The organism is Bradyrhizobium sp. MV1.5 (genome assembly GCF_055807615.1).
The window spans coordinates 104,754-160,573 of the sequence record NZ_JBVVPL010000013.1 but is presented as its reverse complement, the minus strand read 5'-3'; the positions used below and the strand labels follow the sequence as shown (position 1 = coordinate 160,573).

The following is a 55,820-nucleotide window of genomic DNA, read 5'->3' as shown; positions in this document are numbered from 1 at the left end:
GAAAACCCGTGTTTTCGCAAGCTTAGAGGCCGAAGATGTCGTGGGCCGAACGTCATCCAGATGAGAGCGGCGGGGCGCGCTTTACGACAGCGGATGTGGCGCGATCCAGCCCGAAGCGTGGGGATCGAAGCTGGCTGCCTGGTTGGTTTGCGAGAAGCTGGCTTGCGCTGATCTGCCTGGTCATTGGCACGAGCGGCCGCCCATCCGAAGCACAAGAGACGGACTTCGCTCCTTACGGTCACGCAGCCGACTATTGTCGCGGCGACATCGCCCGCCCGATCGCATTGTCGCAAGACAAGCGCACGCTGTGCCTCGATGGCGTGATCACATCGGATTTGGACGTTTCGGCTGCGGCAGATCTGGCGGATCGGGGCATCACCATCGTTCGCAGCCGCGGAGGGGACCCCGCGCGCGCAGTTCAATTGGCGAATGTGCTCAGGGATCGCAACGCGATCGTTGTCGTTCGGGATTTCTGCTTGTTTGCCTGCGCGAGTTTTATCCTGATTGCTTCGTCCGAGACCTACGTCCTGGACGATGCCCTCGTAGCTTGGGGAGCTATCCAGCAATTTCCCGACCATGATTGCGTGGGCTTCATCGAGGGCGAGGACCAGGCAGGGCCTTTTCTGACGTCGATGCAGTGCGTACGGACCAACTCCGACAAGGAGCCGGCGTGGCGCCGTTGGACCGAGTTCTATCGCGATAGAATCGCCGGTCCCGCCTTTACCGATCCGCCGGAGAGCATGTTCATCCGACGGACACTCATGAATCTCTATCGGTCGACCGGTCGGTATCCCGCCGTGCTGTGGACCTGGAACCCTCGTCTTCATGCCAGCGCGATCAAGACCAGGCTCGTCTACCAGCACTATCCGAACAGTCAGGACGAAGTCGACAAGATCGCGAAGCGATTGGGTCTGATCTATCGCGTGATCTACGACCCCTGAAGAATGAGATTTCGAGAAGTTTCCAATTGGCGAAATCGTTCAATGAATCGTCTGAACGGCGCGCCCATTGATAGGTCGTCCACAATAATTTTCATTCCGTGAGAACCTCGATGTCACGATCATTCAAAGACCCGAACGTACGGATACCCAATTTTGGTCTTCAAGGTGCGATTCCGAAGCCGCCATGGTGGGCAGATTTCGACCATTGGAGAGTGATCCCGCCGGTAACTCCTCCTTGGTCGCAGCCCCCATTGGCTCCTCGAGAAGGTCCCGATCCATTCGGCGTTCCGCCGCCGACCCCATCTCCGCTGCAGCCAAGGTCGGACGAGCAACGTGCTCCAGTCGGCCGGGATTTGATCGACCGGCTGTTTGGAAAATCTCGCGTTTCCCGCGGACGAAATGGAGCAATTCCACCGGCGTCCAATCCGGACGGGCAGACGACGAACCCGTTCATGGATGTGCGCCCATGGCAGACTGCCGAATTCGATCCCGGCCCTGCTCAGACGCTGCCGTTCGATTCGCGGCAACTGGCCGCGCTGCTGCAGATCCCGCCGGAAGACCTGGCCCAGTTGGCGAGCGGGACGTCCCCAAAAAAGAAGGTCGTGCAGCCACCGATTTTCTTTCCGTTCGACTGACAAATTCACATTGGTGCTTCGTCGCTTCGACCAGCACTCGCGCTTGCGAAGAGCGAACTCATACTCAAGGAAACATCGTCCATGGGCGGACAATCCACCTCCACACAGACCGTGCAATCGCAATCGGCACCCTGGGCTGCCGCGCAGCCGGCGCTGCAAACAATGTTGGGTCAGATCGGCACGGGGCTCAACAACACCGGCCTGACGTCGGCGGAGAGCTCTGCGCTCGACACCCTGAAGAACAACGCCGCATCAGGCAATCCTTATGCAGGCCAGATCGCCAGCTATGCACAATCGCTGCTGGGCGGCGGCGGCGCCACCGCGCAGACAACCAATGTGCAGGACAACCTCGCTTCCTATCGCAACTGGCTGACGCCATACGCGAACGGCAGCATGATCGGGGGCAACCCGGCACTCGCGGCGCAGCTCGCGCAGATTCGATCGGACGTCGGCAACGATGTGAACTCGCAGTTCGCCGCCGCCGGCCGTGATTTCAGTGGCGCCAACCAAATGGCCTATGGAAGGGGCGTCGCGGCGGCCGAGGCGCCGGTGATCGCCGCGCAATACAACCAGGACGTGGCGAACCAGCTTGCCTCCGCAGGCGCGCTCTACAATGCCGGCAATACCACCGCGAATGCCCTCACCCAAATGCAGCAGAGCGACCTCACCAATCGCGGCCAGGGCGTCACTGCCGCGCAATCGGCGCTCGATGCGCAGAATTACGGAGCCAACGCTACGCTGGCGGAGGAAGCGCAGCGCCGCGGCATTCCCGTGCAGGCGCTGAGTCTGCTCGCGCAGATCGGCGTTCCCATCGCGCAACTTGGACAGCAGGGCAACAGCACGACGACGGGGACACAGCAGAAGTCCGGTGCTGACCAGTTTGCAACGATTGCAGGCGGCATCAGCGGCCTGATCAACGCCTTCAAGAAGTAGGGAGGATGGACATGACGGTCCCCACAGACGCGGAGCCAACAGGCGCCGCTTTCGACCTGGTCAACGCAGGGTATGCAGAAATGCCGGACCCGGACAGGGAGAGCGATCTCCAGTCGATCGACAGTGACAGCGCGTCACTGCGAGATGCTGCTGACCAAAGATCCGATTCACAGCCGGAAGTCATCGTCAGGCAGTATACCGACGCACAGGGCAAGCCCGCTGCGGCAAACGAGGCGGTGACCCTCGCGCGCGCAGCTCGGGATTATGCGAGCGCTACGGCCGGCGACAGGCGGATCACCGAGGGCGAGTCTTCGGAGGCGCTCGCGGCAAGGATCGATGTACTTCGCGCCGAAGTGGCTGCCAATGATCCGGATGCGCCCGAGTTCTACGGCTTTGAGCAGCCTGAAGGGCGCGACGGGCCTGGGGAGATCGAAGCCTCGTCACACGCCACGAATGATCGCGAGAAGCGTTCCGCGGAGCTCGACCCCGATCTCGAGCAGCTCTTGCAGCATCCGCAGGTGCGGCTGGCGCTCGAGGAAAAGGTGGGCGAGGTCGAGCGCGCACGGCGGAGTTATGCCGAAGGACTTGATGCCGCCATGCAGATCGCGCAGGCGAGCTTTGTCAGCCAGTTTCCAGAATTGGCCGGCCTGGCACCGGAGCGGCTTCCGGAAGCCCTCGCGCAAATCGCACATCAGGATCCCGCGAAGCTCTCACGCATCCAGGCGATCGTCGCGGCGAGCGAGCAATTGCGCGCCCGGCAAAATGAGGAAATGCGGCGGACGGCGGACGTCTCGCGGCACAGCTTTCTGAACTATGCAAAGGCGGAGGACGCCCGGCTTGAGACGTTGCTCAAGCAGGAATCGAAAGACGTCAGGCAGGCGGTCGCGCAGGAAATCATGGCGTCGGCCAAAGCCAGCGGCATCCAACCGGAAGAAATGCGGCGCCTCTTCGACAGCGAGCCGTTGATGCGCAATGCGACGTTCCAGCGTATGATGTACGACGCAGGCAAGTACCGATTGATGATGAAAGCGAGGGACGCCGTCACGACTAAGCCGATGCCGCCGGTGCAGAGGCCGGGCATGGCGGCGCGCCGGGGCGAGGGCGAGCAGCATGATCTGCGAACGTTGAGCGCCCGGCTTTCCAGCTCCGGCGATCTCAAGGACGCGGTCGCGCTCTATCAGGCAAAGACAGCCGGTCGGCGGTGAGCGGTGTCCACCGGAAAACCGTCCTTCGAACGATTGGAGTAGTTCTCGTGTCGAGCATCCTGACCTTCGACGGCGGAACGATTGATGATTGAATGTGCGGGCAGCGTCCGCGTCGAGCGGGCGCAGTCCGAGCTGTCCTCTCGGCGCATGGCTTTCCAGCCCGGGCGAGTTCTATGAGATACCAGGCGCGGACGTCGAGCGGGCATTGAGTTGAGCGACCGAGTAGTGCAATCTGCAGACGACAACCCAGGCGGTGAAACGACCTGCGGCTCGGAGAAGGTGCTCAGATTGCCGGGAGCGGCGCATCGCCAGGGCGTCGTTTTCGTCCAGGCAACCTCTATCTTGCGACAACATCCGGCGACAACGGGTCGATATTGGTTGAGGAGGGCAAGTTGAATTTCTCGGCGTCCCGGTGGCTATCGATCATCGTCCTCGATGTTTTCATCAAGTTCCTGCTTGTGTCGGTCGTGGGCCTTTTCGTCACATACGGCCTTATATCCATCGTTTCGCTCGTAATGGCGGCCATTTCTTTCTCGCTGTTACATTTCGTCTGTCTGTTTGTGGGGGCAACCCTCGTCGTGACGCCAGAGCTGTTTGGCCTGCGATTGCCGCCGATGCGGCGGTTCATGGCCAGCATAGCGCTCGCCAATATATTGTTCGTCGGTGTGCTTGTCGTGTTGATGTGGCCCGGTCCGAATGACATTCCGCGAACCGCGGACGGGCCCATTATCGCGGCTCTTGTCATGGCCGCAACAAATCTCGTTACGTGGCTCGTCGTCGCCGCGGTCGGCCGCCTGATCAGGTGGTTCAAGCGAGGCACGCGCGCCGACCAATCCGCATCAGGCTGAGCCGGAGGGCTTACCGGGCTCGCCTTTAATTCCTGAGGCTTCGACGTTCAACCTTCAGACACCATCAGCTCGCGCGTTCTGATGTTCATGGGCCGCATGTAACCCGTGCGATCAGCCCGGCTGCGAGCGCGCCAGGGCCACTGCCGATCTTCAGCTCGTCGCAGCACTTCAAGCTCTGGGTCAGCTACATCACCAGCCTCCAGCCCTCGACCACCAAAAACTCGCGCGTCCAGGGGAGACGTGCGCTCAACTCTTATTGCAAGCAAGCGGAGCATTCTGCGTGGATCCCACGATGCAATCGCCAATCCAATTTGGCATCCCTTTTTTGGGCGGACGACAGGTCACAGTGCCGAGCGGTCCACATCATTACCAAAGAGAACAGTGGGTCGGAAGCACCAGGCAGGGCAACACACCCCTATCGGCGTTTGAATCGCTCAAAGGGCACGCAATACCGTTTCAGGGCGACCAGAACAGCGCTGAGGGAGCGGTGATGGATGTCCGAGGTTTTGGCCCTATTCGCCAGCACGTGGACGACGACCGGTTGATGATCGTGAATACCACGATGCCTGGGCATCTTCTCCACCCGGGCAACGTCTTCCGCTCGATCGTCCAGAGAGGCGACGATCTCTATGTTGCGACTGAGGGGTATGGGACGGGAGTTCTTCCGGGTCCCAATGAGAAGGCAAAACTGATCTGGTCATGGCCTGATCACATGATCCGCCGCGAGCTCAACCCATACGCCGCGCTCGGGTACCCAATGGACGAGATGAATGCGTATGCCGAAACGGGAAGCCGGGCGGGCGCAGAGGAGCAATCCACGCCAACGCTACGGCGAGCCGAACGACCGGAGCATTGGATCCCGCCGCCGATCTTCTTTTCGCCGATCGATCGACGAAAGTGACACCACGACAGGAAAGCGCACTATGAGCGAGGACGACCGAAATTTCATTGAACGCGCCGAATCCATCAGCGGAAATCTCTATGGCGAGCCGATGTCGCGGGATCGGATTGCGGAGAACTTCGCGCTCTATGGGTTGAAGAAGCGCGCGGCAGCGCTCGAGAAATTTGATGCCGAGCTTGGGGGCGATATCGATTCGAGCCCTCACAGCCTGCGAAAGCGCGTTCAGCTGGTCGACCTGCGCCGGCGCATGGGCGATCTCCATGAAGCGCTGCGCAAAGCGAAGCGATGATCCATCCGCTACTGACGGCGCTTGCGCAGGCACGGCTGCGCGATGCGCCAATGTTCGTCAAATGGTGTGAGCTGAACGGCGCGACCGCCTGTCCGGCGACACCTGCATCGGTGGCCCGTTTTGTCACCGACTGCGCGTCGCTCGGCATGAGCCGGCTCTGGCCGGCCGTGCAGGACATATCGCGGATGCATGTCGCGCTCGGCCTCGCGGATCCCACACTGGGCGGCTTGGCCGCGAGCGCGATGAGTGGGATTGCGGCTATTCCTCCGCCGCGGTCGTGGCCGGGGCGGTTCAAACGACAGTTCGACGCGCTACCCTACGACATCCAGATTCATCTCGCTTCGCACGAAGCTCAACGCGAACGCGCGCTCCGGCGTGCGCAGAACGATGCAGCCTCCATCCGCCAGAGACTGGCGGCATTCGAGGCACAAACGAAAGGCAAAGAGACCAATGGCACTGAAGCAACAACAGCAGCCGGTGACAAGAATTGAGGATCGGATTGAGGAGTTGCGCGCCGAAATCGATGGGATCATCGACGCGCGTGTCGCCGGAATCGCAAGCGAGAGTCCCGGCGTCCCCCCGGGCGTGATCCGCAACCTCCTGACGGCCCGGGCTCCGTCCTGTCGCTGCGCTCAGTATATCGAGCTGTGCGCCAGAGAGACGAAAACATCCGGCTGACGGGCCGCAACGACGACTTTCTCGAAGCTCATGATAGCGCCTCACGGCGCCGCTCTTCCAATTGAGGATGCAGTATGACTCTCTACAAATGGTCCCAAACGGCATCCGCCGACGCGACTGCGGATTCCACCATCAACTGGGCGGAAGGCCAGTCGCCGTCCAGCGTCAACGACTCGGCGCGCGCGATGATGGCGGCGACGGCGAAGTATCGCGACGACATCGCTGGGCTTCTGCTAACGGGCGGCACCTCGACGGCATACACCCTCACGACAAACCAGGTCTTCGCGTCGAAAGCATTGATGAACGGCGCCGAGCTGGCCGTCACGATGAGCGCTACGAACGGGGCGGGCGCGACACTGAACGTTGATGGCCTCGGTGCTTCTACGATCATCATCGATACTGCAAGCGGCTCTACTCCGGTCCCGTCCGCCACGCTCATCGCTGGCGGCGTTTATACGATGGTCTATTACTTTTCCGGCGACAATTGGCGGCTGAAGGACTTCTATCAACTTCCGTTCACCGTTCCGATTGGCGGCATGATCGACTATTTCGGCACCACGGCGCCGAACAGCAACTTTGTCTTCCCTTACGGGCAGGCGATCTCTCGCACTACCTATTCCGCGCTGTTCACGCTGTTGAGCACGACCTTTGGAACGGGCGACGGCTCGACCACCTTCAATATCCCCGATCTGCGTGGGCGCGTGATTGCCGGCAAGGACGACATGGGCGGAAGCGCGGCGTCTAGGCTCACATCAACCTATTTCGGCACGAGCGCAGCAGCGCTTGGCGCTGTTGGTGGGATTGAGAGCCACACGCTGACAATCGCAGAGATCCCGACTGGCATCACGTCATCGAATAGTGGATCGATCTCATTGACTGGAACAACGAACAGTTACACGGCTTGGACAACCTCGAATATCGCTGGTTCTGCTTCGCCTGGAGGTAGTCAATTATCGGTTCCCGGCTCTCCTGGTGGACAGTTTGGTCAGATGTCAATTAGCGGTACCATCACCGCAGGGAATGCCGCCGTCACATCGACCAATACGGGAGGTGGCGCCCATCGGAACGTACAACCGACAATCATCGCCAACAAGCTGCTGCGGATAGTCTAGCTGAGTGCCGGCGTGGCCCACGTCTCCCGCTCCGCGATCGGCTGAAGAAGGAAGTTGTTGCGCTTGAGAAGGGCTGGCGCCTCTTCCATAGCTTGGTCGTGCAGCGCAAGGAAGATCGCGGTCCGCTGGGCCGACAAAAGACGGGGAGCGCCGAGGAAAGCGCGTGTTTCGGCACCCTCGATGTCCATCTTCATCAGATCGGGAATAGGAAAATCGTCCAACACGACGGTTCTGACAGACACTCCGCTTTCGGCGAGTGTTCCCATATAGCCATATTTATCGCGACCGACGTCGACTTCGAAGAAGGCAGCGCCGGTTCGGTCCGAGACAGCAGCCTCAATCAGTTCAACGTTCTTGATGCCGTTGATCTGTAAGTGCTTGCGGAGCTTGTTAGCATTTTCCGGGTTCGCCTCGAACGCAAAAACCCGACCGCCTTGTCCAACTAGCCGAGACATCATCAGCGTGTAGTAACCGGCATGCGCGCCGACATCGAACACCGTCATGCCGGGCTTAACACGTGCGGCAATCGATCCGGCAATGACGCTTTCGTATGTGCCGAGCCAGCAACTGTGATTTCCGGCCCCAACAACCCACCTCAGGCCCCGGTTTGGCCCCGTAAGGATCGGCAATGCAGCGTCTGGTGGGGCGAGCCTTAACGGAAGCCGCAGAAGCCAACCAAGCGGCTGGGTGGGGGCAAGCATGTGAGTTTCAAAACCTCTTAGACGCGATGAGAATGCTCGCCGCACGGGCGAGAACCTACACCCTCAACCCAGGTTCATCAATGGTAGACCTCAACGCCCTGTCCGCGGCGAACGTCAAGCGTTGGCAAAGCGCCAAGCTGACCCTGAAGACCGAAGCGGCCAATATTGCGCTGCGCCTCTATCACGCCAAGGAGCGGTACCAGGCGGTTGAGGCCAAGACCGGTGTCCCCTGGCCGCTTATTGCCGTCATCCACGAACGCGAATCCTCCCAGGACTGGGCGGCTTCGCTGGCCCAGGGTGATCCCTGGAACCGGGTCTCGGTTCACGTTCCGGCCGGGCGAGGCCCGTTCGCGTCTTGGGAGGCGGCTGCCGTCGATGCGCTGGTCAAGTGTCCGCCTTTTCTCGCGCGCCACAAGGACTGGTCAATCGCGGCAGCGTTGACTGCGCTCGAGACCTACAACGGCATTGGTTATGCGGCCCGGGGTGTGCCGTCGCCCTATCTCTGGTCCGGCACCAACCAATACCGCGCCGGGAAGTACGTCCGGGACGGCGTCTACGATCCAAGCAAGGTCGATTCTCAACTGGGATGCGCGGCGCTCATGATCGCTCTGATGGAGCTCGATCCCGAGATCAGCTTTGCAGCGGCGAAGAGCGCAAAAAGCCCAGCGGCCGGCGACCCAGCAGGGCCGTCACTGACGAACCCGTCGAAGGGCTCGATCGGCGCGTTCGCAATCAATTTGATCCGAGCGATTTTTGGAAGGAAATGAACATGCGGATGATCTTCGACATCCTGCTCTTCGCTGCGGGCTTTGGCACCTGCTGGTTCTGCAAGGACCCGGTCCTCCGGTTCGTGACAGGCGCCGACAGCCTGATCAAGTCGCTCGAGGCAAGACTTGCGGCACTAAGGAGCAAACCGTGATGCTCGCGAGAATCAAAACGACCTGCCTGCACTCCATGACCATCGCCTGGAGCTATTGCCTCGCGCTCGCCGGTGCGCTGGCTTCGATCATCGATGATCTCGCCGACACGCTGGGTGATCCCGACCTCAAGGACCAGATCGGCGCGGCCATCGGCGACGTCAAGACGACGGGACGCATCCTGCTGATGATCTCCGTCGTGACGATCATCGCACGCCTGAGAACTCTTCGGAGGAACGGCTAATGTGGATGACGATCATCTCGTTTCTCGGCGGGCCCGTCGTCAAGGCGCTGATCGACGCCTACAGCGCGAAGCTGAAGGCTGAAAATGTCGACACCAAGATCGCGTCGGATCTTGCGGCGAGCGAGATCGCGTCGCAAACGGCCGAAACCAAAGCCGTCATGCAGTACCGCATCGCGGAGATCGGGCACTGGTGGGAGCCGGACAAATTGATGGGCTATTGCGTCGCGCTTTACTTCGCGAAACTCCTGGTCTGGGACAAGGTCCTCGGCTTTGGTTCTACGGACGCCCTCGCGGGATTTGCGGCGATCACAGCCAATCTGGTTGTCTCCTTCTACTTCGCCAAGCGTGGCTTCGAGAACGTTGCGAGGATCATCAAAAGGTGAAGATGCCAGATGACGAAATCAGGGCGATCGTTGCCGAGACGCTGGCCGAGCAACACAGGCTTCAGCAGGCGAACATCGATGCCATCGTGTTGAGGACGGTGGCATCGGTGCTGGCGTCTTTCGGAATCGAAGATGACGACCGAAAGGAGCTGAGGGCCGATTTTCAGCACCTGCGCCGATGGCGGACGAGCGTGGAGCAGGCGCAGAGCTACACCTTCAAGGCCGTAATTACCGTGATTGCGACCGGGCTGATGGGCGCGGTTTGGCTCGGCGTCAAGGTCGTGCTGGGCAAATGAGCCTCAACGGGTACGACATTTCTGCACTCCATCCAATGGACGGTCTCATGTACAGAATTCGCATCGTCGATGCATCCGATGACGACATCGTCGATACATTGGCCGACCTACATCAGTCGACGTTCTTCGATGCGGCTCCCTTGCCACAATTCGAGTTAGGGGCGTGGTGGCTTGCCTATCACGGCGATGAGCCAGTAGCCTTCGCCGGTGTCGTGCCGTCAACGCACATTCGAAATGGCGGTTATTTCTCCAGGGTCGGTGTGTTGCAGCGGCACCGGGGACGTGACCTCCAGTGCAGGCTGATGCGGGTGATCGAGGCAAGGGCACGGCGTATTGGATGGGACAGCATCGTCTCGGATACCACGGACAATGCGGTGTCTGCCAATAATTTCATCCGGGCGGGCTATCGGCTCTTCGAACCCCACGTGCCCTGGGCTTGGCCGCATACGCTTTACTGGCGAAAGCGGCTTCGCTGAACGAGTGGGCCAAGTTTCCCGTGGTGCGGAACGCGATTCACGCAACGTAAAAATGGTTCGCGCGAGATGAAGCGCAACACGGAACGTTCAAGGGCCCGGCAGCTTGACAGCTGCCGGGCCCTTTTTGCTTATTGAAGCGATGCGGGCGAAGCACTTGCGAAGTCGGCGGTGCCGGGCTTTAAGTTTGCTCCTGCGGGAAATTCGGCAACGATAAGCCGATGTAAGGGAGCGCCGTCGATGCCCACCAAGCCTCAATTGCCGGAACGTTCGTCGCGGGCGACGGGCGCGCCTACCGCGCTCGATGGTCTGCTGGTCGTCGATTTCACGCGTGTGGTTGCCGGCCCGGCCTGTACGCAGACGCTTGCTGATTTCGGTGCGCACGTCATCAAGATCGAGAATCCAGACGGAGGCGATGACACGCGTGCGTATGAACACGCCGAGATCGGTGGAGAGAGTGCTGCCTATCTGAGCCTCAATCGCAACAAGCGTGGCATCGCGCTCGACCTTACCGTGCCGGAGGCTCGTGAGATCGCGCTGGATTTGATTCGCAAGGCCGACGTGGTCGTCGAGAACTTCTCCAGCGGGGTCATGAAGAAATTTGGCCTCGACTATGAAACGGTTGCGCCGCTCAATCCGCGGCTAGTCTATTGCTCGATCTCCGCCTACGGGCGCACCGGACCGTTTGCCTCGCGTCCCGGTTTTGATCCGATCACGCAGGCGGAAAGCGGCTTCATGTCGCTCAACGGATTTGCCGATGGCCCGGCGGTTCGCACCGGCCCGCCCATCGTGGACATGGCGACGGGGATGTCTGCCTGCAACGCCATCCTGATGGCGCTGCTGGCGCGGGATCGGCTCGGTCGCGGCCAGCACGTCGAGGTCGCCTTGTTCGACATCGCGATGGGGATGACGGGCTTCTACGGCATGGCTTATCTGATCAACGGCGAGAACCCTGGGCGGTTTGGTAACTCGCCGAGCGGGTCTCCTACTGTCGGCGTCTATGAGACCTCCGATGGGCCGCTCTACATCGCGTGTGCCAATGACCGGCTCTATCGCAGATTGGTCGTCGAGGTGCTGAACAGGCCCGATCTCATCACCGATCCGCAGTTTGCAACGCGCAAAGACCGCTCCGAGCACAAGGAGCTCTTGCGAGCAGCTATCGCGGAGGTCTTTGCGAGCGATACCCTCGAGAACTGGATGACCAAGATGAAGCTGGCTAATATCCCGGTCGGCTATCTCCGGACGGTCGAGGAGGGGTTCAATGCACCGGAGGCGCGAGAGCGCCATCGCTTGAACCGGATTCCGCATCGTACGGCGGGGTGGGTCCCGAACATCGAGCCGCCGATTGCCATGAGCTTGACCGGCCCGATTGATCCTGTGGCTGCTCCGTTGCTGGGCGAGCATACGGAGCAGGTCTTGCGGGACACGCTCGGTTACGACGAGCGTCGGATATCCCAGTTCACCCAAAAGGGCGTCTTTGGCTCGGGCAAACCCTCGACGTCGGGCTGAACCTGAGGGTTGAGTCCTGCAGGCCAGCCTCGTGCGGCTGGCGGATCACGGTTTGGCGATGCCGCCACCTTCGCGGCATCGTATCTTCCCGGGCAGCCCGGGTTCAGGCGACCATATCCGGACAGCGCTGCCTCAGCTTGATTTGGCAAGGGTCTCGCCGCATAAATGTGTGAAAGCGAGGGATACGAATGGCGCCTGGTCAAGAGCCGAGCGTGGGCCGGCCCGGAGGGGCGCAATTCGATGAGCCTGCCCATGCGGCAATGGTCGCGAAGGCCCGCGCGCTCGTCCCACGGCTGCGAGAGCGGGCGGCGCGGACGGAGGAGTTGCGGCATTTGCCGCCCGAAACGGAGAAGGATCTGCACGACGCGGGCCTGTTCCGGATGCTCCAGCCCAAGCGCATCGGCGGCGCAGAACTCGATTATGTCGCCTTAATCGATTGCGCGGACCTGCTCGGACAGGCGGACGCGTCGGTGGCGTGGAATCTGGCCAATTTGGCGAGCCATCACTGGATGCTCGGCATGTTCGAGCCGACGGCGCAGAATCTGGTCTGGAGTCGTGATCCGGACGCGCTGATCGCGTCCTCGTTCATTTTTCCCGCCGGACGTGCCACGAGAGTCGAGGGCGGATACCGGCTCCATGGCAGCTGGCCGTTCTCCTCGGGCGTTGCCTCCTGCGCATGGAACATGCTTGCAAGCGTGGTCTACTCCGACGATGAGGCAGACGGCATCGAGTATCGGATATTTCTGCTGCCGAAAGCCGACTACAAAGTCCTCGACACCTGGAATGTCGCAGGGCTGCGCGGGACAGGGTCTTGCGACGTGGAGGTCAGGGACGCTTTCGTGCCCGACGACATGACGGTCGCGGTCGGCGATCTTGACGGTGGGCCGACTCCGGGAAGCAAGCTCAATCCCAACCCGCTGTATGCGCTCCCGGTGTTCTCGCTGTTTCCCTACGTCCTCTCAGGCGTCGCGCTGGGAAACGCGCAGGCGTGTCTCGACGATTATGCGGAGGTCGTCCGTCATCGCATTTCCACCTATAATCACGCCAAACTGAGCGACTTTCAAAGCACCCAAATCAAAATCGCCGAGGCCTCGGCGAAGATCGATGCTGCCCGCCTGATCATGCGCTCGGCCTGTCTGAATGCCATGGAGGATGCAAGGCGGGGTCATATCCCCGATATGGCGACCAAGACCAGATATCGGCGCGACGGTGCTTTTTCAGTAAATTTCTGCACGGATGCGGTGTCGATGCTGTTTGCCGCGAGCGGAGCACGGGGCCTGTTCACGACGGGCGCGTTGCAGCGGCAATTCCGCGATGCGCACGCGATCAATTCGCATCTCGCGTTCAATTTCGATGCGGCCGGGACCAATTATGGACGCGTGGCGCTGGGCCTGCCGTCCGAGAATCTCACGCTGTGAGGCCGGCCGATGAATGATCTGCCGAAGCAGCCGGCCGTTCCCGATCCGGCCAACGAGTTCGCGAGCGACAGCTCGCAGATCGATCCCCGTGATTTCCGCAGTGCGCTAGGCACCTACGCCACTGGCGTGACGATCATCACGGCCGCGGCTCCTGACGGCAAGCCCTATGGCCTGACGTGCAATTCGTTCGCCTCGGTCTCGCTGAATCCGCCGCTGGTTCTTTGGAGCCTCGTCGTCTATTCCTCTAGTCTAACCATCTTCCAGAACGCCAGTCATTTCACCGTCAACGTTCTTGGCGTTTCGCAACAGGCGCTTGCGAGCAAATTCGCCAAATCGTCTGATGACAAGTTCACCGGTGTCGACTGGGCGCCGGGCCTCGGCGGCGCGCCGGTGCTCGCCGAGAGCGTTGCCAATTTTCAATGCCGCTCGGTCAATCGCTATTACGGCGGCGACCACGTGATCTTTCTCGGTGCAGTCGAGGCCTATACTTACAATACGAAGGAGCCGCTGCTCTTCGCTCGAGGTGCGTTTGGCCGATTTCTTGCCGACGACGAGCGCAAGTAGTCACTCCAAGCGTGCTTCAGCTCGCGCTCGACGGTTCAGCGGCCCCTGCCGAAAGCTTGTAGATTTCGAGCGCATCCGCGTCCGCGCCTCGCGCGGCCTTGGCGAGCCTGAAAAGTTGTCCGGCGAGCGAGGCCATGGGCACAGGCGTGGGGGGGGGGGGGGGGGGGGGGGGGGGCGGGGGGGGGGGGGGGGGGGGGGGGTGGTGTGTTAGTTGGGGGGGGGGGGCGGGGTGGGGGCCCGCGCCGCGGGGGGGTTGGGCGAGCCTTAATTTGGGGCGGGCGCGCGCGGCCTGGGGCACCGGCGGCGCCGTGGTTTGCGCGCGGGCCGCGACCGTATCGAGGTCCTTGAGCATTGTAGCAATGTGACCTAGCGGGGGTGAGTGAATGCCCTGGACCATCCGCGGCACGAACAGCTGCAACGGAATGGAGTCCGCGAAGCCGCCGGCGAGCGCTTCGGGCAACCGGTTGGCATCGATTCCGGCGTTCACGGCAAGGCGTGTTGCCTCCGCAAGAACGACCATCGCGCATCCGACGATCACCTGGTTGCATAGTTTTGTGGTCTGGCCGGCGCCGGTCGGGCCCATATGGGTAAACCTGCGTGCCATGGCCAGCACGTAGGGGCGGACCCGCTCGATGTCGCTGGCTTTTCCGCCGGCCATGATGGCAAGCGTGCCTTCCTCGGCGCCCTTGGTACCACCGGACACCGGCGCATCGATCCAGCCCGCGCCATTCGCTGCCAACAATCGCGTTGCAAGGTCCCGTGCGGCATCAGGATGGATCGACGAGAAGTCGACCACGAGCTTGCCCGCGCCAGCCGCGGTTGAGATGCTCGCGGGCCCGAAGATCACCTCTTCCACGGCAGCCGCATCCGTCACGCACATGAAGACGATGTCCGAACTCTCCATCAAGTCGCGGGGGGTGGCTGCGCGCCTGGCACCGGCCTCGACGAGTGCGGCCATCTTCCCTTCCGAACGGTTCCAGACTGTGACCTGATGGCCGGCGTTGAGCAGGCGCCGGCTCATCGGTGTCCCCATCAGTCCAAGGCCGAGATAGCCGAGCCGCTCGGCGCGTTGCGGGTTTGTCTTGCTTGCCTCAGCCATAGGTTGCCTCCATCTGCGCCGCGCGACGCTGCGCTACCATACATGGCGTATCCCACGACGAAACCGCCCGGCCTGCATGGCTTGCTTGATTGTTTGAACCATGAAACATTTGCCGCAGTCGGGTTGGATGGCGCCGGTCGGCGCCTGGGCAGCGGAGTGGGCACGATGCGAACCGTTTCGAAGTGGATCCTGGTTTTGGGGGCGGCAGCGGCCGTGAGCGCGAGCGCGGGCTCGTCATGGGCGCAGCAGACAATTCGCGTCGGCTGGACCATTCCGGCCGAGGAATCCAAATACTGGATGATGCGCCGCCCGGCTGAGTTTCCCAATATCGGCAAGGCCTACAACATCGAATGGACCCAGTTTCAGGGCACCGCTCCGATGACGCAGGCGTTGGCGGCGGGCGCGCTGGATTGCGCGACGCAGGCGCCGCTGTCGCTCGCCAACGGCGTGGTTGGCGGCAACCTCAAGGCCTACATCGTGGCGCAGCACGTCTTCGAGAAGGCCGGTGGTTTCTCGGTCTACTGGGCTGTCATGGACGACTCCCCGATCAAGACGATCGCCGATCTCAAGGGCAAGACGGTCGGAATCTCCGTGATCGGCGGCGGCACGCAAGGCCCGTTCAATCTGTTGCTGAAGCAGAACGGCATCGATCCGGCCAAGGACATCAAGCTGGTCGAGGTGGGCTTTGCCGTCTCCGAAGATGCGTTGCGGCAGGGCCGCGTCGATGCGGTCAACATGAACCAGCCGTTTGCCGCACGCGCGGAGGCAAAGGGCGGCACGCGCAAACTGTTCTCGCTGTCGCAGGCGATGCCGAACATCGTGCACATCCTGGAAGCCTGCCGTGCCGATTTCGTCGACAAGAACCCGGAACTGGTGAAGGCTTACGTGCGTGACATTACCTCCGGCATGAAGAAAGCGCTGGCGAACCGCGAAGAGACGTTGAAGGTCGTCAACGAAGTCCTGAAGGCACCTATTCCGGTTCTCGAGACCTATCTGCTCAAGGACAACGATTTTGGCCGCGATCCGGGCGCGGCACCGAATTTCCCCGCGATCCAGAAGATGCTGGACATCTACGCGGAGACAGGGATGCTGCCAAAATTGGATGTCGCGCAATTCAAGCATTCGACGATTGTCGCTCCGCTGCAATAGGCGGTCGGTCGAATGAACCGAGCGAGAAGGTCGCGGCGTCCAGAATGATCCGGGACGTTGCATGAAGAAGACGCACGTATGAAGAAGCTCCGATCTCGGATCACGACGGATGGTCTCGACCGGGCTCCGCACCGCGCGTTCATGCGCGCCATGGGGCTCGACGACGCCGCGATTGCCAAGCCGATGGTCGGCATCGTCAGCATGAAGGGCGAACAGACGCCCTGCAACATGACGCACGACTTCCAGGTCGCAGCGGCCAAGACCGGGATCGAAGAGGCCGGCGGCACGCCCCGCGAGTTTTCGACCGTATCGGTTTCCGACGGTATCAGCATGAATCACGAGGGGATGAAGTTCTCGCTGTTTTCGCGGGAGCTGATTGCCGACTCGATCGAAGCCGTCGTCCATGGGCTCGCCTACGATGCGCTGATGGGTTACGGCGGATGCGACAAGACGCTTCCCGGCGTGATGATGGGCATAGTCCGGTGTAACGTGCCAGCCATTTTCATCTATGGCGGCAGCGCGCTGCCGGGCCGCGTCGATGGGCGGACCCTGACCGTGCTCGACTCCTACGAGGCTGTCGGCAGCTTCATGACGGGAGAGATCGACGGCGCCACGCTCGAGCGGATCGAGCGGGCTTGCCTGCCGACCATCGGCGCGTGCGCCGGGCAGTTCACCGCGAACACCATGGGGATGGTGTCTGAAGCGATGGGCCTTACCATTCCCAACGTGTCGATGGTGCCGGGTGTCTATGCCGAACGCGCGCAGATATCCAGGCGGGCCGGGCGCCTCATCATGGCGATGCTGGAGCGCGGCGGGCCTTTGCCGCGCGACATCGTGACGCGGAAATCGCTGGAAAACGGTGCGGCAATCGTAGCTGCCACGGGCGGTTCGACCAATGCTGCGCTGCATCTGCCGGCGATCGCGAACGAGGCCGGGATCGCATTCACGATCGACGATGTCGGCGAGGTTTTTGCCAGGACGCCGCTGATCGGAAATCTGCGGCCGGGAGGCAAATATACGGCGAAGGATGTCTACGATATCGGTGGCGCCGCCGTGGTGATCCGGGAGCTGATTCAGAGCGGGCATATTGATGGCAGCTGCCTGTCCGTCACGGGCCGTACAATCGCCGAAGAATATGGCGCCGCCAATGCACCTGACGGAGAGATCGTTTACGCGGCTGGCGCGCCGATCATGCCAGATGGCGGCGTCGCGGTGCTGAAGGGAAACCTCTGTCCCGACGGCGCGGTCATCAAGGTTGCGGGCCTGAAGAGCCAGTTCTTCGAAGGCGTGGCGCGCGTTTTCGAAGACGAGGAGGCCTGCGTCGTGGCGGTTCGTGATCGCACTTATCAGGCGGGCGAGGTTCTCGTGATCCGCAACGAGGGGCCGGTGGGCGGCCCCGGCATGCGCGAGATGCTCGGCGTCACCGCGCTGATCTACGGACAGGGCATGGGCGAGAAGGTCGCCCTGATCACGGATGGACGGTTCTCCGGCGCCACCCGCGGAATGTGCATCGGCTATGTGTCTCCCGAGGCCTTCGTTGGCGGTCCGCTGGCGCTGGTTCGCGATGGCGACAGGATCCGGATTGATGCCGCAAATCGGCGGATGGATATGCTGGTCGACGAGCAGGAACTCACTGCTCGCCGACAGGATTGGAAGCCGCGTCCGCCTCGTCACCGTGCCGGTGCCCTCGCGAAATATGCGCGATTGGTTGGCCAGGCACCGGGCGGGGCTGTCACACATGAGGGACCCGCAGAATGGCCCTGGTTCGGATGACGCGGCGAACCTGCCCGGAAACAGCGGTTGGTCTGGCAAGTTTCTTGCTAAGCTTGCGTCGCTGACGGAAGATGTTCAGCAAGCCTGTTGCGCAGGGTTCGCGCGCGAACGAAGTGAGACGGGATGAAGGTAGTGCCTTCGAGATCGAGCGGATGGGTGAGACCGGTGACGCCGCAAAAACCGGCTTCTGCAATCATCGAGATCGAGAGCGTCTCGCAGGTATTTCAGACCTCGGCGCGCAAGGACCATGTAGCGCTATCGGACATCTCCCTCTCGATCGAGGAGGGAGCCTTCGTCTCCATCCTTGGTCCGTCCGGCTGCGGCAAGTCCACGCTGCTTTACGTCGTCGGCGGCTTCGTCAGCCCGACCAGCGGTTCAGCGAAGATCAGGGGACGGACGATCACGGGACCAGGGCCGGATCGCGGTCCGGTATTCCAGGAATTCGCGTTGTTTCCGTGGAAGACCGTGCTGGGCAATGTGATGTACGGCCCTCGCCAGCAGGGCGTGCGCACCACCGAGGCGGAAGCACAGAGCCGGGCCCTGATCGAAATGGTCGGGCTCAAGGGCTACGAGAACTTCTATCCCAAGGAGCTGTCCGGCGGCATGAAGCAACGCGTGGCGCTGGCTCGGACGCTGGCTTACCATCCTGAGGTTCTGTTGATGGACGAGCCGTTCGGCGCGCTCGATGCACACACGCGAACGCGCCTGCAGAACGATCTGCTGAATATCTGGGAGCGTGATCGCAAGACGGTGCTGTTCGTGACTCATTCGGTCGACGAAGCGGTTTTCCTCTCAGACAAGGTCGTGATGATGTCGAAATCGCCCGGCCGTATCCGCGAGGTCATCGACATCGATCTGCCGCGGCCGCGCCGCCGCAGCGAGCTGCTGCTCGATCCACGGTACCAGAAATACGTCGTCGACATCGAGCGCATGTTCGACGAGGTCGAAGAGACAGGATCGCCGTCATGACATCGCTGACGGCCGTGGGCAGGCGTGCCGCGCCGGTGTTTGCCTGCATCGGGCTTCTGGCGGCATGGCAGGTTGCGTCGCTCGCGCTGAAGAACGACAGCTTCCCGACGGCGATCGAGGCAATCCGTGCAATCCCGGACATCCTCGGAGACAAGGAAGCTCTGATCAACATCCTGGCCTCGCTCCGCCGCATGGCGGTCGGGTTTGGCATAGCGGTATCGGTTTCGATCCCACTCGGCCTGTTGATGGGGCGCAGCCGGGCCGTCGCGGCCTTCTTCAATCCGCTCCTGATGGTGATCTACCCGGTGCCGAAGGCAGCCTTGATGCCGATCATCATGCTGTGGCTGGGCGTCGGCGACATCACGAAGACGCTGGTGATCTTTCTCGGCGTCAGCCTGCCCGTGATCTATCACAGCTTCGAGGGCGCCAGGGCGGTGGAAGAGAAGATGCTGTGGTCGGGCGCCGCGATGGGGCTTTCGCCTGCGCAACGGCTGGTCCGGATCGTACTGCCGGCGGCGCTGCCGGAAATTCTGACCGGTTGCCGCACCGGACTCGTGCTGGCGCTGATCACGATGATTACCAGCGAGATGATCGCGCGTCAGTCCGGCGCCGGCAATATCCTGTTCAATGCCCTCGACATGGGCCAATACGACACCGTCTTTGCGATGATCATTGTCGTCGGCGCGATGGGAATCTGCCTGGATGCGATCTTCGAGCGGGTCCGCGCCAGGCTGGTGCGCTGGTCTGAGCCTCAGTTCGATTTGCCGCTGAGCTTCTCATGATGCCGCAGCTTCGCTCCACCAGCATCATCCTCGGCCTCGCGCCGATCGTGCTGGTGATCGCGCTGTGGCAAGGCCTCGTATCATTTGGCTTTGCGCCTGCGGTCTTGCTGCCGCCACCGGGATACGTCTTCAGCAGGTTGCTGCAGCAGCTCGTGACATGGACGTTCCAGCAGGAGATCGCGGCGACCCTGATCCGGCTGTTTGCCGGCTTCGCGATTGCGGTCGTGCTCGGTGTCAGCATCGGCATCGCCGCGGCCGCCAGTCCGGCTGTCAACGCCGTGGTCCGGCCGATCGTTCGCGTACTCGCGCCCTTGCCCAAGGTCGCGCTCTATCCAGCATTGCTGCTGCTGCTCGGCTTCGGTCACGGGTCGAAGATCACGCTGGTGGCGGCGGATGCACTCTTTCCCATTTTGCTCTCTACCTATTACGGCGCGTCGACGGTGGAGCAGAAGCTGATCTGGTCTGCCATGGCGGCGGGAACGCCGCGCTATGAGATCCTGTTCAAGGTGGTGCTGCCGGCCGCGATGCCGTCGATCCTGACCGGTTGCCGGATCGGCCTTGTCATTTCCTGCATCGTGGTGTTTCTGGCCGAGATGATCACGTCGAGCGACGGGCTCGGACATGTCCTCGTCACAGCGGCCCGGACCTTTCAGGCCGTCGATATGTTCGTGCCGCTGATCACGATCTCGCTGCTGGGCCTGATCCTCAATGGCCTGCTGGGGGCAGTGCGCGCGTATCTGCTGCGGGGTTTCCCCGAAGCATGAACTGAAGAAGAAACCAGAAGACCGGGAGTAGACCATGCTGGCTGATCGCATCGAGGCAAAATGGATCGACGCATTTTGCGAGATTTTTGAGCGATGCGCCGTCAAGGCCGGCGATACCGCGGCGATCCTCTCGGAAACCCAGTCACGTGCGCTGAATGTTCACCTGGCGGAGCTCGCGCTGCTGCGGATGGGCGCGCGACCGTTTCACGTGGTGATGCCGACCCCGCGTAACCGGAATATCGTTCCGGTTCGCTCGACGGGTGCAAGCGAAGCGATCCAGCGGCTCGGCCCGGTGATCACCGCGCTTCAACAGGCTGGCTTTGTGGTGGATTGCACCATCGAGGGCCTGATGCATGCGGTCGAGACACCCGAGATCCTCAAAGCCGGCGCGCGCATCCTGGTGATCTCCAACGAGCATCCCGAGGCGCTGGAGCGGATGGTGCCGGATCCCGCGCTCGAGAAGCGCGTTCGCGCAGCGGCAAAGATGCTGCGCGGGACCAAACGGATGCGGGTGACGTCAAAGGCCGGCACGGCGCTCGACGTCGATATGGTCGGCGCATCCACGGTCGGCGTGTGGGGGTGGACCGACAAACCCGGTACGCTGGCGCATTGGCCCGGCGGCATCGTCGTCAGCTTCCCCAAGAGCGGAACGATCAATGGCACGCTGGTGATGGCGCCCGGCGACATCAACCTGACCTTCAAGCGTTACCTGACATCGCCGGTGAAGATGACGCTGAAGGACGATTATGTCGTCGAACTGGAAGGCGAGGGCACGGATGCCGCAATGATGCGTGCCTATCTTGCCGCCTGGGGCGATCGGGAAGCCTATGCGGTATCGCATGTCGGTTTCGGCATGAATCCGGGCGCGCGCTACGAGGCGCTGTCGATGTATGACCAGCGCGACACCAACGGCACGGAAATTCGTGCCGTCTCCGGCAACTTCCTGTTCTCGACCGGTGCCAACGAATTCGCCGGCCGCTACACGGCGGGCCATTTCGATCTGCCGATGATGGGGACGACGATCGAGCTCGATGGCGTCGCGGTCGTGCGTGAAGGAGTGCTGCAGGACGTTTTCGGCTAGCTCCGATCGAGCACAGGAGGCCGAGCCAGGTCGAAGTGACGGAGCAGGTCGACCATGGCCTGAAGCCGTTTTGCCCGATAGGCGTCGACGTCCATGCCGGAATAATCGAGAAAGCCTGCACCCGTGCGCAGGCCGATCCGGCCTTCGTGCATGTTCCTTGAAATCACGTCCGGCGCGCGATAGCGGTCGCTGCCGAGTGCGCCTTCGAGATAACGACTGGCGTAGTAGAGGATGTCGCCGCCACCCCAGTCGATGAATTCGAGCAGCCCAAGCACGGCGTAGCGGAAGCCGAAACCGTAGCGGATCGCCTTGTCGATCTCTTCTGCGCTGGCGACGCCTTCTTCGACCATGCGCGCGGCCTCGTTCATCGCCAGCGCCTGGATGCGCGGCACGATGAAGCCGGGTGTCGCCGCGCAGACCACCGGCACCTTGCCGATGCCTTCGAGCAGCCCCTTGACCTCGTCGATGATGGCGGGATCGGTGGCCTTGCCGGGCGAAACTTCGACCAGCGGGATCAAATAGGCCGGATTGAGCCAGTGCACATTGAGGAAGCGGCGAGGGTTCACGATCGCGCCCGAGAGATCGTCGACGAGAATGGTCGACGTCGTGGATGCGATGATCGTATCGGGGCCGACTTGCTGTGAGGCCGCCCCCAGCACATCCCGCTTGAGCTCGACGACTTCGGGGACTCCCTCGAAGACTATTCCCGCATCGGATAGTGCCACATCGCTCAGGCCGGCCGGCACCACCGAGACCCGCGCGATCAGCGGATCGACATCCGCCTCGGTCAGTAGCCCCAGCTTCGACAGGCTGGCAAAGGTCGTCCTGACTTCGCCGAGCGCATCTGCCTCCAGCCTCGCGAAATCTTCCGCCGAGCGGGCCTTGATGTCGATCATCGTGACCATATGGCCCGCATAGGCGAACGCGACGGCGATGCCACGTCCCATGCGGCCGGCCCCGAGACAGGCGATGATGGCTCGGCTGGTCATCGGTCAAATCCCCTGCGAAGAAGCGTCCGCAAAGCGGCCTTATCGAGATTGCCGAGCCCCAGCGTCTCGAGGGTTCGGCCGCCTTGCGCAAAGTCCTCGCCGCAAACTGCGCCGCCAATGGCCAGGAACGCCTTGGCCAGCGGCGTAGCCACGCCCGCCAGGCCGGCGACGGAGACCAGCAGCGATAGCCCAAGCCGCAAATCTTCTCTCATATAGCGGTGTTCGGTCAGCGCGATCCGCTCGCGCCAGTCGCCGGAATCGGTCAACCGATCATGCGAGCCGCGGCCATACATCCAGATCTCGTCTTCTTTGGCATAGTGATGGGCGAGCGGAAAGTGCGGTGCCCCATATCCGAGCGCCTCACGCACGGCGATCCGTTCGGCGTCAAGCGCGTCGGTGACCCGGCGAATCGCGGCTTGCGTTCCTTCCTTGTGGATGTCCCATCTTTCGAAATGCTCGATCGGGCCTGCATTCATCACGATCAGCGGCGGATGGATGATCGGGCCAGCGTTCATCAGCGCACCGGAGAGAGCATCTCCGCACGGCTCGATTGCGCCGGGGAACGCCTGTCCAATCACCGCAAGTGCACGCGGCGCCTGATCGAGTGGGAAAACGCCGACGGGCAGTCGCTTGGCGCGGATGGTGATCGCGACCTCGAATGGCCCGTGCTTGCGGGTCAGCCATGGCAACGTCCCGGTCTCGGCAAAGCTCGCCTTGGCGTGGTTGCCACAATCCCGCGCAGCCTGGGCGAAGATCATCGAGCCGAACGTGGCCGGTGGCAGAAACACGACCTGCCCATCCCGCAGATGTGGAGCAAGCAGGCGCGCAATATCAGGCTGCGCGAAGGCGGGTGCGGGGCACAGGATCAGCTCTGCGCCGCTGACGGCTTCGGCGATGTCGGTCGTGACCAGCGCGAGCTTGACGTCGTGACTGCCGTTATGATCCTTCACCAGGATGCGCGAGCCGGCGGCGCGATGTGCTGCGACCTGATCGGCGTCGCGGCGCCAGAGTCGGACCTCATGTCCCGACAGCGCAAAATCGCCCGCGGCCGCGAAAGAGCCGTTTCCTCCCCCCAGAGCCGCAATCTTCAAGATGCTTCTCCTTGCGTGCGCGATTGCGCATCAAGCTGCTTCAGCAGGAAATGCTGAACCTTGCCCAGCGCAGTGCGCGGCAGGTCGGCGACGAAAACGATCTCGCGCGGAATCTTGTAGCGCGCGAGTTGGGCCTGAAGATGCGCTTTCAACGCGTCTGCTTCCAGCCGACAGCCGGATCGCGGGATCACGTAGGCGATGGGCACCTCGTCCCAGCGTGGATCGGGCCGGCCGATCACGGCGCATTCGCTGACATCGGGATGTTCGAGCAGGACGCGTTCGACCTCCGCCGGATAGATGTTCTCGCCGCCGGAAATGATCAAGTTCTTCTTGCGGTCGCGCACCCAGAAATAGCCGTCTGCGTCGCACAGGCCGATATCGCCAGTACGATACCAGCCGTCGTGCAGCGCATCGCGCGTGGCGTCCGCATTGCCCCAATATTCGAAGAACACGTTGGGCCCGCGCACCGCGATCTCCCCCGGCGCGCCCGCCGGCACCTCGCTGCCGGCCTGATCGATCACTTTCGCTTCGCAACACAGGCCGGCAAGTCCGGTCGATCCCGCGCGCGAGAGATCGCCACCAAGCCGGGTGTAAACCGCTATCGGGCAAGTTTCCGTCGAGCCGTAGACCTGAAGGACCGGGACGCCGCGCGCGACGAAGCGGTCGATCAGATACGGCGGCACGATGGTCGAGCCGGTCGCGACGGCTTTGAGCGACGAAAGGTCGGTCGTGGTCCAGGCAGGATGCTCGCTTACGGCCTGGATGATTGCCGGCACCATCACGGTCAACGTCGGCCGTTCCCGTTCGATGGTTGCAAGCGCTGTGTCCGGCGTGAAGCGTGCGTGAACCGTGACCATCGCGCCGAGCTGCAGCGCCGCCGTGGTCTGGATGTTGAGGCCACCGACGTGGAAGAACGGCAGCAGCGTCAGCACGTGGTCATCGGACGTCATGTTGTGCATATGCTGGCTCATGACGCCGTTCCAGAACAGCGCCTCCTGGCGCAGCACTGCGCCTTTGGGCCGTCCGGTCGTTCCTGATGTGTAGACAATGAGGAGCGGGCAGGAGAGATCAGTGTGCGGGTTGCGGCCGGTGCCCTCGCTGCGGGCCAACAGGCTTTCGAACGTCGTGCCGCGGGGCGGCTCGAAATCGAACCCGACAATTGCAGTCCCCTGAAGCCCGGCAAGAACCCCCTCAAATGCCTGCTCGAGCACCAAAACCTTGGCGCCGGCATCGGCGAGGATAAAAAGTTGCTCGGCGATAGCCAGCCGCCAGTTCAGGGGCACCAGCATCGCGCCGAGCCGCGCGCAGGCATAGAGCAGAACCAGATAGTCCGGCCGGTTCAGGCTGAGGATCGCAACACGGTCGCCCCGGCCGACGCCGAGCTCCTGCTTCAAGGTCGCCGCCGTGCGCTCGATGCGTGCAGCGAACGCTGCATAGGTCAACCGTTCGCCTTCGAAGGCAATGGCCGTCTTGTCCGGCGCGAACGCCGCGTTGCGATCGATCAGACTGCAGAGATCCACCGTCAGTCGTCCGTTTCGCCGGCCTCGTACAGCGCCTCGCGCCCGATCCGGTCGAGACAGAGCTCGGCTGTCCAGGGCAGCATCAGCGAGCCGCAGCGGCTGTCGCGATAGATCCGCTCGAGCGGTAGCGAGCGGAGCATGGCCTGACCGCCGCAGGTACGGATCGCGAGCGCGGCGAGCTCATTGGCGCCCTCCATCACCGAATATTGCGCGGCATAGGCGCGCAGCACCTGCTCCTTGCTCGGATTGGCGCGCGCCTCGGTGACCGCCTGGAACCAGATCGCCTTGATCTGCTCGAGCTTGATCTGCATCTGCGCGACCGCAATCTGCTTGGTCGGATACATCCTGCGCTTGACCGGCGGCATGCCCGGCACTTCGCCGCGCAGATAGCGCACGGTGAAGTCATAGGCGGCTTGTGCAAGGCCCATATAGGTCGGCGACAGCGTCAGGAACATGTGCGGCCAGCGCATCGCGGCCTGGAAATAGACGCCCCGCGGCATCAGCGCCGAATCTGCTGGCACGAACACGTCCTTGAACAGCAGCGTGCGCGAGACCGTCCCGCGCATGCCGAGCGGATCCCAGTCACCGACGACCGAAACGCCTTCCGATTTTGCAGGAATGGCGAGGTAAAGCGTATTGCGGCGCGAAGCCTTCTCGCCTTCCTCGATCTCGGTGCAGAGAACGCCGTAATAGTCCGCATGGCCCGAGAGCGATGCAAAGATCTTCTTGCCGTTGACGATCCAGCCGCCCTCGACCGGCCTTGCTTCCGTGCCGAAAGCGACGCCGCCTGCCGCTGCCGCACCGCCCTCCGAGAAGGGTTGCGAATAGATCGCGCCGTCCTCGACGATGCGCTTGTAGTGGACTGCACGTCGCTCCTCGTGCTCGGCACGGGTTTTTGCATCCATGTCCAGATCGTCGGCGAGCGGGCCCGACCACAGTGTCGAGCAGACATGCATGTTCCATGTGAGTGCGGTCGCGCCGCAATAGCGGCCGATTTCGGCTGCCGCCAGTGCGTAAGTTTGATAATTCGCGCCGAGCCCGCCATGCTTCTTGGGCACGGCAATACCGAGCAAGCCGACGCGATGCAGGTCGCGATAATTCTCGGACGGGAAGATCGCCTCGCGATCGTAAGTCGCGGCGCGGCCAGCGAACACGCTCTGGCCGATCTCGCGCGCCCGCGCGATGATGCCGGCCTGTTCGTCGCTCAGTCGGAACGCGACGGGATCGAAGATCGGTGCATCCAACGCGACCTTGTCAGTCGCGCCGATGGTGTTGCTGACTTGCATGGTCATTGCGCAGTCACCTACGTTTTGGTCGCGACGGAATTCAGGAAGCGGCCGAGGGCCTCGTCAAAGGCATCCGGACGTTCGAGGTTGGCGAGATGGCCGACAGCGCCGAGCTCGACATATTCCGCGGAGGGAATGTAGGTCGCCGTCTTCGCCATCATCGGCGCTGGCGCGTTGTTGTCCTTGGAGCCGGACAGCAGCAGCGTCGGGATGGAAATGTCCTTGAGGGTGCTGCGTTGGTCGAAGCCAATCAAGGCCAGCATCATGGCGCGATAGCTCGCCTCGGGCACGCTTGCCATGCACTCGCGTGCAACCTCCATTCCCCTGGGATCAGGATCGTCGCCCACGAGTTCCTTCACCAAAGAGGGCGCCAGCGACTTCATCGTTTCGCCGCGATCGAGCGGCCCGAGCCGTGCGGCGATAAACGATTTCTGCCAATCGCCGTCGGCCTTGCCGAAGGCGGGGCTGGTCTGCGCCAGCACGACCGCGCGCGCCAGGTTTGGGGATTGCACCAGCCATTTCTGGACGATCATGCCACCGATGGAATGGCCGACCAGAATTGGCCTGCTCGCCCCAAGCTGCTCGATGAATCGCTGAAGCGCATCCGCCAGGGCAGCGATGCTGACGCTGGCGAGCGGTGCCGATCCGCCATAGCCGGGCATGTCCCATGCAATCGCGCGGAAGCGGCCGCCGAATGTGGCAAGCTGCTGCCGCCAGGCCCGTGCCGCACCGCCGATGCCATGCAGGAAAATCAGAGGTGTCCCGCCCGGATCGCCCGCGGCTTCATAGGCGAAGCGGCCGTCCTTTGTTATCATTGGCGCAGGCTGCGACACGCGACATCCTTTTGCTCGGCCCTTTGATGCTAACAGGCCTGTGAGGGATGGGAAGCGATAATTTTATACTTAAAGCAATTTTCAGGCCGCTCTTCGGCATGCGGTTGTTCGCGGGGGCTTCGTTTGCAAAAGTTTGAAGGTTAAAATATATCGAGAAGAGCGATCAGCAGAATGCAAGGAAGCCAGCGCATGTCCGGATTACCGCATTCGCCGCACGCGCTGGTGACCGGTGGCGGTCGCGGCATCGGTCGCGCCATCGCAGCAGCGCTCGTCGAGGCCGGTGCTACCGTGACCGTCCTTGGTCGGAGCGCTGCGACGCTTGAAGAGGCTGTTAGCGCAGGGGCAGCGCATTTTGCAGCCGTCGCCGACGTCTCGGACGAAACCTCATTGAAAGTCGCCATCGCTGAAGCGAGTGCGCGGCAGCCGATCGATATTCTGATCGCCAACGCGGGAAGTGCCGAGTCCGCACCGTTCTCCAAATCCGACAGTGCCCTGTTTGCGCGCATGATGGACGTCAATTTCATGGGCGTGGTCCATGCTGTCAGCGCCGTGCTTCCGGGGATGAATGATCGTCCCTATGGCCGTATCGTCACGATCGCGTCGACGGCGGGGCTCAAGGGCTATGCTTACGTGAGCGCGTACACTGCCGCCAAGCACGCCGTGATTGGTCTCGTGCGCTCGCTTGCACTGGAGACGGCCGGCAGCAACGTGACAGTCAACGCGGTGTGTCCCGGTTTCACCGACACCGATCTGGTCGCCGGCAGCATCGAGAACATCATGAAAAAGACGGGGCGCAGCCGAGAGCAGGCCATTGCCGAGCTCGCGAAACATAATCCGCAAGGCCGATTGATCTCTCCTCGGGAGGTCGCGGATGCCGTGCTCTGGCTGTGCGGCGAGGGCGCCGGCGCAATCACCGGGCAGGCCATCGCTGTTGCCGGCGGTGAGATTTAGCGCATGGCTAAGGCGCGGAACAAGGAAGCCAAGGAGATCGTATGAGCAGACCAGCCAATCCCGTGACCTTACCGCTTGCGGAATATTCGCCGCAGCACTTCCTGCTGGCCGTGGTCGACGGTGTCGCGACAGTCACGCTCAATCGTCCCGAACGGAAGAATCCGTTGACCTTCGAGAGCTATCGCGAACTCACCGATTTCTTTCGCGCCTGCGCGTTCGACGATGCGGTCAAGTCCATCGTCGTGACCGGCGCTGGTGCCAATTTCTCGTCCGGCGGCGATGTGTTCGAGATCATCGGTCCGCTCGTGAAGATGGACACCAAGGGGCTGACGGCGTTTACGCGGATGACCGGCGACCTCGTCAAGGCGATGCGGGCCTGCCCCCAGCCGATAGTTGCCGCGGTTGAAGGCATCTGTGCCGGCGCGGGCGCGATCATCGCGATGGCGTCGGACATGCGGCTTGCTGCGAGCGGGGCCAAGGTCGCATTCCTCTTCAACAAGGTCGGCCTTGCCGGTTGTGACATGGGCGCCTGCGCGATCCTGCCGCGGATCATCGGACAGTCCCGCGCTTCCGAGTTGCTCTACACCGGCCGGTTCATGACCGCGGAGGAGGGCGAGCGCTGGGGCTTCTTCAGCCGCCTCGTCACGCCGGAGCAGGTGCTGCCCCAGGCACAAGTGCTGGCCAAGCAAATCGCGGAGGGACCGACCTTCGCCAACACCATGACCAAGCGGATGCTGGCCATGGAATGGGCGATGTCGGTGGAGGAGGCGATCGAGGCGGAAGCCGTTGCTCAAGCGCTGTGCATGACGACCGCCGATTTCGAGCGCGCCTTCGAGGCCTTTGCCAACAAGGTCAAGCCGGTCTTCAGGGGCGACTAAGCCGGGCTTTGCCGGCAGCCCGCCGCAATGGGGACTTGCGCGAAATTATTTTAGGCTTAAAATAGTTTCGCCGGATTGAATTGGCGAGGCTCCCATGAAAGTCGCGATCATCGGTGGCGGACCTGCGGGTCTCTACGCTGCAATCCTGCTGAAGAAGCAGCGACCGAGCGCCGAGATCGCGGTCTACGAGCGCAACCGCGCCGACGACACCTTTGGCTTCGGCGTGGTGTTCTCGGACGCCACACTCGATAATTTCGAGAAGCACGACCTTCCGAGCTATCGCCGCATCACCCAGGAATTCGCCTACTGGGATGACATCGCCGTGCACTTCCGCGGAACGGTCCATCGGGTCGGCGGCAACGGCTTTTGTGGCTGCTCGCGGCAGAAGCTGCTCCTGATCCTCCAGGCGCGCGCGCGCGAACTGGGCGTCGTCCTGAATTTCGAGGCGGACGTCGAGGACGAATCCCGCTTCGCCGATGCCGATCTCATCCTGGTCGCGGACGGCATCAACAGCCGCTTCCGCGACAAATATGTCGATCATTTCGCGCCGGAAGTCGACCTCCGTGCCAACAAATTCGCCTGGATGGGCTCGACCAGGCCGCTGGATGCCTTCACTTTCATCTTCCAGGAGACCGAGTGGGGGCCGTTCATCGCCCATGCCTATCAATATGAAGCCGGGCACTCGACCTGGATTTTCGAGACCGATCCGGAGACGTTCGAACGCGCCGGACTGACAGGGCTGAACGAGACCCAGTCCGCTGCGCGGATGGCCGAGATCTTCGGCTGGTTCCTCGATGGGCACCAATTGCTCACCAACCGCTCGACGTGGCGCAACTTCCCGATGATCCGCAGCAAGCGCTGGGTCAAGGACAACATGGTTCTGCTCGGCGACGCCAAGGCGAGCGCGCATTTCTCGATCGGCTCGGGCACCAAGCTCGCGATGGAAGACGCGATCGCGCTGGCTGACGCCATGGAGAAGGCGCCCAGCATCAAGGCGGCGCTGGACGTCTATGAGCACGGACGGCGTGAGGAGGTCGAGAAGACGCAGCACGCCGCTGACGTCTCGCTGGTCTGGTTCGAGCATGTCGACCGATTCTGGGATTTCGATCCCGTGCAGTTCGCCTTTGGCGTGATGACGCGCTCGAAGGCGATCACCTATGACAATCTGAAACTCCGCGCCCCCGACTTCGTGGCGGAGGTCGAAAGATCGTTTGCCAAGCGTGTTCGTGGCAGCGGTTTCGACGTCGACACCGAGACACCGATGGTGCCGCTGTTCCAGCCCTTCCGGCTGCGCGAGATGGAGATCGCCAATCGCGCAGTGGTGTCGCCGATGTGCATGTATTCGGCGAAGGAGGGTGTGCCGACCGATTTCCACCTTGTGCATTATGGATCGCGCGCGATAGGTGGCGCCGGCTTGATCTTCACGGAGATGACCTGCGTTGCCCGCGACGCCCGCATCACGCCCGGCTGCACAGGATTGTGGAATGATGAGCAGGAGTCGTCCTGGCGGCGCATCGTGGATTTTGTCCATGCCAATTCAGCCGCAAAAATCTGCCTGCAACTGGGGCACGCCGGGCGCAAGGGTGCGACCAGACTGATGTGGGACGGCATGGACCGTCCGCTGGACGAAGGCGGCTGGGAGGTGACTTCCGCATCGCCGCTGCCCTATTTCCCCGACAGCCAGGTCCCGCGCGAGCTTCATCGCGCCGGCATGAACGCAGTGAGGGACGCTTTCGTCGCGGCGGCCGAGCGCGGCGAACGCTGCGGCTTCGACATGCTCGAACTGCACTGCGCCCACGGCTATCTGCTTGCGAGCTTTATCTCGCCGCTGACGAACACCCGCACGGATGAGTATGGCGGCTCGCTCGAAAATCGCCTGCGCTTCCCGCTCGAAATCTTCGAGGCGCTGCGGGCCGCGTGGCCCTCGCACAAGCCGATGTCGGTACGCATTTCCGCGACCGACTGGGCCGAGGGTGGCATCGGCGGCGACGACGCGGTGGCGATCGCGCGCGCTTTTGCCGAAGCCGGCGTCGACCTCGTCGACGTCTCGACCGGGCAGACCGTGCGCGATGCGCAGCCGATCTATGGGCGCATGTTCCAGACCCCGTTCTCCGACCAGGTCCGCAATGAGGCGCGCGTGGCCACGATGTGCGTCGGCAACATCACGACGGCGGACCAGGCCAACACCATCCTGGCTGCCGGCCGCGCGGACCTCGTTGCGCTCGGGCGGCCGCATCTGGTCGATCCCTTCTTCACCATGAGGGCGGCGGCCTGGTACGGGGCGGACGAGGCGTTCTGCCCGCCGCAATATCTTCCCGGAAAAGATCAGATTTTCCGCAACAGCGTGCGCGACCGGCAGGATCTGGAGGAGCTGAGAATTAAGGCTAAGCCCAAGACCCGGGCCGAGCTCAAGGCGGAGGCGACAAAGCCGCTTGCGGCCGAGTGACCGCCCGTGCGAATTTGGCCGTATTGCCTGGTGTGTACCGAGTGGAGTGAGGGCGATGAAGGCGATTATCGTCGGTGGCGGTATCGGTGGTCTCACCACCGCATTGATGCTGCGCTCGCGGGGCCTCGCCTGCGAGATTTTCGAGCAGTCCGACACCATCCGCGAGCTTGGCGTCGGCATCAACACGCTGCCGCATGCCATGCGCGAGCTGGCAGGCCTCGGTCTGCTGCAGCAGCTTGACGATGTCGCGATCCGCACCGACCAGCTCTATTACCTCAACCGTCACGGCCAGGAAGTCTGGCGCGAGGCCCGCGGCATCGACGCCGGCCACGATGTGCCGCAATTCTCAATCCACCGCGGCCGCCTTCAGGGCGTCATCCATCGGGCCGTCGAGGAGCGGCTCGGGCCGGAGGCCATCCACACCGGCTGCCGCCTCGGTGCTTTCACGCAGGACGAGGGCGGCGTCACCGCTTACTTCTTCGACCGCTCAGGCGCGCACATCCATACCGCGCGCGGCGACATCCTGATTGGTGCCGACGGCATCCATTCGCGGGTCCGTGACACGCTGTTCCCGAGCGAGGGGCCGCCGTGCTGGAACGGCCTGATGCTGTGGCGCGGTGCGCGGGATTGGCCGCTATTCCTCACCGGCAAGTCGATGATCGTCGCCGGCGGCCTCAACGCCAAGGTGGTGATCTATCCCATTGCGGAGGGGTCGAGCCCGGCGAGCCGTCTCACCAACTGGGCGGTGTTGGTGAAGGTCGGCGAGGGCAATGCCCCGCCTCCGCGCAAGGAAGACTGGTCGCGGCCGGGCCGTCGCGAGGAGCTGATGCCGCATGTGGCGCGCTTTTCGGTGCCTTACGTCGACGTGAAGAGCCTGATCTCGGCCACGCCGGAGTTCTACGAATATCCGACCTGCGACCGGGATCCGTTGCCCTATTGGTCGTCGGGCAGAGTCACGTTGCTCGGCGATGCCGCCCATCCGATGTATCCGGTTGGCTCCAATGGCGCCTCGCAGGCCATCCTCGATGCGCGCTGCCTCGCCGACGCGCTGGTGCGCGCCGAGCATCCGCGCCAGGCGTTGCTTGAATACGAGAAGAAGCGCCTGCCCATGACCGCGGACATTGTCCGCTCCAACCGGCGCGGCGGCCCCGAGGGCGTCATCGACGCCGTCGAGCAGCTTGCGCCTGATGGTTTCGATAATGTCGACAACGTGCTGAGCTATTCCCAGCGCGAGGCGATCGTGCGCGGCTATGCTACCAAGGCCGGCTTCGCCGCAGTGCCGGGACTTGCGGCGGTGCGGGCTTGAATCTAGCCGCCGGGAGGCGGTGGCAGGAAATGGATGTTGAACTCGGCCGCCATCGCCACCACGTCCTCGGGCTTCTGTTCCTTCATGTTGTGAAGGCCCCAAAACAGGTCGAATAGCTTGCGGGTCGGTGACACCCAGAACAACACCTTCGCGGTCTGCTCCGATTTGTTGAAGATGCCGTGCGGCACGCCCATGCCGAGCCGGATCAGGTCGCCCGCGGTCGCCTGCGACTCGGAATTGCCGAGCATGAAATCGAGCTTGCCCTCCAGCATGTAGAGATATTCATCCTGGTCGGGATGGATGTGCGGCGGCACGAACGTGCCCGGCGGCAGCGTCGCATGCCAGGAGAAGCTGTGCTCCGTGTTGCTCTTCGGCACATAGGTCTGGCCGAGGATATTCCAGGAGATGCCCTGGATCCCCTCATTGGCCCGTGTAATGCCGGTGATTTCGCTCTTCATTGTGATCCTCCCTCGACGCGACGTGCGGCCTAGTTCGCCGCTTTGCAGTCCTTGGCGTAGCGGTCGCCGTAATTCTCGAAGACTTTCTGGACGATCTCGGTCTGGAACTTGCCGTCCGCGCGCTTGGCGACCTTGGTCAGGTAGAAATTCTGGATCGGATAACCATTGGTGTTGAACTTGAAGGCGCCGCGCAGGGAGGTGAAGTCGGCCTTTTTCAGAGCGGCCGCGACCGCGTCCTTATTGGAAAGGTCGCCCTTCACGGCCTTGACGGCGCTGTCGATCAGCATCGCGGCATCGTATGCCTGGAAGGCGTAGGTACCGGGCACGCCGTTATAGGCGGCCTCGTAGGCGGCGACGAACTTCTTGTTCTGGGGATTGTCGAGATTGGGCGCCCAGTTCGCGCCGCCGAACATGCCGACCGCCGCGTCCTGCTGCGCCGGCAAGGTCGATTCATCCACCGTGAAAGCCGAGAGCACCGGAATGCTGTCGGCGAGGCCAGCCTGCCGGTATTGCTTGACGAAATTGACCCCGAGGCCGCCGGGCATGAACGTGAAGAGCGCATCCGGCTTTTGCGATGAAATCTTGGAAAGCTCCGGCTGGAAGTCCAGCGTGTTGAGCGGCATGTAGGATTCTTCGACGATCTCGCCCTTGTAGTCGAGCTTGAAGCCCGCGACCGAGTCCTTGCCGGCCTGATAATTCGGCACCATCAGATACATGCGCTTGTAGCCGCGATCCTGCGCGACCTTGCCGAGGATTTCGTGCACCTGGTCGTTCTGGTACGAGGTCACATAGAAGAACGGGTTGCAGTCCTTGCCGGCAAACGTAGACGGGCCGGCATTGGGGCTGATCAGGAAGGTTTTCGATTCCGTGACCGGCCGGTGGATCGCCTGGAGGATGTTGGAGAAGATCGGGCCGACCACGAAGTCGACCTTGTCACGCTCCAGAAGGCCCTTGACCTTGGTGACCGCTGCGTCCGGCTTCAACTCGTCGTCGACCACGACGACCTCGACATCGCGGCCGCCCATCTTGCCGCCGAGATCCTTCATCCCAAGCGCAAAGCCGTCGCGAACCTGTTGGCCGAGCGCGGCGGCAGGTCCCGACAGGGTCACGATCACACCCAGCTTGATCTTCTCCTGGGCGAGGGAAGGACTCACCGCGGTGCCAAGCAGCAAGGCGGCTGCGGCCAATGTCATTTGCGTCTTCATGATCTGTCCCTCGTGGCGATCGGTCTTGCGCTGCAAGCCGCTACTCCAATCCAAGTTTATGCCGATGATTGCTGCCGCGGCAAGCTAAGCTCAAGTCGTCATCCTGCGGGTAGCGGTGCATGCAAGCGGCGCGCCAATTATTTGAAGCCTAAAGAAATCGGCATGCGGTCGATTGGTGAGGCTTTAGGCTTGCAGCCGGCTTCGATTTATTTGAAGCTCAAAACGTTGGGATTCCGTGCCGGGCGCCCATGCCGGCCGAGAGTGACTGCATCAACATGCTCGATTCCGAGACCAAGGCCGTCGAAACGCCGGAGGATCACGCCGAAGAGCTTCGGCTGTGGCTGCGCCTCTTGACCTGCACGACCCTGATCGAGGGCGAGGTCCGTGGCCGGCTGCGGTACCGCTTCGACGTCACATTGCCTCGCTTCGATCTGATGGCGCAGCTCGACAAGGCGCCGGACGGCATGACGCTGTCCGACGTCTCCAAGCGCATGATGGTGTCGAACGGCAACGTCACTGGCCTCGTCGAGCGCCTCGTGGAATCCGGTCATCTCGACCGCCGCACGTCGGAGACGGACCGCCGCGTCCAGGTGATCCGGCTGACCAAACTCGGTCGGGCCGAGTTTCGCAGAATGGCCGCGGAACACGAGACCTGGATCGCCGATCTCTTCGGCGATCTGACGCCGAAGGATGTGCGCGAGCTGATGCGCCTGCTCGCCAAGACCAAGGCGTCGGCGCAGAAATCGGCCGCTCGCCGCCGGGCCTAGGTCCGCGGCTGAGGCACCCACAATCCCGTTTGCCGCCGGAAAAAGCATGGGATGCCCAAAATCCGCTATTGCGCGAAATTGCTTTAAGCCTAAAATGTTTCCGAGTTAGTGCTGCCGGGTGCTTTCCATGCTGAAAGGAGCGTGCGATGGCCAACGCCGCCAAGGTTCAAGTCTCGGGCTCGCGTGACGACGACGCCGCGACTGCCCATGTCGATGCGTTCGCGCGGCAGCATCTTCCGCCACGCGAGCTCTGGCCGGAATTCATCTTCACGCGACCGGAACTGCAATATCCGCCTCGCCTCAACTGCGTCAGCTATTTCCTCGACCGCTGGGTCGAGCAGGGCCATGGCGACGCTTCTTGCGTCATCAGCCCCGCCGTCAGCTACAGCTATCGCGAGTTGCAAGCACTCGTAAACCGCATCGCCAATGTGCTGGTGGGCAAGCTAGGTCTCGTCACTGGCGGGCGCGTGCTGCTGCGTTCGGCCAACAATCCGATGATGGTTGCGACCTATCTCGCGGTGATCAAGGCCGGCGGCATCGTCGTGGCGACGATGCCCCTCCTGCGCGCCAAGGAGCTGTCCTATCCGATCCAGAAGGCGGAGATCACGATCGCGCTCTGCGATGGAAAACTCGCCGAGGAGATGGAGAAGGCGAAAGCCGCCGCCCCCGGCCTCAAGCACGTGGTCTATTGGGGCAACGGCGCCGGCGACTCGCTCGAGGCGCTGATGGTGGATTCAAGTCCGGAGTTCAGAGCTGTCGATACTGCATCCGACGACATCTGCCTGATCGCGTTCACGTCGGGCACGACCGGCGACCCCAAGGGCACCATGCATTTCCACCGTGATATGCTGGCGGTCTGCGATGGTTATGCGCGCAACATCTTGCGCGCGGAGCAGATGGATCGCTTCGTCGGCTCGGCACCGCTCGCTTTCACGTTCGGCTTCGGCGGCGTGCTGTTTCCGATGCACATCGGCGCCTCCTTCGTCGTTCTGGAGAAGACGGCGCCCGACGACATTCTGAACGCGATCGAGCAGTACAAGACCACGGTCTGTTTCACCGCGCCGACCGCGTACCGGGCGATGATTGGCAAGCTTCCAGGCCGTGATATCTCCTCGCTCCGCAAATGCGTGTCCGCCGGCGAGACGCTGCCCAAGCCGACATTCGATGCCTGGTTGAAGGCGACCGGCATCAAGCTGATGGACGGCATAGGCTCGACCGAATTATTGCACATCTTCATCAGCGCGACCGAGGACGAGATCCGCCCCGGTGCGACGGGCAAGCCGGTGCCGGGATATGAAGCGAAGATCGTCGACGATTCCGGCAATGATTTGCCGCCGGGGAGAATGGGACTGCTCGCGGTACGCGGGCCGACCGGATGCCGCTATCTCGCCGACGAGCGACAGCGCAAGTACGTCCAGAACGGCTGGAACATCACGGGCGACACCTATCTGATGGATAGCGACGGCTATTTCTGGTACCAGTCGCGCTCGGACGACATGATCGTGTCGTCCGGCTACAACATCGCAGGCACGGACGTCGAGGCGGCGCTGCTCACGCATCCCTCCGTCGTCGAGTGCGGGGTCGTCGGCGCTCCTGACGAGGCGCGCGGCATGATCGTGAAGGCCTATGTTATTGCCGCGCCGGGCGTGACGCCGGACGCCGAACTCGTGGCCGCGTTGCAGGAGCATGTCAAACGCGAGATCGCGCCATACAAATATCCGCGCGCGATCGAGTTCGTGACGCAACTCCCGAAGACCGAGACCGGCAAACTAAAGCGCTTTGCCCTGCGGCAACTGGCGCAGACCGCGGTGACGTCCTCCGGCGTCGCGGCGGAATGAGAAGGATAGAGAATTGTCTGTGACGACGCCGAAAGGCCCGCACCTCGCGGCGCTGCCGACAGCAGCCGAGGACGAAACCCGCGCCAGGGCGCAGGTGCTCCAGCCGTCCGGTTGGCCGGTGCCGAAAGGCTATGCCAACGGCATGGCCGCCGAGGGACGCATCGTCGTCACCGGCGGCGTCATCGGCTGGGATGCGGAGGAGCGTCTCGCGGAGGGTTTTGTCGCGCAAGTGCGCCAAACCCTAGGCAATATCGCCGCGATCCTCGCAGAGGGCGGCGCGCAGCCCGAGCATTTGGTGCGCCTGACTTGGTACGTCGTCGACATGGACGAGTACCTGGCGAACCTGAAAGAGCTCGGCAAGGTCTACCGCGCCATCTTCGGCACCCACTATCCAGCGATGGCGCTGGTTCAGGTCGCCCGCCTCGTCGAGAAGGCGGCGCGGGTGGAAATCGAAGCCACCGCCGTCATTCCGCGCTGAACTGCGATCGGGCGCGCGCTCAGCTTGCCTTGGTCAACTTGCCTTGGTCAGCTTGCCTTGGCGAGGTCGTCATCCTCGGGCGAGTTCAGATATATTCCCGACATGGTGTCGACCCAGCAGAGATGGTCATGCACCTTCTTCACGCCGTTGACGTTCTCCGCTGCGACGACCGCGGCCTGTCGCGCGCGCTCCTCGGTGATGACGCCGCTGAGATGAACGATGCCGTCGCGGACGATGACATTCAGCCCGAACGGGCACCAGTCGTTCTTCTCCATGGTATCGATGATGCGGCTGCGAATGTGATCGTCGTCCGCGGTCGGGTCGGGTACGTCCCGGGCGAGGTCCGCCACCGCCTGGAGCAGGTTCGCCCGCGACACGATGCCGACGATTTTGTCGCCGTGGATCACCGGCAGACGCTTCACATTGTTCCGTTCCATGAGGTCGACGATCTCGGCAAGTGCCGTATCCTCGCTGATGGTCACCGGTGAAGGGGTCATCACCTCCGAGACCTTGCGGCCGTGCTCGTGGATGAAGTCGTTGGCCGATTTGCCGGATCCGAGAATGAACCGCAGCCAGCGCCCGCGCTTGCGTCCCGTGCCGATTTCGCTGCGGCGGATGAAGTCGCCTTCCGAGACCACGCCGATCAGCTTGCCGGCGCCGTCCACAACCGTGAGACCGCTGACATGCCGCTTCAGCATGATGTTTGCCGCCTCGACGATGCTGGTGTCGGGGGTAACCGAGATGACCGACCGGGTCATGATCTGATGGGCACGCATGGCAGTCTCCGCTGGCTTTTGATGACTCTGAAGTTGAGCTTAATCTCGGCATGGCGATTGGATTTGACGCAGGTCAATCAAGGAAAGTCCGCCGCGGCGAGTAGCCCGACTTGATGCAGCTCAACGTTTCCGGCCCGGTTGACTGTACCCTGATGGAGAAGCGCCCCTTGTGGGTGATCAGGAGGCTGATCGTGAGTGAGCTCGTCCAGTTGCAAGAGCCTGCGGCCGAACCGTTGCCCTCCAATCCAATTGCAGGGCTGGCCAGCGCGAACCAGCGTGCGCTGGATACCGCCCTTGGAGCGCAGGGGCTCATATTCGAGGAGGTCGTGTTCATGGCCAACGAACTCCTGGACCGAACGCAAACCGAGACACATTTGTTCGCGGAGTTCGTGTCGAAACTGGCAGGCTCTCACTCCGTGAAGGATTGGACAACCATGTACCGGGAATGCAGCCAGCATCAGCTCGACTTCATTCGTCGCGACTGCGATCGGTATTTTCGGCATGGCGAACGGGTCGCGGCAGCCATCCTTGGCATGCTGAACGAGCGGCCGCGGCTGACCAGCGCTGTCGCTGACGGAAAATCCGGAACGCCTAAGAATATCCAGCCATGAACGTCACGCAGGCATCGAACCTCCTGCTAGCCGAAGGGCAACTGGCGTCGGAGCCGCCCGTCGATCTGGTAAAGGGTTCCGCAACGCCGGCCGCGACCGTTCAGGAGCGTATTCCGGCTGGCGATGCGCCGTCCGTGCCCGAACCATATCCGCTCGATCGGGCCTTCCATGCGATGCTGGCGCGATTCACCGGCGGCATTTCGCCATTAGCGCTGTCGCTCGCCTATCTCGATTGGAGTTCGCATCTTGCAGCAGCACCGCAGCGCCAATTGGAGCGGACGCGCGAGATCGTTCGGGACACCAGCCGGTATTTCGACGCCGTCGCGCATGCCGCTGCACCAGGCCAAAACCCCTGGTCGGTGATCAAGCCTCAAGCGCAGGACCGTCGCTTCGCAGGGCCGTTATGGCAAAGCCCTCCTTTCAACTTGATGGCGCAGTCGTTTCTCCTCGGAGAACGGTGGTGGCACGATGCTGCGACGGGTGTGCGTGGCGTCGCCCCCACGAATGAAGCAATCGTCGAGTTCTCGGGACGCCAGATCCTCGACATGCTTGCACCATCGAATTTCGCTGCCACCAACCCCGAGGTCCTTCAGAAGGCCTTACAGAGTGGGGGAAAGAATTTCGTACTCGGGTGGCAGAACTGGTGCAGGGACTTGATGCGCATGCTCTCCGCGGGAAAACCGGCAGGCGACGAACAGTTCATTGTCGGCAAAACCGTCGCGACGTCGCCCGGCAAGGTTGTCTATCGAAACGAGCTGATCGAGCTGATTCAGTATCATCCCACCACCGAAAAGGTGCGGCCGGAGCCGATCCTGATCGTGCCCGCATGGATCATGAAATACTACATCCTCGACTTGTCGCCGCGGAACTCGCTCGTCAAATATCTGACCGGCGAGGGCTTCACCGTATTTGCGATATCCTGGCGCAGTCCGAACGCGGCCGATCGCGACGTGGCGTTTGATGACTATCGCACATCGGGCGTCCTTGCTGCGCTGGATGCGATCGCCTGCATCTTGCCGCGCCGGAAAATTCATGCGCTTGGCTACTGCCTGGGTGGCACCTTGTTGTCGATCGCGGCCGCAGCGATGGCGCGCGACGGCGATAATCGGCTGAAGACAATCACGATGCTTGCTGCGCAGACGGATTTCACCGAAGCAGGCGAGCTGACGCTTTTCATCAACGAGAGTCAGGTCTCGTTCCTGGAAGACATGATGTGGGAGCGAGGCTATCTCGATACGACGCAGATGGCCGGCGCTTTTCAGCTGCTGCGCTCGAACGATCTGATCTGGTCGCGGCTCTCGCACAATTATCTGATGGGGGAGCGGGCACCGCCGAGCGATTTGATGACCTGGAATGCCGACGCCACGCGATTGCCCTATCGCATGCACTCTGAATATCTGCGCAAGCTGTTCCTCAGCAATGACTTGGCTGAAGGTCGCTACCGCGTCGACGGCAAGAGCATATCGCTCTCCGACATCCACACGCCGATGTTTGTTGTCGGCACGGTCAGGGATCACGTGGCGCCGTGGCAATCCGTCTACAAGATTCACTATCAAGTCGATGCCGATGTGAGCTTCCTGTTGACGAGCGGAGGCCATAACGCCGGCATCGTCGCGCCTCCTGAGGAGCCCGGGCACAGCTACCAGATCATGACCAAGGCGGCGGATGCGCCCTATGTCGACCGCGATGAATGGCTGAAACTGGCACCGCATGCGAAGGGGTCGTGGTGGCAAGAATGGTCCAGATGGCTGACCGCCCGCTCTGGTGCACTCAATGAGCCGCCTCGGATGGGGTTTGGGAACGTCGCCAGCCTGCCCGACGCGCCGGGAGACTACGTCCACACCTAGTCCTCAGGCTCCGCATTCGGCGCAAGGTCGGCGGAGCGGAACGGCTTGGCCTTGTCGAGTTTCCGGTAGGCGCGCGAGGCGGTCCGCAACAGTTTCTTTTCGCGATTGCGGTTGAGGAAGCGAATGCCCGCCTCGGGGACGGCCTCGTTCAATGACGCCGCCAAGGTTTGCCCTCGCGCATCGTCATTCAATTGCCCGAGGGATTTTTGCGCCTTGCGCAATTGCTTGAGGATCGACTTCTGCTTGGTCAACGACTCGTCGGCGAAAAGGTCCTCGAGCGATTCGACCGAATAGGTCAGCCGCTTGTTGAGAAGCCGCAGCTTGTGCCGTTTCCCGACGTTGAGCTTGCGGAGCTTGCGTGCTTTCTTGAGCAGCGTCCTTTCCCATTCCGTGAGTTTCGCTGTAGCGTGGTCGGCGAGCGTGCAGCGGCGTAGCCTGATAGCTTCCTTGCTGCGCCGGGTCGACCAGGGGCCGCTCTCGATCCAGGCTGACGTCTGCTCGACGAGACGGCGATACCGCGCGGATTGCAGCGCGCGCGCCAACTGGCGATGGCTCTCGGCGCGCTTTTCGTCCCAATGCTGGAGCTCGGCAATCACGGTCAACTCGCCGCCACTTTCGGCGATGACCCGCTCGATTGCCACGTCGAGGTCCCGCACCATGCCGAGTTGGCTGTTCAACCATTTCAGTCCGGTCCGGACCTCCGGCCGAAGGGCATCATCGACCATCGGCGAGAAGAAGCGGATGGCGGTGCGCAGATGCGTCAGTGCAATCCGGATCTGGTGCAGCGCCTCGGGATCGCCGCGGCAGGTGCCGTCATGCTGCGCGAGAACGGCGGCGAGGTGACGGCGGGCGATGATCCGGAAGGCCGTGTCGCAGACTATGCCGGGGCTGAGGCGGCCGGGCAGGGCATTGCGCCTCGCCGCAGGCTTGATGCGCGCGGCCGTCGAACTCGTGCTGGGTCGCGCCATCTGCAGATTGCCTTATTTGCTTTCGGCGATCGCGTCCCGGCAATTCTGGAGCGTCTGCTCTTGCGTGCCGGATGCATCGATGGTCGCCCAACCGACATGGCCGATATTATAGTGCTCTTGCAGCGCGGCAACCTCTTGCGTGGCGTCGGATGCGTCGCCCCGGCGGCCTCCGATCCGCGCCTGCCGGGTCGGGAGATCCGCAACCAGAAACAGGCCGCTCAGCGGCACGTTGCGCTCGCGCGCCAGTGCGGCGACCGCGTCTCGTTCGTCCTCTCGGGCGAACACGCCGTCGATGATCGCTGAATGGCCTTGCGCCAGCACCCGCCCGGCGTGCCGAGCCAACATGTCGTAAACGCGGGCCGTGACCTCCGGCGTGTATGCGGATGCCGGCAGCCGGTCCGTGTCTTTGACCTCGAACATCTGCTTGCGGACGAGGTCGCTGCGCAGCACGACGGCCCCCGGCAGCGGCGTAATATCCGGCGCGAGCGCGCGTGCCAAAATCGTCTTTCCGGTGCCTGACAACCCGCCGACTGCAACCAGCCGGGGGGCTGGCGGCTGGATCAGCGCGCGGGCGAGGCCAAAATAGCGCCGTGCACCGTCGAGAATGCCCGTATCATGGGGATGCGGCGGCTTCAGCCGTGCCAGCGCGACCTGGGCGCGGATCGCCGCCCGGATGGACATGAACAGCGACAGTGCGGAGAGAGCGTCGAGATTCTCAACCGAAGTTGCGGCGAGATAGCGGTTCAATACGATGTTGGCCGCGCGTGGTTGATCGTGATGCAACAGGTCCATCAATCCGAATGCGAGATCGTAGAGCACGTCGGTGGTTGCCATCTGGGCGTCGAACTCGATGGCGTCGAACAGCACCGGCTGCTCGTCGATCGCCACGATGTTCGCAAGATGCAGGTCGCCATGGCAGCGGCGCACGAAACCTTGACGGCCGCGCTCTTCGAGCAAAGGCCGGAGGCGGAGGAACATTGCGTGCGAGTCTCTGCCGAGCTGCACGATCTCTTCGGCTTCGAAATGATTGCCGGCCCGCAGGCCATTGCTGTTGCCATCGATAAGGCCGGGGATGGAGGAAACCCATGCGTTGCCGTCGGCGCGAACAGCCTGCGCGTGCGAAGCCACGATCGTCTCGGCGACAGCCGATGCGAGACTTTCATCCAGCGGACCGGCCTTGGCCAGATGATCCAGCGTTCGGTTTTCGTCGAAGCGCAACATATCAACCGCATACTCGATCGGCCGGCCGCTTCCGTCGACCTTCACCGATCCATCGGCCTCTTCCGTGATCGCGACGACGCGGTGATAGATCTGCGGCGCCAGCGGCCGGTTGATCCTGATCTCCTCCTCGCACGCCGTCCTGCGCTTCTCGAGCGTCGAATAATCGAGGAACGGAAATTGCACGGCGCGCTTGATTTTCAGAGCACGCCCGCCTTCGAGAAAGACCGAAGCTGCGTGCGTATCGATCCGCCTCACGTTTGGATGATCCGCGGAATTGGTGAGCGCCGCAAAGATCCGGTCCTGGGTCGCAGAATCGTCGGTCATTCCAGCTGGTACGTCCAGATGCGTCGGAAGGCGGCTCGCCCCGCGATCAGGGTAATCCATAGAAGCAGACCGCGGCCAGTCCTTGACTTCGGTCAACGCCTGTCTCCCTCCGACCGGTCGGAGTTCCCGGGCTTGACGAGGATCAAGCGTCCCAACGAAAGCCGGCCTATTCTGGTGGCCAAGGAGAATTTTGATGCCGATCAAGGACGTCTTTCTGCCGCTCGTCGGCCAGCCACGCGGCCCGGCCCTTGCTGCGATCGAGAAATGCGTGGCCGTTGCCGGCGACCTCGGCGCCAGGATCACCGCGCTGGCACTCGAAGAGGATGTTTTCGTGCGGCCGAAGGTGATGCTCCCCGATGCGGCCGAGGCAAACGGGTCGCTTGAGGCCGGCGACAGTCAGCATCTCCTGGATGCGTTCACCCGCGCAACCTCCCGCACCGGCATTCGCGCTCAAAGCCGGTCGGCCAAGGTGCCGGCAGACCAGATCGCGTCAGTCCTGGCCGAACACGGCCGCTTCAGCGATCTCACGCTGGTCCCCGTGAAGCCACACGACAGCCGAACCGAGCACATCATCGAGACGCTCCTGTTCGAATCCGGGCGGCCAGTGCTGCTCTGCCCGGAGCAGCATGTGGACCAACTGCGCCCGGAATTCGAGAACATCATGATCGCTTGGGATCACTCGGCGCGCGCGGCGCGGGCGGTCGGCGACGCGCTGCCTATCCTTCAGGCAGCCGCCTCGGTCCGCGTGGTGACCGTAGCGGACGACAAGTCCGACGCGATCGTGCAATCCGGGACGGCTCTGGTCGATCACTTGAGGGAACACGGGGTCTACGCCTCGTTCGAAACCACGAAGGGCAGCGGCAGCTCGATTGGCAAAGTGCTCGGAAGCTGGGCGAATTCCCATGCCATCGATGCGATCGTCATGGGCGCCTACCATCATTCGCGCCTGAACGAGATCGTTTGGGGCGGTGTGACAAAGACCGTCATTGGCGAGCCACCGTGCTGGGTTATGATCTCGTACTAGGCGGGTCGCCAGTCTCGGCTTGATCGTCAACCATCGGAACCGCCACCGACCGGGCGCATTTGCTTTCATGTCAACCTATCGTCTGAAGAACCTGCTGTCGCCGCGTTCGGTCGCGCTCGTCGGTGCGAGCGCCCGCCCGGTCTCCGTTGGACGCGCCGTTCTGGAGAACATCCGCAAGGCTGGATTCACGGGACAGTTCGGCCTCGTCAATCCGCGCCATGCCGAGATCGGCGGCGTCGCGGCCGTGGGCAACCTCGATCAATTGCCGTTCGTGCCCGAGCTTGTGGTCATCACCGCGCCGGCGCGCGCGGTTCCCGGCATTGTCGATCAAGCCGGGCGGCGCGGCTCGGCGGGTGCCCTGATCGTCTCGGCCGGGCTCGGCCATGGACCGGGCTCCCTGCACGAGGCCGCCATCGCTGCGGCCCGCAAATACGGCATGCGGCTGATCGGGCCGAACTGCTTGGGCATCATGATGCCCGGCGTAAGCCTCAATGCGAGTTTTGCCGCGCACATGCCGGGACCTGGGAATCTCGCGCTGATCTCGCAATCGGGCGCGATCGCGGCCGGCATGGTCGATTGGGCCGCGCAGCGCGGCGTCGGCTTCTCCGGCATCGTCTCGATCGGCGATCAAATCGACGTCGATATTGCCGATCTGCTCGACTATTTCGCGATGGATCACAAGACCCGCGCGATCCTGCTCTATATCGAGGCCATCAAGGACGCGCGCAAGTTCATGTCGGCCGCGCGCGCCGCGGCGCGCGTGAAGCCCGTTGTCGTGGTGAAGTCCGGCCGAATGGCGCAGGGTGCGAGGGCGGCTGCCACCCATACCGGTGCGCTCGCGGGCGCCGACGCCGTCTATGACGCGGCGTTCCGCCGCGCGGGCGTCCTGCGGGTCTCCGATCTGCGCGAGCTGTTCGATTGCGCCGAGACGCTGGGCCGCGTCGAGTCGCCGGCGGGAAAGCGCCTCGCCATCCTGACCAATGGCGGCGGCATCGGCGTCCTCGCTATCGACCGATTGGTCGAGCTCGGCGGCATTCCGGCGACCATCTCGGCGGACGCCCGCAAGAAACTCGATGACGCGCTGCCGCCGACCTGGTCCGGCGCAAATCCCGTCGACATCGTGGGCGACGCCGATGCGTCGCGCTATGCGGCGGCGCTCGAGGTGCTGCTCGCCGACGCCGACAACGACGCAGTCCTGGTCCTCAATGTGCAGACCGCGATCGCCTCGGCCGCCGATATCGCAACGATGGTGACCGAACGCGTCAAGGCATACCGCGAGAAGCACCGCAGTTGGGCCAAGCCGGTGCTTGCCGCCTGGATCGGGGCAGACCAGAACATCATCGAAACACTGTCCGGCGCCGGCATTCCGAACTATCCGACCGAGGACGACGCCGTGCGCGGCTTCATGTACCTCGTGAGGCATCGCGAAGTCGTGGAGGAGCTGAGCCAGGTTCCACCCGCAATGCCAGACACTTTCGTGCCGGACGCACGTGCTGCGAAGCAGATCATAGCTGCTGCCATCGCAGACGGCCGCCAATGGCTCGAACCCGTCGAGATCAAGCACCTGCTCGAAGCCTATGATATCGCGATGGTGCCCACCTACGCCGCGGCCGATGTCGAGCAGGCGGTGGCCTACGCGAGCGACATCTTTGCGCAAGGCGCCACCGTCGTGCTGAAGATCATGTCGCGCGACATTGTCCACAAATCCGATGTCGGCGGCGTCGTGCTCAATCTGACGACGGTCGAGGCGGTGCGCGCCGCCGCTACCGATATTCTCGCCCGGGCGAGCAAGCTGCGTCCGCAAGCCCGCATCGAGGGCGTCATCGTGCAGGCGATGGTGGTCAAGGCGAAGGCGCGCGAGTTGATTCTGGGTCTCGCCGACGATCCCACCTTCGGCACCGTCGTTGTGTTCGGCCGCGGCGGGACCGCGGTCGAGATCATCAACGACAAGGCGCTTGCGCTGCCGCCGCTCGATCTGCAACTGGCCCGCGACCTGATCGACCGCACGCGCGTGTCACGGCTGCTTCGCGCTTACCGGGACGTGCCGGCGGTGAAGCCCGACGCCGTCGCCATGGTCCTGGTCAAGCTGGCGCAGATGGCCGCCGACATTCCCGAGATCCGCGAATTCGACATCAATCCGCTGCTGGCGGATGAAACCGGCGTGACCGCGGTCGACGCCCGCGTGGCGGTCGGGCCGCCGCAACGGAAGTTTGCCGGCTCCGGCGCCGCCAACTTCGCCGTTCGGGCCTATCCGTCGCAATGGGAGCGCCGCCTCAAGCTCAAGGAGGGCTGGCGGATCTTCGCGCGGCCCCTGCGTCCGGAGGATGAGCCGACCATCCACGCATTCCTGAGTCATGTCACGGCGCACGACCTTCGTCTGCGTTTCTTCGCGCCGATGAAGGAGTTCACTCACGAGTTCATCGCCCGCCTGACTCAGCTCGACTATGCGCGCGCGATGGCCTTTATCGCGTTCGACGAGGCGACCGGTGAAATGGTCGGCGTGGTCCGTCTCCATTCGGACTCGGTCTACGAGAGCGGCGAATATGCGATTCTGCTGCGGTCCGACCTCAAGGGCAAGGGTCTGGGCTGGGCCCTGATGCAGCTGATCATCGACTACGCGAGATCGGAGGGGCTCAAAGCGATCTCCGGTGATGTTCTCAGGGAGAACACCACGATGCTCGAAATGTGCCGGCAGCTCGGCTTCGAGGTGAAGCCGGACCCCACTGAGCCGGATATTTGCGACGTCAGGCTGAAACTCTGAGCGCGACCGCTATGAGCGCGCTTCAGCCGGATTTGCCGCGGCGGAGTCCTTGGCCGTTCTCCGCAAATTCTTGATCAGGACCGCAATCAGTGGCACCAGCACAGGCAAGATTGTGCTGAGCGGATGATGGACGGCGCCCGACACCTGGGCCTGGAATGTGCGTGCCTCGAGCTGAAGAGCTTCGATGGATGCGCCGTGAATCTCGTTGGCGAGTTCGATGTCGCGGCCCGCAGGAGGCCGGCCGGCAATCACAAAGAGAATTGCCGCGATGGCAAAATTGACGGCGCCAAGGATGGCGGCCGCGCCAATGGCACTCCAGATCTGCACCAGTGCGAAATAGGCGGACAGCTCCAGCATCAGGAGCCCGAACGCGGCGATCAGCGCCGCAAAGGCGCGCAGGCCGAGGCCGATCAGCAGGTGGCGCAGCCTGATGTCCGCGATGATCCTGTCGGTACGCCAGAGCACTCGCAGATGTTTGACGACATTTTCCGTGTTCACCTAGTGCCTCCGCAGCATGAAGCCGACGACCACGCCGAGCGCAAAGGCCGAGGCAAGCGATGTGATCGGGCGCTCCGCAATGAGGCCCTGAAGCTGCTGCTGCTCCTCATCGACGGTCTCGCCGAGCTCGGCGAGCGCAGCCTTGATCTGATCGGCAAGGGCCTCCGCGCGGTCTTTCGAACTGTCGAACATCTCCTCGCCGGCCGTGCTCAGCAAGCGTGTGACGTCAACCTTCAGCGTGCGCAGTTCTTCGCTCATCCTGTCGCTGTCGAACATGGACCTGATTTCCCCTTTAATGGAATCAAACCTAGGACCCGCCGGCGCGAGCGCTCTTGATTTGCGTCAAGGAGGCAGACGCGTCGTGGTCTTGAGACAGGTCAAACCGGCTGCCACATGCCGGCCTAGAATGACCGGCTGAATGGGGACCCGGTTGTCCCGATGAGGTGGAAGCGTGAACTCCGAACCGCTGTTGCTGGCAACGCCCTCCGGCGAAGAGCTGAAATTGTGCCCGGAAGGGCCGTGGATTGCCGCGAACGTGTCGATGCTGGAGACGTTGTCCCGGTCGGTCGGGGCGGATGTCGATCGATCCAGAACCGTGACGCTGGACATGTCAGGCGTCAGCGCGCTTGACACGCTCGGCGCCTGGGTCCTGGAAAAGCTGTCGCGCAGGGCTTCATCATCCGGTCGAACGGCCGAGTTTATCGGTGTCGCCGACCATTTCAGTGGCCTGATGGAGGAGGTGCGTCAGGTCAACCGCCACACCCCGCCGCCGGCGCCTGCACCCAACCCTGTCCTGCTAAGACTGAACGATCTCGGCAAGTCCACGGTCGGCGCGCGCGAAGACATCACGATCTTTCTTCAAATGCTGGGCGCGTTGTTCATGGCCGTGATCGGCGTGCTGCGCCGGCCGCGCTCGCTGCGGTTGACATCGCTGATCTATCAGCTCTACCGCATCGGCTGGCAGGCCATCCCCATCGTCGTGCTGATCACCTTCCTGATCGGCGCCATCATCGCCCAGCAGGGATTTTTCCATTTCCGCAGGTTCGGCGCGGAATCCTACACCGTCGACATGGTCGGCATCCTGGTGTTGCGCGAGCTCGGCGTGCTGATCGTCGCCATCATGGTCGCCGGCCGCTCGGGAAGCGCCTACACCGCCGAGCTCGGCTCGATGAAGATGCGCGAGGAGATCGATGCGCTCTCGACCATGGGCCTCGATCCCGTCCACGTCCTGATCCTGCCGCGGGTTGTGGCCCTGGTGATTGCGCTGCCGATCCTTGCTTTCATCGGATCGATCGCCGCACTCTATGGCGGCGGCCTGATCGCGCAGTTTTACGGCGGCATGGCGCCGGCGATCTATATCGCGCGGCTGCACGATGCGATCTCGGTCGCCCATTTCGAGGTGGGCATCCTGAAGGCGCCGTTCATGGCGCTGGTGATCGGAATCGTCGCCTGCAGCGAGGGCTTGCGTGTGAAGGGCAGCGCCGAGTCGCTGGGACGACAGACCACGATTTCGGTGGTCAAGTCGATCTTCCTGGTGATCGTGCTCGACGGCCTGTTCGCGATCTTCTTCGCCTCGATCGGAATGTGATCATGGGCGAATCGCAAGAGCAGTTCGCGATCCGCGTCCGCGACCTCGTGGTCGGCTTCGGCCGGCAGACCGTGCTCGATCATCTGACGCTCGACGTGCGCCGGGGTGAGATCCTCGGGCTCGTGGGGGCGTCGGGTGGCGGCAAGTCGGTGCTGATGCGAACCATCATCGGCCTCATCCCGCGCCAAGGCGGCACCATCGAGGTCACGGGACGGCCAATCGGCGGCCGCACCGAAGGCGCGGCCACGACATGGGGCATCCTGTTCCAGCAGGGCGCGCTGTTCTCCTCGCTGACGGTCCGGCAGAACATCCAGTTTCCGCTCCGTGAAAATCTCGTCCTGTCGCAGGAGCTGATGGACGAGATCGCGATCGCCAAGCTCGAAATGGTCGGGCTGAGGGCGCAGGACGCCGATAAATATCCGGCGGAGCTATCCGGCGGCATGACCAAGCGCGTCGCGCTGGCGCGCGCGCTCGCGCTCGATCCGCCGATCCTCTTCCTGGACGAGCCGACATCGGGTCTCGATCCGATCGCGGCGGGCGATTTCGATGCGCTGATCGGGACACTGCAAAAGACCCTCGGCCTCACCGTGTTCATGGTCACCCATGATCTGGCGAGCCTGACCACGGTCTGCGATCGGGTCGCCGCGCTCGCCGACGGCAAGATCGTGGCGATCGGTCCGATGCGCGAACTGCTGCAATCCGAGCATCCCTGGGTGCGCGCCTATTTCCATGGCAAGCGCTCGCAGATGCTGCAACACGAGATGAGATGAGACATGGAAACCCGCGCTCCCTACGTGCTGATCGGCAGTTTCGTCCTGGCCGCGATCCTCGCGGTGTTCGGCTTCGTCTACTGGCTGAACAACACCGGCGGCATCGGGCCGCGCACGAGCTATCACGTGCAATTCCAGGGCCCGGTGCCCGGTCTTCTGGTCGGCGCCGGCGTGCTGTTCAACGGCATCCGCGTCGGCGAGGTCACCCAGCTCGGGCTTGCGCCGGACAATCCACGCTTCGTCAATGCGACGATATCGGTTGCTTCAACCACGCCGGTGCGCGCCGACAGCAGGGTCGGGCTCGATTTCCAGGGGCTGACCGGCGTGCCGGTGGTGACGCTGGAGGGGGGCATCATCGTCGCCAAAGCCGGCGAGCCCCCGACCTTGATTGCCGAGGCCGGTGCGGGCCAGAGCATGACGCAGGCCGCGCGCGATGCACTGCGGCGGGTCGACACCGTGCTGGAGGACAATTCGGGCCCGCTAAAGGACACCGTCGCCAATCTCAAGACCTTCTCCGAGGGGCTTGCGCGCAACACCGGCAGGATTGACGGCATTCTGGCGGGCCTGGAGAAGATGACCGGCGGCGGAACGCCGGCGCAGAAAGTCACCTATGACCTGCGCACGCCGCAGAACCTCGGTCCGGCCGGCAAGACGCTCTCGGCGTCACTGGCCATCCCCGAGCCGACGGCGGTCGCCATGCTGCAGACCCAGCGTATGCTGTTCGCGCCCGGCGGCGATAATCCGGGCTTTGCGGACTTCCTCTGGGCCGACAGCATTCCCAAGCTGGTGCAGGCGCGGCTGATCGACAGTTTCGAGAATTACGACATCGCCCACGCGCCGTTGCGCACGGCCGATCTCGGGCAGGCGGACTATCAGCTGCTGATCGACATCAGGCGCTTCCGCATTGCCACGGAAGGGGAGACACGGGTCGAGATCGGACTGTCGGCACGGATCGTCGACAAGAACGGCAAGGTGATTGCCTCGCGTCTCGTCGAGACCAGCGAAAAGCTCGACAAGGTCGAGCCGGCCGTAGCGGTCGCAGCGTTCGATACGGCCTTCACGCGCATCGCGAGGGAGCTGATCGGCTGGACGGTGCAGGCGGTGTGACGCCGGCTATTCCAGGGTCTTGAGGTAGGACAGGAGATCGTGGATCTGGTCCGGACTGAGCTCGAAGGCCGGCATGTCGGCGTGGCCGGTGTTGATGCCCTCGGCCAGCGCCTCCCCAAGGCTCTCGATCGGATAGCGCTGGTGCAGGGCCCGCAGCGGCGGTGCGATCTTGAGCGGACTGTTCGACGCACGGTCGATCGCGTGGCAGCGCGCGCAATTGGCTCGCGCAAAGGTCTTGCCGCGTTGTTCGGCGGTCGGGGCAGCCAGGGCAGGCGTCATCAGAAGCAACCCGATCAACCCGTGACGCAGCGTTCCTAGCAGCATGTAAAGTGGCCCCGTTTATGTCTGGGAGAAGAATAGGGCGGGGATTCCCTCCAAAATTGATCTGGGTCAACCGGCTTTGGCGCAGTGCAGTAAAATGCAGCCGCGCGACGGAATGGGCCTGATGGGCACCCGGCGCTTGGAGCGGTCGATGAAGCCCGTAGTCACGATTGAGCCGAACTGGCAGCTCTGCAGCGATTGCGCTGTCCGCGCATCGGCGGTTTGTTCGTCGCTGGATGCGGTCGAGCTTCGGGAATTCGAGCATCTCGGCCGGCGCGTCCATTTTTCCTCAGGCGAGACTGTGTTCTCCGAGGAGGACATCACGACCTCGTTCTACAATCTCGTTGAGGGCGTCATGCGGCTGTACAAGCTGCTGACCGACGGCCGCCGGCAGATCGTGGGCTTTGCCTTGCCCGGCGATTTCCTGGGGATGAATGTTTCGGGCAGGCACAATTTTTCGGCCGATGCGATCGGCGCGGTGACCGTATGCCAGTTCGCTAAGGCACCCTTCGGCCGTTTCATCGAGGAGCGGCTGCACCTCCTCAGGCGGATCAACGAACTGGCAATTCGCGAGCTGAACCAGGCCCGGGACCACATGGTCCTGCTGGGTCGCCGTTCGGCGGACGAAAAGGTTGCGGCCTTTCTGCTCGGCTGGCGCGAGCGGCTGGTCTCGCTGAAGGGGGCGTCGGACACGGTTCCGCTTCCGATGAGCCGCCAGGACATCGCCGACTACCTCGGCCTGACCATCGAGACCGTCAGCCGCACCTTCACCAAGCTGGAGCGCCACGGCGTGATCGAGATCATTCATGGCGGGATCAGCCTGCTCGATCCGGCGAAGGTCGAGGCCCTGGCCGCAGCCTGATTCCGACGCAGCGCGGCTCGATTTTGATCGGGATCAATGCGTTCGGCCGCGTGCCTCAGATAATGCCTGAAACCACAGGGGAGGGCATCATGCCGGCTGACGCGTTGCTTATGAGCATCTTTGTCGTGGCAATCTTTGTCACATTCGCCGGGGCACTGGTCTGGGCAGACCGGCAAACCAGTCCAGGCCGGCTCAAGTCAGACGTCAAGCGTCCTAGCTCCTGAGAATCACGGTCGCATTTTGAGGCGCCCGCGGCGCGGGCTATACCGTGCGAGCTCGGGACGGTTGGCAGCGCTTCAACGCAAGGCGGCGTGCGGCGCTTGCAACTCTGCATCGACAGGGACGCATTGGCTCACCCTTCGGATGCCGGCTTCGCGCCTGAACCGCGGCATTTTCGCTGCGTTTGCCTCAAACAGCTAGCATGCTTTCCGGTTGAAAAACTGGGCTACACTGACTACGCAGGGACCCCAGTGCCTCGCAGTCTTAGGAGCCCAGTGGCGTGCCTCAGGACAAGACCGGCGACGACCCCCGACAAGCGGCGGGGAATAAATTATCGGTCCTGCGCAAGCACCCGATCTTTGCGGATCTGGAGCCGGAGGCGCTGGATCAGCTCTGCCGTTACGCCAAGCACACCACGGTGAAGCGCGGCGCGACGATCGCTGCCAAGGGCGATCCCGGCAACAATCTGTTCGCGGTGATCACAGGGACGGTGAAGATTTCCTCTTCGTCGCCCGACGGCCGTAACGCCATTCTCAATCTGATCGGTCCCGGAGAGATCTTCGGCGAAATCGCGGTGCTCGACGGCGCCCCGAGGTCGGCCGATGCGACCGCCAACACCAATTGCGAGCTCTACATCATCGATCGCCGGGACTTCCTGCCGTTCGTGAAGAGCCAGCCGGCGCTCGCAATGAAATTCATCGAGCTGCTCTGCGCGCGCCTGCGCTGGACCAGCCAGCAGGTCGAGCAGGTGATCCTGCAAAATCTGCCGGGCCGGCTCGCGAGCGCGCTGCTCGGCCTCACCGAAGAGCGCAAGTTCGACTCCGGCAGCGGCACGCTTGCCATCACGCAGCAGGAGATCAGCGAGATGGTGGGGATGACGCGCGAGAGCATCAACAAGCAATTGCGCGCCTGGGCGGGCCGCAACTGGGTTCGGCTCGAGCACGGCGCCATTGTCGTGCTCGACATGGATGCCTTGCGTGAACTCGCCGAGAGCGGGCTCGACAGCTAGCTGTCGATGATCGCGACGGCGCGGGTCCAGCCCGCGGAGGCCCGCTCGATCTTCACCGGAAAGCACGAGACGGTGAACCCGGTCGAAGGCAGCTGGTCGAGATTGTGCAGCTTCTCGAGATGGCAATAGCCGATGTGCCGCCCTGCCTTGTGGCCCTCCCAGATCAGGCCGGCATCTTTCGTTTCGGCATATTTCTTCGCGGTATGGACGAAAGGCGCGTCCCAGCTCCAGCCGTCGGTGCCGGTCAGTCGCACGCCGCGTTCGAGCAGATACATGGTGGCCTCATAGCCCATGCCGCAGCCTGAGCTGACATAGTCGGCTTGGCCGAACTTCGCGCCGGCACCGGTGTTGACGACGACGATCTCAAGCGGCGACAGCGCGTGCCCGATCCGCCTCAACTCCTTCTCGACGTCGTCGGCGCTCGCCACGTAGCCGTCGGGAAGATGCCGGAAGTCGAGCTTCACGCCGGGCTGAAAGCACCATTCCAGCGGGACTTCGTCGATCGTCCATGACCGCTCGCCGCGATTCATGGTCGGATGGAAATGCCAGGGCGCATCGAGATGCGTGCCGTTATGGGTCGACAGCGAGACCTGCTCGACCGCCCAGCCTTGGCCGTCCGGCAGATCCTGTGCCGTGAGGCCGTCGAAGAACTGCAGCATCCGCGGCAGGCCCTGCTGGTGATCGATGTACTGGATCGTCGGGTGATTGCCCGGCGGATCCGCCGTCACGTCGTTTCTGAGCGGCACGGAGATGTCGATCAGCTTCCGCGGCATGGGCATTCCCCGGGATGGTCCGTTTTGTTTCGCAGCATCTTGAGGGGGCCGCACCGGGGGCGTCAAGCAACGCGCATGAACGCTTCCCGCGGCCGACGGCAGGTGATTTCGGAAAAACCGGACGATGAGCCGGTTGTCTGCCGAAGGCCGGTCTGATCCATCGATGCAACTCTAGCATTGATCGATGCCGGATTTGGCTTGGACAGAGAATGCCGCGGGCCCTAGGGACGACAATGGCGCTTGACTTCCCACCGGAAGTGGAGCGACCCAAAGGCGGCCCGCAACATCTGCCCAACGACATAATCAACTCAGGAGGAAGCCCAGATGAAGATACTCACCGGCATCGTCGCAGCCGCTCTGCTGGCGGTCTCAGCCCCCTTGGCGACCGCACGCGATTTCCGTTCCGCCGACGTCCACCCCGCCGATTATCCGACCGTCGAGGCCGTCAAGTTCATGGGCAAGCAGCTCGCCGCGGCGAGCGGCGGCAAGCTCGGCGTGAAGGTGTTCCCCAACGGTGCGCTGGGCTCTGAGAAGGACACCATCGAGCAGCTCAAGATCGGCGCCCTCGACATGATGCGGATCAACGCATCGCCCTTGAACAACTTCGTGCCGGAAACCATCGTGTTGTGCCTGCCCTTCATCTTCCGGGACACCCAGCACATGCGCACCGTCCTTGACGGGCCGATCGGCGACGAGATCCTGGCGGCCATGGCGCCCGCAGGCCTGGTCGGCCTCGCCTATTATGACAGCGGCGCGCGGTCCATTTACACCGTCAAGGCTCCGATCAAGTCGCTCGCGGACGTCAAGGGTCTGAAAATTCGCGTCCAGCAATCCGACCTGTGGGTCGGCATGATCCAGAGCCTCGGGGCCAATCCCACCCCGATGCCTTATGGCGAGGTCTATACCGCTCTCAAGACCGGTCTGGTGGACGCTGCCGAGAACAACTGGCCGTCTTACGAGTCCTCGCGCCACTTCGAGGCCGCCAAGTTCTACAACATCACCGAGCACTCCCTGGCGCCCGAAGTTCTCGTGATGTCCAAGACGGTCTGGGACACGCTGAGCAAGGAAGATCAGGCGATGGTCCGCAAGGCGGCCAAGGAATCAGTGCCCGTCATGCGCAAGCTCTGGGACGAGCGTGAGCAGGCGTCCCGCAAGACCGTCGAAGCGGCCGGCGTTCAAGTCGTGACGATCGCCAACAAGAAGGAATTCGTCGACGCGATGAAGCCGGTGTACGACAAGTTCGCGGGTGACGAGAAGCTGAAGAGCCTCGTCAAGCGTATCCAGGACACGAAGTAAGGCCATAGCGTCGGGGGGGGGGGGGGGGGGGGGGGGGGCGGGGCCCCCCCGCGGGGGGGGGGCCGGGGGGCGCGGGGGGGGGGGGGGCGGGCCGGGGGCGGGGGGGGGCGGGGGCGGGGGGGGGCGGCGGCGGGG

Annotated in this window: 55 protein-coding genes and 1 pseudogene; 40 read left to right on the top strand and 16 right to left on the bottom strand. The window is 63.0% G+C overall.

Going from position 1 to position 55,820, the window contains the following annotated elements; all coding sequences use genetic code 11:
- Nucleotides 1-35: 35 nt before the first annotated feature.
- The 8 genes from AC0L2J_RS15360 to AC0L2J_RS15325 all read left to right on the top strand — a co-directional run bounded on the left by AC0L2J_RS15360 (nt 36) and on the right by AC0L2J_RS15325 (nt 7,542).
- Nucleotides 36-941: a hypothetical protein gene (locus tag AC0L2J_RS15360; protein WP_473391457.1), complete on the top strand. Its 906-nt coding sequence runs from the start codon at nt 36-38 to the stop codon at nt 939-941.
- A gap of 353 nt (nt 942-1,294) precedes the next feature.
- Nucleotides 1,295-1,576, top strand: a complete 282-nt coding sequence (locus AC0L2J_RS15355; RefSeq protein ID WP_473391454.1) for a hypothetical protein — start codon at nt 1,295-1,297, stop codon at nt 1,574-1,576.
- An 81-nt stretch (nt 1,577-1,657) separates the two neighbouring features.
- Complete coding sequence (locus tag AC0L2J_RS15350; RefSeq protein ID WP_473391450.1) at nt 1,658-2,509, top strand: tail fiber domain-containing protein; 852 nt, start codon at nt 1,658-1,660, stop codon at nt 2,507-2,509.
- Nucleotides 2,510-2,514: 5 nt separating this feature from the next.
- Complete coding sequence (locus AC0L2J_RS15345) at nt 2,515-3,714, top strand: hypothetical protein (RefSeq protein WP_473391448.1); 1,200 nt, start codon at nt 2,515-2,517, stop codon at nt 3,712-3,714.
- A 392-nt stretch (nt 3,715-4,106) separates the two neighbouring features.
- Entirely contained in the window at nt 4,107-4,562 is a 456-nt protein-coding gene (locus AC0L2J_RS15340; protein WP_473391446.1) for a hypothetical protein, read from the top strand.
- Nucleotides 4,563-5,332: 770 nt separating this feature from the next.
- Nucleotides 5,333-5,752 (top strand): hypothetical protein, encoded by a 420-nt coding sequence (locus AC0L2J_RS15335; protein WP_473391443.1) that lies wholly within the window; start codon nt 5,333-5,335, stop codon nt 5,750-5,752.
- A complete protein-coding gene (locus tag AC0L2J_RS15330) occupies nt 5,749-6,243 on the top strand; it encodes a hypothetical protein (protein ID WP_473391440.1) in 495 nt (164 codons plus the stop codon). Before AC0L2J_RS15335 ends, AC0L2J_RS15330 begins: the two co-directional genes overlap by 4 nt.
- Before the next feature lie 261 nt (nt 6,244-6,504).
- On the top strand, nt 6,505-7,542 hold the full coding sequence (locus AC0L2J_RS15325; protein ID WP_473391437.1) for a phage tail protein: 1,038 nt from the start codon (nt 6,505-6,507) through the stop codon (nt 7,540-7,542).
- On the opposite strand, the gene AC0L2J_RS15320 is transcribed toward AC0L2J_RS15325, so the two are convergent.
- On the bottom strand, nt 7,539-8,045 hold the full coding sequence (locus AC0L2J_RS15320; protein WP_473391433.1) for an FkbM family methyltransferase: 507 nt from the start codon (nt 8,043-8,045) through the stop codon (nt 7,539-7,541). The two genes, AC0L2J_RS15325 and AC0L2J_RS15320, sit on opposite strands and share 4 nt — an antisense overlap.
- A gap of 125 nt (nt 8,046-8,170) precedes the next feature.
- Here AC0L2J_RS15320 and AC0L2J_RS15315 point away from each other — a divergent pair, with 125 nt between their 5' ends.
- The 9 genes from AC0L2J_RS15315 (at nt 8,171) to AC0L2J_RS15275 (ending at nt 14,047) form a co-directional block, all read left to right on the top strand.
- Nucleotides 8,171-9,010: a hypothetical protein gene (locus tag AC0L2J_RS15315; RefSeq protein WP_473391429.1), complete on the top strand. Its 840-nt coding sequence runs from the start codon at nt 8,171-8,173 to the stop codon at nt 9,008-9,010.
- Between the two features lie 2 nt (nt 9,011-9,012).
- Nucleotides 9,013-9,162: a hypothetical protein gene (locus AC0L2J_RS15310; RefSeq protein ID WP_473391425.1), complete on the top strand. Its 150-nt coding sequence runs from the start codon at nt 9,013-9,015 to the stop codon at nt 9,160-9,162.
- The gene (locus tag AC0L2J_RS15305) at nt 9,162-9,404 is read left to right on the top strand and encodes a hypothetical protein (RefSeq protein ID WP_473391489.1); all 243 of its coding nucleotides are present in this window, start codon (nt 9,162-9,164) and stop codon (nt 9,402-9,404) included. The genes AC0L2J_RS15310 and AC0L2J_RS15305 overlap by 1 nt, the downstream gene beginning before the upstream one ends.
- Nucleotides 9,404-9,787, top strand: a complete 384-nt coding sequence (locus tag AC0L2J_RS15300) for a hypothetical protein (RefSeq protein ID WP_473391421.1) — start codon at nt 9,404-9,406, stop codon at nt 9,785-9,787. The genes AC0L2J_RS15305 and AC0L2J_RS15300 overlap by 1 nt, the downstream gene beginning before the upstream one ends.
- Nucleotides 9,784-10,083, top strand: a complete 300-nt coding sequence (locus tag AC0L2J_RS15295; RefSeq protein ID WP_247443815.1) for a hypothetical protein — start codon at nt 9,784-9,786, stop codon at nt 10,081-10,083. Before AC0L2J_RS15300 ends, AC0L2J_RS15295 begins: the two co-directional genes overlap by 4 nt.
- A gap of 47 nt (nt 10,084-10,130) precedes the next feature.
- A complete protein-coding gene (locus AC0L2J_RS15290; RefSeq protein WP_007612739.1) occupies nt 10,131-10,559 on the top strand; it encodes a GNAT family N-acetyltransferase in 429 nt (142 codons plus the stop codon).
- A gap of 237 nt (nt 10,560-10,796) precedes the next feature.
- A complete protein-coding gene (locus AC0L2J_RS15285; RefSeq protein ID WP_473391487.1) occupies nt 10,797-12,065 on the top strand; it encodes a CaiB/BaiF CoA transferase family protein in 1,269 nt (422 codons plus the stop codon).
- A 188-nt stretch (nt 12,066-12,253) separates the two neighbouring features.
- On the top strand, nt 12,254-13,483 hold the full coding sequence (locus tag AC0L2J_RS15280; protein WP_007612734.1) for an acyl-CoA dehydrogenase family protein: 1,230 nt from the start codon (nt 12,254-12,256) through the stop codon (nt 13,481-13,483).
- A gap of 9 nt (nt 13,484-13,492) precedes the next feature.
- Nucleotides 13,493-14,047: a flavin reductase family protein gene (locus AC0L2J_RS15275; protein WP_473391411.1), complete on the top strand. Its 555-nt coding sequence runs from the start codon at nt 13,493-13,495 to the stop codon at nt 14,045-14,047.
- 16 nt (nt 14,048-14,063) lie between these two features.
- On the opposite strand, the pseudogene AC0L2J_RS15270 reads toward AC0L2J_RS15275, so the two are convergent.
- Nucleotides 14,064-15,161 (bottom strand): annotated as a pseudogene (locus AC0L2J_RS15270) (NAD(P)-dependent oxidoreductase); the annotation flags it as partial.
- Between the two features lie 150 nt (nt 15,162-15,311).
- Here AC0L2J_RS15270 and AC0L2J_RS15265 point away from each other — a divergent pair.
- The 6 genes from AC0L2J_RS15265 to AC0L2J_RS15240 all read left to right on the top strand — a co-directional run bounded on the left by AC0L2J_RS15265 (nt 15,312) and on the right by AC0L2J_RS15240 (nt 21,664).
- Nucleotides 15,312-16,295, top strand: coding sequence for an ABC transporter substrate-binding protein (locus tag AC0L2J_RS15265; RefSeq protein WP_167552320.1), 984 nt, complete (start codon nt 15,312-15,314; stop codon nt 16,293-16,295).
- Between the two features lie 78 nt (nt 16,296-16,373).
- Nucleotides 16,374-18,068: a dihydroxy-acid dehydratase gene (gene ilvD, locus AC0L2J_RS15260; RefSeq protein WP_473391408.1), complete on the top strand. Its 1,695-nt coding sequence runs from the start codon at nt 16,374-16,376 to the stop codon at nt 18,066-18,068.
- 123 nt (nt 18,069-18,191) lie between these two features.
- Nucleotides 18,192-19,037 (top strand): ABC transporter ATP-binding protein, encoded by an 846-nt coding sequence (locus AC0L2J_RS15255; protein WP_473391404.1) that lies wholly within the window; start codon nt 18,192-18,194, stop codon nt 19,035-19,037.
- Nucleotides 19,034-19,819: an ABC transporter permease gene (locus tag AC0L2J_RS15250; protein ID WP_473391399.1), complete on the top strand. Its 786-nt coding sequence runs from the start codon at nt 19,034-19,036 to the stop codon at nt 19,817-19,819. The genes AC0L2J_RS15255 and AC0L2J_RS15250 overlap by 4 nt, the downstream gene beginning before the upstream one ends.
- On the top strand, nt 19,816-20,583 hold the full coding sequence (locus AC0L2J_RS15245; protein WP_473391396.1) for an ABC transporter permease: 768 nt from the start codon (nt 19,816-19,818) through the stop codon (nt 20,581-20,583). Before AC0L2J_RS15250 ends, AC0L2J_RS15245 begins: the two co-directional genes overlap by 4 nt.
- 34 nt (nt 20,584-20,617) lie before the next feature.
- On the top strand, nt 20,618-21,664 hold the full coding sequence (locus AC0L2J_RS15240) for a 2,5-dihydroxypyridine 5,6-dioxygenase NicX family protein (protein ID WP_279681405.1): 1,047 nt from the start codon (nt 20,618-20,620) through the stop codon (nt 21,662-21,664).
- On the opposite strand, the gene AC0L2J_RS15235 is transcribed toward AC0L2J_RS15240, so the two are convergent.
- Genes AC0L2J_RS15235 through AC0L2J_RS15215 form a run of 5 tightly spaced genes read right to left on the bottom strand, consistent with a single transcriptional unit; the run spans nt 21,661 to nt 27,383 of the window.
- Entirely contained in the window at nt 21,661-22,653 is a 993-nt protein-coding gene (locus AC0L2J_RS15235; RefSeq protein ID WP_473391391.1) for a 3-hydroxybutyryl-CoA dehydrogenase, read from the bottom strand. The two genes, AC0L2J_RS15240 and AC0L2J_RS15235, sit on opposite strands and share 4 nt — an antisense overlap.
- Nucleotides 22,650-23,744, bottom strand: coding sequence for an NAD/NADP octopine/nopaline dehydrogenase family protein (locus AC0L2J_RS15230; RefSeq protein ID WP_473391387.1), 1,095 nt, complete (start codon nt 23,742-23,744; stop codon nt 22,650-22,652). The genes AC0L2J_RS15235 and AC0L2J_RS15230 overlap by 4 nt, the downstream gene beginning before the upstream one ends.
- Nucleotides 23,741-25,264, bottom strand: coding sequence for a class I adenylate-forming enzyme family protein (locus AC0L2J_RS15225; RefSeq protein ID WP_473391383.1), 1,524 nt, complete (start codon nt 25,262-25,264; stop codon nt 23,741-23,743). Before AC0L2J_RS15225 ends, AC0L2J_RS15230 begins: the two co-directional genes overlap by 4 nt.
- 2 nt (nt 25,265-25,266) lie before the next feature.
- Entirely contained in the window at nt 25,267-26,556 is a 1,290-nt protein-coding gene (locus AC0L2J_RS15220) for an acyl-CoA dehydrogenase family protein (RefSeq protein WP_473391379.1), read from the bottom strand.
- A gap of 11 nt (nt 26,557-26,567) precedes the next feature.
- Nucleotides 26,568-27,383, bottom strand: coding sequence for an alpha/beta fold hydrolase (locus tag AC0L2J_RS15215; protein WP_473391375.1), 816 nt, complete (start codon nt 27,381-27,383; stop codon nt 26,568-26,570).
- Nucleotides 27,384-27,572: 189 nt separating this feature from the next.
- On the opposite strand from AC0L2J_RS15215, the gene AC0L2J_RS15210 reads away from it, so the two are divergent.
- The 4 genes from AC0L2J_RS15210 (at nt 27,573) to AC0L2J_RS15195 (ending at nt 32,964) form a co-directional block, all read left to right on the top strand.
- Entirely contained in the window at nt 27,573-28,334 is a 762-nt protein-coding gene (locus AC0L2J_RS15210) for an SDR family NAD(P)-dependent oxidoreductase (protein ID WP_473391372.1), read from the top strand.
- A gap of 41 nt (nt 28,335-28,375) precedes the next feature.
- The gene (locus AC0L2J_RS15205; RefSeq protein WP_473391368.1) at nt 28,376-29,212 is read left to right on the top strand and encodes an enoyl-CoA hydratase family protein; all 837 of its coding nucleotides are present in this window, start codon (nt 28,376-28,378) and stop codon (nt 29,210-29,212) included.
- A 94-nt stretch (nt 29,213-29,306) separates the two neighbouring features.
- Nucleotides 29,307-31,658: a bifunctional salicylyl-CoA 5-hydroxylase/oxidoreductase gene (locus AC0L2J_RS15200; RefSeq protein WP_473391364.1), complete on the top strand. Its 2,352-nt coding sequence runs from the start codon at nt 29,307-29,309 to the stop codon at nt 31,656-31,658.
- A gap of 55 nt (nt 31,659-31,713) precedes the next feature.
- On the top strand, nt 31,714-32,964 hold the full coding sequence (locus tag AC0L2J_RS15195) for a flavin-dependent oxidoreductase (protein ID WP_247460916.1): 1,251 nt from the start codon (nt 31,714-31,716) through the stop codon (nt 32,962-32,964).
- A 2-nt stretch (nt 32,965-32,966) separates the two neighbouring features.
- On the opposite strand, the gene AC0L2J_RS15190 is transcribed toward AC0L2J_RS15195, so the two are convergent.
- Entirely contained in the window at nt 32,967-33,422 is a 456-nt protein-coding gene (locus AC0L2J_RS15190; RefSeq protein ID WP_007601580.1) for a cupin domain-containing protein, read from the bottom strand.
- A 29-nt stretch (nt 33,423-33,451) separates the two neighbouring features.
- Nucleotides 33,452-34,627 carry an ABC transporter substrate-binding protein gene (locus tag AC0L2J_RS15185; protein ID WP_007612704.1) on the bottom strand — a complete coding sequence of 392 codons (1,176 nt, stop codon included), beginning with the start codon at nt 34,625-34,627 and terminating at the stop codon, nt 33,452-33,454.
- Between the two features lie 248 nt (nt 34,628-34,875).
- On the opposite strand from AC0L2J_RS15185, the gene AC0L2J_RS15180 reads away from it, so the two are divergent.
- The 3 genes from AC0L2J_RS15180 (at nt 34,876) to AC0L2J_RS15170 (ending at nt 37,710) form a co-directional block, all read left to right on the top strand.
- Nucleotides 34,876-35,394, top strand: a complete 519-nt coding sequence (locus AC0L2J_RS15180) for a MarR family winged helix-turn-helix transcriptional regulator (RefSeq protein ID WP_007612703.1) — start codon at nt 34,876-34,878, stop codon at nt 35,392-35,394.
- A gap of 146 nt (nt 35,395-35,540) precedes the next feature.
- Nucleotides 35,541-37,232 carry a benzoate-CoA ligase family protein gene (locus tag AC0L2J_RS15175; protein ID WP_473391359.1) on the top strand — a complete coding sequence of 564 codons (1,692 nt, stop codon included), beginning with the start codon at nt 35,541-35,543 and terminating at the stop codon, nt 37,230-37,232.
- 19 nt (nt 37,233-37,251) lie between these two features.
- Entirely contained in the window at nt 37,252-37,710 is a 459-nt protein-coding gene (locus AC0L2J_RS15170) for a RidA family protein (protein ID WP_035974277.1), read from the top strand.
- 47 nt (nt 37,711-37,757) lie between these two features.
- Here the strand turns inward: AC0L2J_RS15170 and AC0L2J_RS15165 are convergent, their stop codons facing one another.
- Nucleotides 37,758-38,486 carry a CBS domain-containing protein gene (locus tag AC0L2J_RS15165; RefSeq protein ID WP_007612688.1) on the bottom strand — a complete coding sequence of 243 codons (729 nt, stop codon included), beginning with the start codon at nt 38,484-38,486 and terminating at the stop codon, nt 37,758-37,760.
- Nucleotides 38,487-38,596: 110 nt separating this feature from the next.
- Here AC0L2J_RS15165 and AC0L2J_RS15160 point away from each other — a divergent pair, with 110 nt between their 5' ends.
- Both AC0L2J_RS15160 and AC0L2J_RS15155 read left to right on the top strand, forming a co-directional pair.
- Nucleotides 38,597-39,097: a hypothetical protein gene (locus tag AC0L2J_RS15160; protein WP_473249509.1), complete on the top strand. Its 501-nt coding sequence runs from the start codon at nt 38,597-38,599 to the stop codon at nt 39,095-39,097.
- Nucleotides 39,094-40,944 (top strand): PHA/PHB synthase family protein, encoded by a 1,851-nt coding sequence (locus tag AC0L2J_RS15155; RefSeq protein ID WP_473391355.1) that lies wholly within the window; start codon nt 39,094-39,096, stop codon nt 40,942-40,944. The genes AC0L2J_RS15160 and AC0L2J_RS15155 overlap by 4 nt, the downstream gene beginning before the upstream one ends.
- Here the strand turns inward: AC0L2J_RS15155 and AC0L2J_RS15150 are convergent.
- Together AC0L2J_RS15150 and AC0L2J_RS15145 are read right to left on the bottom strand one after the other, a co-directional pair.
- Nucleotides 40,941-41,912, bottom strand: a complete 972-nt coding sequence (locus tag AC0L2J_RS15150; RefSeq protein WP_473391353.1) for a CHAD domain-containing protein — start codon at nt 41,910-41,912, stop codon at nt 40,941-40,943. The genes AC0L2J_RS15155 and AC0L2J_RS15150 overlap by 4 nt on opposite strands.
- 12 nt (nt 41,913-41,924) lie before the next feature.
- A complete protein-coding gene (locus AC0L2J_RS15145; RefSeq protein WP_473391350.1) occupies nt 41,925-43,457 on the bottom strand; it encodes a bifunctional aminoglycoside phosphotransferase/ATP-binding protein in 1,533 nt (510 codons plus the stop codon).
- Nucleotides 43,458-43,650: 193 nt separating this feature from the next.
- Here AC0L2J_RS15145 and AC0L2J_RS15140 point away from each other — a divergent pair, with 193 nt between their 5' ends.
- A complete protein-coding gene (locus AC0L2J_RS15140) occupies nt 43,651-44,481 on the top strand; it encodes a universal stress protein (RefSeq protein ID WP_473249512.1) in 831 nt (276 codons plus the stop codon).
- A gap of 67 nt (nt 44,482-44,548) precedes the next feature.
- Nucleotides 44,549-47,242, top strand: a complete 2,694-nt coding sequence (locus AC0L2J_RS15135; RefSeq protein ID WP_473391347.1) for a bifunctional acetate--CoA ligase family protein/GNAT family N-acetyltransferase — start codon at nt 44,549-44,551, stop codon at nt 47,240-47,242.
- 9 nt (nt 47,243-47,251) lie between these two features.
- Here the strand turns inward: AC0L2J_RS15135 and AC0L2J_RS15130 are convergent, their stop codons facing one another.
- A complete protein-coding gene (locus AC0L2J_RS15130) occupies nt 47,252-47,740 on the bottom strand; it encodes a phage holin family protein (protein WP_473391343.1) in 489 nt (162 codons plus the stop codon).
- Nucleotides 47,741-48,016: a hypothetical protein gene (locus AC0L2J_RS15125; protein WP_063995546.1), complete on the bottom strand. Its 276-nt coding sequence runs from the start codon at nt 48,014-48,016 to the stop codon at nt 47,741-47,743.
- Between the two features lie 175 nt (nt 48,017-48,191).
- Between AC0L2J_RS15125 and AC0L2J_RS15120 the strand changes: the two genes are divergently transcribed.
- The 3 genes from AC0L2J_RS15120 to AC0L2J_RS15110 are packed head-to-tail and all read left to right on the top strand — an operon-like array spanning nt 48,192 to nt 51,205.
- Nucleotides 48,192-49,328 carry an ABC transporter permease gene (locus AC0L2J_RS15120; RefSeq protein WP_007612677.1) on the top strand — a complete coding sequence of 379 codons (1,137 nt, stop codon included), beginning with the start codon at nt 48,192-48,194 and terminating at the stop codon, nt 49,326-49,328.
- 2 nt (nt 49,329-49,330) lie between these two features.
- Nucleotides 49,331-50,098, top strand: a complete 768-nt coding sequence (locus tag AC0L2J_RS15115; protein WP_007612676.1) for an ABC transporter ATP-binding protein — start codon at nt 49,331-49,333, stop codon at nt 50,096-50,098.
- A 3-nt stretch (nt 50,099-50,101) separates the two neighbouring features.
- A complete protein-coding gene (locus tag AC0L2J_RS15110; protein ID WP_007612674.1) occupies nt 50,102-51,205 on the top strand; it encodes an ABC-type transport auxiliary lipoprotein family protein in 1,104 nt (367 codons plus the stop codon).
- A 6-nt stretch (nt 51,206-51,211) separates the two neighbouring features.
- Here AC0L2J_RS15110 and AC0L2J_RS15105 read toward each other — a convergent pair whose 3' ends face one another.
- A complete protein-coding gene (locus AC0L2J_RS15105; protein ID WP_007612665.1) occupies nt 51,212-51,529 on the bottom strand; it encodes a c-type cytochrome in 318 nt (105 codons plus the stop codon).
- 148 nt (nt 51,530-51,677) lie between these two features.
- On the opposite strand from AC0L2J_RS15105, the gene AC0L2J_RS15100 reads away from it, so the two are divergent.
- The gene (locus AC0L2J_RS15100) at nt 51,678-52,388 is read left to right on the top strand and encodes a helix-turn-helix domain-containing protein (RefSeq protein WP_473391479.1); all 711 of its coding nucleotides are present in this window, start codon (nt 51,678-51,680) and stop codon (nt 52,386-52,388) included.
- 499 nt (nt 52,389-52,887) lie between these two features.
- Nucleotides 52,888-53,616 carry a Crp/Fnr family transcriptional regulator gene (locus tag AC0L2J_RS15095; protein WP_007601607.1) on the top strand — a complete coding sequence of 243 codons (729 nt, stop codon included), beginning with the start codon at nt 52,888-52,890 and terminating at the stop codon, nt 53,614-53,616.
- Here the strand turns inward: AC0L2J_RS15095 and AC0L2J_RS15090 are convergent.
- A complete protein-coding gene (locus AC0L2J_RS15090) occupies nt 53,613-54,389 on the bottom strand; it encodes a cyclase family protein (RefSeq protein ID WP_473391331.1) in 777 nt (258 codons plus the stop codon). The two genes, AC0L2J_RS15095 and AC0L2J_RS15090, sit on opposite strands and share 4 nt — an antisense overlap.
- Before the next feature lie 324 nt (nt 54,390-54,713).
- Here AC0L2J_RS15090 and AC0L2J_RS15085 point away from each other — a divergent pair, with 324 nt between their 5' ends.
- A complete protein-coding gene (locus AC0L2J_RS15085) occupies nt 54,714-55,685 on the top strand; it encodes a TRAP transporter substrate-binding protein (protein ID WP_007612646.1) in 972 nt (323 codons plus the stop codon).
- The last annotated feature ends 135 nt before the right edge of the window (nt 55,686-55,820 follow it).

Excerpts from the sequence above, each read along its gene's own strand:
- AC0L2J_RS15240 (WP_279681405.1), top strand. The coding sequence starts at position 20,618 with ATGCTGGCTGATCGCATCGAGGCAAAATGGATCGACGCATTTTGCGAG.
- AC0L2J_RS15135 (WP_473391347.1), top strand. The coding sequence starts at position 44,549 with ATGTCAACCTATCGTCTGAAGAACCTGCTGTCGCCGCGTTCGGTCGCG.
- AC0L2J_RS15200 (WP_473391364.1), top strand. The coding sequence starts at position 29,307 with ATGAAAGTCGCGATCATCGGTGGCGGACCTGCGGGTCTCTACGCTGCA.
- AC0L2J_RS15335 (WP_473391443.1), top strand. The coding sequence starts at position 5,333 with ATGCGTATGCCGAAACGGGAAGCCGGGCGGGCGCAGAGGAGCAATCCA.
- AC0L2J_RS15205 (WP_473391368.1), top strand. The coding sequence starts at position 28,376 with ATGAGCAGACCAGCCAATCCCGTGACCTTACCGCTTGCGGAATATTCG.
- AC0L2J_RS15255 (WP_473391404.1), top strand. The coding sequence starts at position 18,192 with ATGAAGGTAGTGCCTTCGAGATCGAGCGGATGGGTGAGACCGGTGACG.
- AC0L2J_RS15320 (WP_473391433.1), bottom strand. The coding sequence starts at position 8,045 with ATGACGGTGTTCGATGTCGGCGCGCATGCCGGTTACTACACGCTGATG.
- AC0L2J_RS15290 (WP_007612739.1), top strand. The coding sequence starts at position 10,131 with ATGTACAGAATTCGCATCGTCGATGCATCCGATGACGACATCGTCGAT.
- AC0L2J_RS15265 (WP_167552320.1), top strand. The coding sequence starts at position 15,312 with ATGCGAACCGTTTCGAAGTGGATCCTGGTTTTGGGGGCGGCAGCGGCC.
- AC0L2J_RS15325 (WP_473391437.1), top strand. The coding sequence starts at position 6,505 with ATGACTCTCTACAAATGGTCCCAAACGGCATCCGCCGACGCGACTGCG.
- AC0L2J_RS15300 (WP_473391421.1), top strand. The coding sequence starts at position 9,404 with ATGTGGATGACGATCATCTCGTTTCTCGGCGGGCCCGTCGTCAAGGCG.
- AC0L2J_RS15360 (WP_473391457.1), top strand. The coding sequence starts at position 36 with ATGTCGTGGGCCGAACGTCATCCAGATGAGAGCGGCGGGGCGCGCTTT.
- AC0L2J_RS15140 (WP_473249512.1), top strand. The coding sequence starts at position 43,651 with ATGCCGATCAAGGACGTCTTTCTGCCGCTCGTCGGCCAGCCACGCGGC.
- AC0L2J_RS15310 (WP_473391425.1), top strand. The coding sequence starts at position 9,013 with ATGCGGATGATCTTCGACATCCTGCTCTTCGCTGCGGGCTTTGGCACC.
- AC0L2J_RS15350 (WP_473391450.1), top strand. The coding sequence starts at position 1,658 with ATGGGCGGACAATCCACCTCCACACAGACCGTGCAATCGCAATCGGCA.
- AC0L2J_RS15330 (WP_473391440.1), top strand. The coding sequence starts at position 5,749 with ATGATCCATCCGCTACTGACGGCGCTTGCGCAGGCACGGCTGCGCGAT.
- AC0L2J_RS15125 (WP_063995546.1), bottom strand. The coding sequence starts at position 48,016 with ATGTTCGACAGCGACAGGATGAGCGAAGAACTGCGCACGCTGAAGGTT.
- AC0L2J_RS15220 (WP_473391379.1), bottom strand. The coding sequence starts at position 26,556 with ATGACCATGCAAGTCAGCAACACCATCGGCGCGACTGACAAGGTCGCG.
- AC0L2J_RS15115 (WP_007612676.1), top strand. The coding sequence starts at position 49,331 with ATGGGCGAATCGCAAGAGCAGTTCGCGATCCGCGTCCGCGACCTCGTG.
- AC0L2J_RS15085 (WP_007612646.1), top strand. The coding sequence starts at position 54,714 with ATGAAGATACTCACCGGCATCGTCGCAGCCGCTCTGCTGGCGGTCTCA.
- AC0L2J_RS15150 (WP_473391353.1), bottom strand. The coding sequence starts at position 41,912 with ATGGCGCGACCCAGCACGAGTTCGACGGCCGCGCGCATCAAGCCTGCG.
- AC0L2J_RS15245 (WP_473391396.1), top strand. The coding sequence starts at position 19,816 with ATGATGCCGCAGCTTCGCTCCACCAGCATCATCCTCGGCCTCGCGCCG.
- AC0L2J_RS15185 (WP_007612704.1), bottom strand. The coding sequence starts at position 34,627 with ATGAAGACGCAAATGACATTGGCCGCAGCCGCCTTGCTGCTTGGCACC.
- AC0L2J_RS15100 (WP_473391479.1), top strand. The coding sequence starts at position 51,678 with ATGAAGCCCGTAGTCACGATTGAGCCGAACTGGCAGCTCTGCAGCGAT.
- AC0L2J_RS15145 (WP_473391350.1), bottom strand. The coding sequence starts at position 43,457 with ATGACCGACGATTCTGCGACCCAGGACCGGATCTTTGCGGCGCTCACC.
- AC0L2J_RS15195 (WP_247460916.1), top strand. The coding sequence starts at position 31,714 with ATGAAGGCGATTATCGTCGGTGGCGGTATCGGTGGTCTCACCACCGCA.
- AC0L2J_RS15305 (WP_473391489.1), top strand. The coding sequence starts at position 9,162 with ATGCTCGCGAGAATCAAAACGACCTGCCTGCACTCCATGACCATCGCC.
- AC0L2J_RS15250 (WP_473391399.1), top strand. The coding sequence starts at position 19,034 with ATGACATCGCTGACGGCCGTGGGCAGGCGTGCCGCGCCGGTGTTTGCC.
- AC0L2J_RS15235 (WP_473391391.1), bottom strand. The coding sequence starts at position 22,653 with ATGACCAGCCGAGCCATCATCGCCTGTCTCGGGGCCGGCCGCATGGGA.
- AC0L2J_RS15180 (WP_007612703.1), top strand. The coding sequence starts at position 34,876 with ATGCCGGCCGAGAGTGACTGCATCAACATGCTCGATTCCGAGACCAAG.
- AC0L2J_RS15155 (WP_473391355.1), top strand. The coding sequence starts at position 39,094 with ATGAACGTCACGCAGGCATCGAACCTCCTGCTAGCCGAAGGGCAACTG.
- AC0L2J_RS15345 (WP_473391448.1), top strand. The coding sequence starts at position 2,515 with ATGGACATGACGGTCCCCACAGACGCGGAGCCAACAGGCGCCGCTTTC.
- AC0L2J_RS15280 (WP_007612734.1), top strand. The coding sequence starts at position 12,254 with ATGGCGCCTGGTCAAGAGCCGAGCGTGGGCCGGCCCGGAGGGGCGCAA.
- ilvD (WP_473391408.1), top strand. The coding sequence starts at position 16,374 with ATGAAGAAGCTCCGATCTCGGATCACGACGGATGGTCTCGACCGGGCT.
- AC0L2J_RS15090 (WP_473391331.1), bottom strand. The coding sequence starts at position 54,389 with ATGCCGCGGAAGCTGATCGACATCTCCGTGCCGCTCAGAAACGACGTG.
- AC0L2J_RS15175 (WP_473391359.1), top strand. The coding sequence starts at position 35,541 with ATGGCCAACGCCGCCAAGGTTCAAGTCTCGGGCTCGCGTGACGACGAC.
- AC0L2J_RS15110 (WP_007612674.1), top strand. The coding sequence starts at position 50,102 with ATGGAAACCCGCGCTCCCTACGTGCTGATCGGCAGTTTCGTCCTGGCC.
- AC0L2J_RS15165 (WP_007612688.1), bottom strand. The coding sequence starts at position 38,486 with ATGCGTGCCCATCAGATCATGACCCGGTCGGTCATCTCGGTTACCCCC.
- AC0L2J_RS15285 (WP_473391487.1), top strand. The coding sequence starts at position 10,797 with ATGCCCACCAAGCCTCAATTGCCGGAACGTTCGTCGCGGGCGACGGGC.
- AC0L2J_RS15275 (WP_473391411.1), top strand. The coding sequence starts at position 13,493 with ATGAATGATCTGCCGAAGCAGCCGGCCGTTCCCGATCCGGCCAACGAG.
- AC0L2J_RS15190 (WP_007601580.1), bottom strand. The coding sequence starts at position 33,422 with ATGAAGAGCGAAATCACCGGCATTACACGGGCCAATGAGGGGATCCAG.
- AC0L2J_RS15105 (WP_007612665.1), bottom strand. The coding sequence starts at position 51,529 with ATGCTGCTAGGAACGCTGCGTCACGGGTTGATCGGGTTGCTTCTGATG.
- AC0L2J_RS15315 (WP_473391429.1), top strand. The coding sequence starts at position 8,171 with ATGCAGCGTCTGGTGGGGCGAGCCTTAACGGAAGCCGCAGAAGCCAAC.
- AC0L2J_RS15210 (WP_473391372.1), top strand. The coding sequence starts at position 27,573 with ATGTCCGGATTACCGCATTCGCCGCACGCGCTGGTGACCGGTGGCGGT.